Source organism: Pseudomonas sp. o96-267, assembly GCF_003935465.1.
Lineage (GTDB): Bacteria > Pseudomonadota > Gammaproteobacteria > Pseudomonadales > Pseudomonadaceae > Aquipseudomonas > Aquipseudomonas sediminis.
Window position 1 is genome coordinate 1 of the sequence record NZ_RHQP01000034.1, and the last position, 57,507, is coordinate 57,507.

The window sequence follows — 57,507 nt, forward strand, 5'->3', positions numbered from 1 at the left end:
CCTTCATTCAACTTAACTTATTGATTAACAAGAAGTTTTTGAAGCGCTTCATCGCTGAAGTGGCGCGCATTCTACATGAGCACGACGAGCTGTAAACCCCTGACGTGCAAATAATTACGTAAATCGAATCAACTACTCTGCCGACTATATATAGAAGCTCAGAGAACCCCTGCCTCGCGTAACTCGGCAATCTGCGTTTCACTCATGCCAAGCAACCTCTGCAACAGGCTATCGGTGTGCTGGCCCAGCAGTGGCGGAGCCGAACGATAGGCCACCGGCGTAACAGATAGGCGCAGCGGACTGGCGACCTGCGGAGTACGACTTCCCAGCGCATTGGGCAGATCGAGACGCAGCCCCCGCGCCTTAACCTGAGGGTCGGCGAACACCTGCTGCAGATCATTGATCGGCCCACAGGGCACGCAAGCCTTTTCCAGCAACTCGATCCACTGCGCCGTAGTCTTGAATACCGTGGCCTGGCGCAACAGCGGGATCAACTCTGCACGATGGGCAACCCGGGCCTTGTTAGTGACAAAGCGCGGGTCATCGGCAAGGTTCGCAATACCCGCTACCTCGCAGAACTTGCGGAACTGCCCGTCGTTGCCAACCGCAAGGATGAAGTTGCCATCAGCACTGGGGAAATCCTGGTAAGGCACGATATTGGGATGGGCATTGCCCAGACGCCTCGGTGATACACCTGTCGTCAGGTAGTTCATGGCTTGGTTGGCCAGACAGGCGACCTGCACATCAAGCAACGCCACATCTATATGCTGACCTATACCCGATTGCTCACGCTGATTCAGCGCAGCCAGCACACCTACGATGGCATACAGCCCGGTGAGGATATCGGTCAGCGCCACGCCGACCTTCATCGGTCCGGCACCCTCTTCACCTTCCGGCCGCCCAGTCAGACTCATCAGACCACCAAGCCCCTGGATCATGAAGTCATAACCAGCGCGTTTGGCATAGGGCCCGGTCTGGCCGAAGCCAGTAATGGAGCAGTAGATCAGTCGAGGGTTGATCGCCTTCAGCGACTCATAATCCAGGCCATAGGCCGCCAGGCCGCCGACTTTGAAGTTCTCCAGCAGCACATCGCACTGCGCGACCAGCTCACGCACCAGGCGCTGGCCTTCGGGTTGGGTGAAATCGAGAGTCAGCGACTGCTTGTTGCGATTGGCACTCTGGAAGTAAGCCGCCTCACGCGAATCGTTACCCTCGGCATCCTTTATATAGGGAGGCCCCCAATGCCGGGTGTCATCGCCCGAGCCCGGTCGCTCGACCTTGATCACCTCGGCCCCCAGGTCACCCAGAATCTGCCCGCACCAAGGGCCGGCCAGTACGCGGGACAGATCAAGCACGCGGATATGGGAAAGGGCGCCAGACATGGAGATTCTCCGCAGGGTGCGCCACGCGCACCATGGATCGTAAGAAAGGCGTGCGCCCTTAGAAGAAGGCCTGAATGCCGGTCTGCGCGCGACCAAGGATCAGCGCATGCACGTCATGTGTGCCCTCATAGGTGTTAACCACTTCGAGGTTAACCAGGTGGCGGGCGATGCCGAACTCGTCGCTGATGCCATTGCCGCCCAGCATGTCGCGCGCCATGCGGGCGATATCCAGCGCCTTGCCGCAACTGTTGCGCTTCATAATCGAAGTGATCTCCACAGCGGCGGTGCCTTCGTCCTTCATCCGCCCTAAACGTAGGCAGCCTTGCAGGGCCAGGGTGATTTCGGTCTGCATATCGGCCAGCTTCTTCTGAATCAACTGGTTAGCCGCCAGCGGGCGACCGAACTGATTGCGATCGAGCACGTACTGGCGCGCGGTGTGCCAGCAGAATTCGGCAGCGCCCAGCGCGCCCCAACTGATGCCATAGCGCGCAGAGTTCAGACAGGTGAACGGGCCGCGCAAACCACGCACATCCGGGAAGGCGTTCTCTTCAGGGCAGAACACGTTGTCCATGACGATCTCGCCGGTGATCGACGCGCGCAGGCCGACCTTGCCGTGAATCGCTGGAGCGGAGAGGCCTTCCCAGCCTTTTTCCAAGACGAAGCCGCGAATCTCGCCAGCGTCATCCTTGGCCCAGACCACGAAGACATCGGCAATCGGACTGTTGGTGATCCACATCTTGCTGCCGGTCAGGCGGTAGCCGCCGTCGACCTTCTTGGCGCGGGTCACCATGGAGCCCGGATCGGAACCATGGTTCGGTTCGGTCAGACCGAAGCAACCGATGTATTCGCCACTGGCCAGCTTGGGCAGGTACTTCTGCTTGGTCGCCTCGCTACCGAACTCATTGATCGGCACCATCACCAGCGACGACTGCACGCTCATCATCGAGCGGTAACCAGAGTCGATGCGCTCCACTTCTCGCGCGATCAGGCCGTAGCACACGTAATTCAAGCCACTGCCGCCGTAGGCTTCGGGGATGGTCGCTCCCAGCAAGCCGGTTTCGCCCATCTCACGGAAAATCTTCGGATCGGTCTGCTCATGACGGAAGGCTTCCAGCACACGCGGCGCCAACTTGTCATCGGCGAACTGCTGGGCGCTGTCGCGCACCATGCGCTCTTCTTCAGTCAGTTGCTGATCCAACAGCAGCGGGTCGATCCAGTTGAAGCTTGCCTTGGCCATTACGAGAAACCTCGAAGCAGGGTGTGAGCGGTCGATCCAGCCGACCCGGAATGCCATTGATCCTAGGCCGGCTTCAGGCAATGGACAAACGCAGATTTTGCACAGACCTGTGCTTTTTCCTCACTTCGAGCTAGCTTAACCAGCCATAAATACCGCTCATGAGTGAGGCTTTTGCATCAATGCGTCGCAAGATCCCCAGCACCGCCGCCCTGGTCGCCTTCGAGTCGGCCGCTCGTCACCAGAGCTTCACCAAGGCGGCCGATGAGCTCAACCTCACGCAGAGTGCGATTTGCCGGCAAATCGGCGGACTGGAGAGCTTTCTCAATGTGGAACTGTTCCGTCGATCACGGCGCGGCGTAATCCTGACCGAAGCAGGCGTTGCCTACAGTCGCAAGGTGGCAGCACAACTCGATGCCGTGGAGCGCGACACCCTGGCGCTGATGGGCAACCAGGGCACGACCAGCATCGAGCTGGCGGTGGTGCCGACCTTTGGCACCCAGTGGCTGCTCCCCCGCCTGCGCGCCTTTCAGCGCTTGCACCCGGAAGTGACGGTGCACCTGACCAACCGCACCCGCCCCTTCCTGTTCGCCGACACCCACTTCGATGCAGCCATCTATTACGGTGATGCCGAGTGGTCAGGCACCGAGGCCCACTTTCTGATGCATGAACACCTGCTGCCGGTTTGCAGCCCGGCATTGCTGGGCGATACCCCAGCGACAGTCGAACGCATCGCCGCTCTGCCCCTGCTGCAGCAGACCACCCGCCCATATGCGTGGCGCCAGTGGTTCGCCGCCCAAGGTATGAGCGTGGCTCGCGACATGACCGGCCCAAGATTGGAACTGTTTTCCATGCTGGCGCAGGCCGCTCAGCATGAAATGGGTATTGCACTGATCCCACCCTTCCTGATCCAGCGCGAACTGGAAGAAGGCAGCCTGGTGATTGCCTTCGACCGCGCCGTACCAAACAACGACCGCGCCTATTACCTGATGGTGCCGGAGCGCAAGGCCGAGTCTGCAGCACTGAAGGCCTTCCGAGATTGGCTTCTGGCCCAGGCCGACGCCTATCGAGACTCATAACCATGGTCAGAGCAAGATCACTTTAGGCTCGAAGATAATAGATACGCCCAAGAAAAGAACCCGTAGCAAGCAAACAGTCACACTACAAAGATTTTTCAGGAAAAGTGCATAGAGACCACTACTTTCGGGCTATAGCACTATTTTGAACAGATCGTTCGTTACTCTCCACACGCCTTCCGATTCGACCGGCGGTCATCCTGTGCGTGACTGCCTATGCCGCCCTACAAGCTGCGCGGAACCTGCTGCCAGCCTTAACCTGCGCGGGCTGCGGGCAGTATAAAAATCCCTCATAGACCCATTACTTGTAGTAATGCATTTTTTTTACTCCATAACTTCTTGTAAGGGTTTACGTTCGATTGCACAATCGCCGCGCTCGCCACCTTCCGGCGGGTTATGTGCTGATCCCCAATCGCCGGCGCGCCAGCGCAGTGCCCCGGTTCACAAAAAAGATCACGCAGGAGATTAGAAGTGCACATCGGTGTTCCTCTCGAAACCCATGCCGGGGAGACGCGGGTTGCCGCGACCCCAGAGACCATCAAGAAGCTGGTCGGCCAAGGTCATCAGGTGACCGTGCAGGCCGGCGCCGGCATCAGCGCCAGCATTCCGGACAGCGCTTACGAGGCTGCTGGCGCGACCATCGGCAACGATTCGGCCGCCTTTGGCGCCGACCTCGTGCTGAAGGTGGTCGCACCGACCGAAGCCGAGCTCGCTCATATGAGAGCCGGGGCCGTGCTGGTTGGCATGCTCAACCCGTTCTGCAACGACACCATCGCGCGCATGAACGCCCGCGGCATCATCGCTTTCGCCCTGGAGGCCGCACCGCGCACCTCGCGCGCGCAAAGCCTGGACGTGCTGAGCTCGCAGGCCAATATCGCCGGCTACAAGGCCGTGATGCTGGCAGCGAATCACTACCCGCGCTTCATGCCCATGCTGATGACCGCTGCCGGTACCGTTAAAGCTGCGCGCGTGCTGATCCTGGGTGCTGGCGTCGCCGGCCTGCAGGCCATCGCAACGGCCAAGCGCCTTGGCGCGGTGATCGAGGCATCCGATGTGCGCCCGGCAGTTAAAGAGCAGATCGAATCGCTCGGCGCCAAGTTCGTCGACGTACCACTCGAGACTGATGAGGAGCGCGAGTGCGCCCAGGGTGTGGGTGGCTACGCCCGACCGATGCCGCAATCCTGGATGGAGCGTCAGGCCAAGGCGGTGCACGAGCGCGCCAAGCAGGCCGATATTGTTATTACGACGGCACTCATTCCCGGTCGTAAGGCACCGACCCTTCTCCATGAGGGCACAGTTGCTGAAATGAAGCCGGGCTCCGTGGTCATCGACCTGGCCGCTGCGCAAGGCGGCAACTGCCCGCTGACCGAGGCCGACAAGGTGGTGGTCAAGCACGGAGTGACACTGGTCGGCCACACCAACCTGGCGGCACTGGTGCCGGCGGATGCTTCCGCGCTGTATGCACGCAACCTGCTGGACTTCCTCAAGCTCGTGATCGACAAGGAAGGCCAGTTCCAGCTCAACCTCGAAGACGACATCGTCGCGGCCTGCCTGATGTGCAATGCCGGCGAAGTCGTGCGCAAGAACGGCTAAGGAGTAGGGACATGGATCTGATTTCCGACGGCATCTACAACCTGATCATCTTCGTGCTCGCCATCTATGTCGGCTACCACGTGGTGTGGAACGTCACCCCGGCCCTGCACACCCCGCTGATGGCTGTGACCAACGCCATTTCCGCCATCGTGATCGTCGGCGCCATGCTGGCCGCCGCCCTCACCGTCACCCCGCTGGGCAAAACCATGGGCACCCTGGCCGTGGCCCTGGCTGCGGTCAACGTGTTCGGTGGCTTCCTGGTCACCCGACGCATGCTGGAAATGTTCAAGAAAAAAGCACCGAAAGCCCAGGTGGAGAAACACTGACCATGAGCATGAACCTGATCACTGTTCTCTACCTCGTCGCCTCGGTGTGCTTCATCCAGGCGCTCAAGGGCCTGTCGCACCCGACCACGTCGCGACGCGGCAACCTGTTCGGCATGATCGGCATGGCCATCGCCGTACTGACCACCGTCGGCCTGATCTACAAGCTCGGCAGTGAGCTGGCCGTACAAGGCCTGGGCTTCGTCATCGTCGGCCTGCTGGTCGGCGGCAGCGTTGGCACCCTCATGGCCAAGCGCGTCGAGATGACCAAGATGCCGGAGCTGGTCGCCTTCATGCACAGCATGATCGGCCTGGCCGCCGTGTTCATCGCCATTGCCGCCGTGGTCGAGCCGCAGTCGCTGGGCATCGTCGCCGCGCTGGGCGACGCCATCCCGGCCGGCAACCGCCTGGAACTGTTCCTCGGTGCAGCCATCGGTGCCATCACCTTCTCCGGTTCGGTGATCGCCTTTGGCAAGCTGTCCGGCAAGTACACGTTCCGCCTATTCCAGGGCGCGCCTGTCGTTTTCAAGGGGCAACACCTGGTCAACCTGGTGATCGGTCTGGCGATTCTCGGCCTGGGCCTGTATTACACCTTCACCGGCGACATCACCGCCTTCGCTGTGCTGGTGGCCCTTGCCTTCGTCATTGGCGTGCTGATCATCATCCCCATCGGCGGCGCCGACATGCCGGTGGTGGTGTCGATGCTCAACAGCTACTCGGGCTGGGCGGCCGCCGGTATCGGCTTCTCGCTGAACAACTCGATGCTGATCGTTGCTGGTTCCCTGGTCGGCTCTTCGGGCGCCATCCTCTCGTACATCATGTGCAAGGCGATGAACCGCTCGTTCTTCAACGTCATCCTCGGCGGCTTCGGCGCCGATGCCGACGCCGGTGCCGCCACAGGCAGCCAGGAACAGCGCAGCGTCAAGTCGGGATCAAGCGACGACGCCGCCTTCCTGCTGACCAACGCCGACACCGTGGTCATAGTGCCCGGTTACGGCCTGGCCGTGGCGCGTGCCCAGCATGCACTGATGGAACTGGCTGAGAAGCTGACCCACCGTGGCGTGACCGTGAAGTATGCGATCCATCCGGTCGCCGGGCGTATGCCTGGCCACATGAACGTACTGCTGGCCGAGGCCGAGGTGCCGTACGAACAGGTGTTCGAGATGGAGGACATCAACTCCGAGTTCGGTCAGACAGACGTGGTGCTGGTGCTGGGTGCCAACGACGTGGTCAACCCGGCGGCGAAGAATGATCCGAAGTCGCCGATCGCCGGCATGCCGATCCTCGAGGCTTACAAAGCCAAGACCGTGATCGTCAACAAGCGCTCGATGGCTAGCGGCTACGCCGGCCTGGATAACGAACTGTTCTACATGGACAAAACCATGATGGTCTTCGGCGATGCCAAGAAGGTCATCGAAGACATGGTCAAAGCCGTGGAATAAGCCCTGACCAGTCAGACAGGAAACCCGGCCATGCGCCGGGTTTCCTGTTTATGAAGCCAGCCAAAAAGCTGATTTTCAGGTCAATCATCGCAACAGATCAATTCCAAACTGTACTGCTTTAAATGCCAAGATAAGTGGGTTGCACCTAGTGAATTATCTCGCCTAAAACGGTTGCACCCAGTCTTTTCACTTATGGACAGTACAGTTATATCGATTCCTGACCGAACAGTTACAAAGCAACCTATCTAATAGCACAACAATTTCATTCAGCTGTGACTACTGAGCCATCACTGCGCTCGGGATAATTTGCCCATCGATAGCACACATACCCCGCCACAAGCGGAAGGATGACCAGCATGGAACGTACCCTCAGTTCCGCCCCGCTTCAAACTCACAGCGTTGCCAGCGACAAATCGGCCTGGCTGCTCCGCGTTATCGCTACCCTCAGCCTGTGGCAGCGCCGCATCGTCAGCCGTCGTCAACTGGCTCGACTGGATGCCCGCCTGCTCGCTGACGCTGGCATTAGCGAAAATCAGCGTTACGCCGAACTGCAGAAGCCGTTCTGGCGCTGACACACTGCTTTGCTCCATCCCCAAGTTGGGATCTTCTGAGAGCTCCACCGTCTCTGCTGCGGTGGGGCTTTCGTTTTATCTGCAACAGTCATCGCCCGAGCGAGTAGTACAGTTGCCATAAAACCGCCACGGCCCCCGCACAATTCCAACCGGTTGTATCTGCTCACCCACGAGCGCTTGCGAGAACATGAGCTTCCACCCTTGTCTCTCGACAGGAGAACGCCATGGACCGCACTCACGAACAATTCTCGCGCCCTGCACACAACAAGCCCCTGCACTGGCTCGGTTTCTACTCGACGCTGCGTCACTGGCAACGCAACCGCCGCACTCGTCGGCAGCTTGCCTTGCTCAATGAGCAACAACTGGCTGACGCCGGCATCAGCACAGCTGAGCGTGAACAGGAACTGGCCAAGCCGCTCTGGCGCTGAACCAGTAATGGAGCGGGGAAGGCCGTTGGGCTAAGCTGCGGATGCGGGCAGAACCGCGTCCCGCCCTACCGGAGTTACCCCATATGCACCTGAAGAAATCCCTGATTGCAGCGCTTCTTTCATTAGGGCTGGCTGGCACCGCCTGCGCCAGCAGCCTGGTCGCGACCACCGACACTCTGGGCGGCGCCCTGGCCGGCACCGTCGAGGTCACCTCGGACGCGACCAGCTCGTTGCGCGACATGAAACAGCTGCGCGCGGCCCGCGACGATGCCGCCAGCTTCGTCGCCAGCGCTGGCGCGATTCGCAGCGTACGACTCGAAGCGGCCCTGGCGCACATTCGCCGTCATGACGCCGCGCTGGCGACAGCGGATGACCTGGCCCTGGCTCAGGCCATCCTCAGCCTGTGAAAACTTTGCACACGTCTACCGATAAGCTCGCTGCTGACCGACGCTGCATGGCCCCGTAAACTTCGCCTACTTGCCTGGTCGCGGGGAACCGCGCCGGCCTGTCCGCGTCAAATCGTCCGTTCTGCAGTTCTCGGAGCTCCTTATCATGCGTCGTTCATTCGTCATCGCCGTCGCCGCCTGCGCCCTGTTCAGCGGTATCGCTCAGGCGCAAACCGTGGTCGCCACCAGCAACATCGTGGTGCGCGCCCTGGATCGCAGCATCAACTTTACCTCCGACACCACCACCTCGATTCGCGACATGAAAGCCGTGGTACAGGCCCGCGACGACGCCGCCAGCTTCGTCGCCAGCGCCGGTGAAATTCGCGGTGCACAATTGGAAGCTGCGCTGCAGAGCATTCGCCAGCAACTGCCCGAAGCGCAGAGCGCCAGCGACCTGCAACTGGCCGAAGCCATTCTCGCCCTGTGACCCACCTCACCGCCTGGTGCTGCGGCGCGCTGCTGGCGCTGGCCGCTGGCTTCGCCCCGGCGCCGCTGCGTCTGACGCTGGACGACCGCGCGCTAGGCGCAGCCGAACGCCAGGCGAGCCAGGCCCTGCTGGACGAGGCGATGGCCGCATTGCCCCCGCGCTTCGTCCAGCAACTGGACCGAGAAGTGAGGGTCAGCTGGCGCGCCGGACTGCCCTCGGAGATCTACGGCCAGGTCGGTCGCTTCAGCGGCATCGAGCTTAACGCCGAGCTACTGCCGAAGCTGGTCGACGGCTCGGCGGCAGAAAATCGCACCGGTCGCCCGCACGGCACCCAGCGCCAGGAACTACTGGCCACCCTGCTGCATGAACTGACCCACCTCTACGACCGCGCCCGCCTCTGGTCTGCGGCCGAGCGCCGCCACATCAGCCAATGCCGACAGCGCGTCAGCTCCATGGGCCCAGTTGGGCTGCCGGAGGATTGTCGTGGCCAGACCGAGCGCCGCTTCACCCTCAGCGACGACCCGCGCCTGCTCGATCTGGCTGGCTGGCAGCAACGTGTCGGCCAGCGTGGCGCGCGCGATCTGAACAACGGCCAGGTCGCACGCAGCCCGGACAGCTACGAGCTGACCAACGCGCTGGAGTTCGTCGCGGTCAACCTCGAACACTTTCTGCTCGACCCCAGCTATGCCTGCCGCCGCCCCTCGCTGGCGCGCTATTTCCGTGAGCACTTCGACTGGACGCCGCCCAGCGAGAACTGCAGCAACGACTACCCCTACCTCAATGCCGGGCGCGACTTCGCCCTGCAGCCACTGGGGCGCCTCGACCCTGAGCGCGTGTATGAAGTCGACTACCTGCTCGCCGAAGCCAACGATGCCTGGATGAGCCGCTGGGGCCACAGCATGCTGCGCCTGGTGGTCTGCGCACCGGGCCGGCCACGTGGCCCGGACTGCCGCCTGGATCTCGACCACCATCTGGTGCTGTCCTACCGTGCCTTCGTCGGCGACCTGCAACTGTCGAGCTGGGATGGCCTGACCGGCGTCTACCCCTCACGCCTGTTCGTGCTGCCGCTGGAGCAGGTGATTGATGAATACACCAAGGTCGAGCTGCGCAGCCTGGCCTCGGTACCGCTGCGCCTGTCGCGCGACGAGGTCGAGCAACTGGTGGTACGCGCCGCCGAACAGCACTGGAGCTATGACGGCGACTACTACTTCGTCTCCAACAACTGTGCGGTGGAAACCCTCAAGCTACTGCGCAGCGGCACCGGAAATCCGCGCCTGCAGGCGCTGGACAGCATCCTGCCCAATGGCCTGCTGGAATTGATGGATGCACGCGGGCTGGCCGACACCACAGTGCTCGACGAGCCGCGCGAGGCGCTGCGCCTGGGCTATCGCTTCGACTCCTTCCGCGAACGCTACCAGGCCATGTTCACCGTACTGCGCCAGCGCCTGCCGATCCAGCAGGACAGTGTCGAAGCCTGGCTGGAGCAATCGGCACAGGCGCGCAGCCAGTGGTTCGCCGAGGCCGATCTGCGCGCCAGCGCTGCTCTGCTGCTGCTCGAACAGGCTGCCCTGCGCCGGCAGCTGCTGCTGGCTCAGGACGAACTCAAGCGCCGCTACCTGACCGGCCGCGCTGCGGGTGACCCAAGCCTGAACAAGGCCGGCGCCGCGCTGGAGCAGATCCTTGCCAATAGCGGCTTCCTCAGCCGCCCGGCAGAATTGCTCGAGGGCGGTTACGGCTTGCCGCAACAGAAGGAGTGGGAGCGCCTCGAGATCAGCAGCCGTGAGCGTCAGCAGCAACTGCGCCAACTCAGCGACGAGCTCGATGGCGAAGTGCGCAACCTGCTACAACCCGAGCGCCTGGCTGAACTGGAGGCCAATGAGGCCAATCTGGTGACGCTGGGCGAACACCTGCGCGCCCTGCACAAGGCCAGTGGCGGGCTGGAGCTGCCGTAAGGCACATGCTGGCGCAGACCGGAATTGACCGTAGCGTGAGGGTGAGCAGGCACGTCGCAATACAAGCCTGGCCTCGCTCTCCCTTTGCGCCCGCCCTGGTTCTTAGCGCTTGCAGTGTGCTGGCGGCAGCACGTCCTGCGCAGCCTGATTGGTCATGATCTGCAGCTCATTGACGTTGCGCGCGGTGAACACCTTGCCCCCGGTCGCCGCCGCCAGGCAATTCCCGGCACCGGTGCCGAGAATATCGACCACGTTGATCTTCAAGTGCGGTTTGCTGCGCGCCAAGGCCTGGGCTATCGCACAGGGATCCTGGTTGCAACTCTCCTCGCCATCGGACACCACCAGCATCACCGACTCGCGGTTGACCCCATCGAGCATCTGTCCGGCCTTGGCGATGCCATCGGCCAGAGGCGTGCCTTGTACCGGTGTCACGGTGCGCAGGCGTGACAGCAGATCTGCTCGTTGGCCAGGACCGAAGTAGCCGACGCTGCGGGCGCCCGGACAGCTCTCCACCAGCACCAGTCCGGCGTTGGCATCACTGGGCAACTGTTGCACCACGCCAATAGTCGCCTCGCGCGCCGTGGTGATGCGCTTGGGTTCACGGAATACATGGCCCATCGTGTTCGGGGCATTGGTTCCAAGCAGCAGCTGCGTGGCGATATTGGCAACCCCTTGCACCATCGTTGCCTGTTCGATTTCCTTGGGTGTGGCCAGCATGCTGATATCCATGGAACCGGAAGCATCAAAGACAATGACCATCTCCGGCGCCAACTCCTTCGGACGCTCATCGGGGCAAAGGTTCTTGGCATTAGTGATCAACTGCTCCTTGCAGTTCTTCGCCAAGTTCTGCTCGACCTGCTCGCGCAGGGCGGCGTTGTCCTTGAGCAACGGCTCTTCGCGCTGCATCTTCTGCAGGGCCGAACAGTCTCGGGCGATGCCATCGATACGTTTTTTCAGCAGCTCGGCAGGATCCGGCTTGGGCTCGGGTTTTGGTTCAGGCTTGGGCTCGGGAATCGGCGGTGGCAGCGGAATTTCCGGCTCGGGTTCGGGCTCCTCGACCACCGGATCCTCTTCCACTGGCTCCTGCTCGGATGGAACCTCCTCAGGCACGGCCGGCTCTTCGGCCACCGGCGACTCGACCGGCACAGGCGGGGTTTCCGGCTCACGACAGAACAGCCACCACCAGAGCGCCGCCAGTAGGGCCAGCAACAGCAGGGCAAGCAGCAGCCACAACCACCAGCGCCGCTTGCGTGGCGCCTCGCTTACCACGGCTGCTGCACCTGGCGGTAACGCACCAGCTTGCGCGGTAACAGGCGTGATCGGTGGCGCTGGGGGTTGGCCACCGCCCCAGAAGGTCACCAGCGGCTGGCCATTGAGCGAATACAGGGTCGAGGTGTCGGGATAACGGGCCGCTTCACGCAACAGAGCCGCCTGGCGTACACCATCGCCACCCTGCGCATCGAGCTGGCTGGCCAGTTGTTCGATAGAAGCCAGTCGCTCGTCGAGCAGGTGGCGCACCTGCGCCGCCTCCTTCTCATCCAACTGGCTGAACGGTACCGGCTGGCCGCCAAGATCCGAATACCATTCGACGATATCACCCTCGGCCTGCTTCGGCTTGGCGTACAGGGTCGCCGTGCTCGGCGGCAGGTGCCGGCGCAGGATCTGCGTGAGTTCGCCATGACCGGCCAGGGCATCTGCCGCGCTACGGGTTTGGGAGGACAGGCGGGAGATTCGCTTCATGGCGGTCAGCTTCCTGCTTAGGTAGTCAGGGAAAAGCCTGCTGGCGGAACGACCGGCATGCAGGTGTAACGGCAATGATCAACGCAGGCCAAGATCGCTTTCCAGGCTGGAAACCTTGCTACGCAGCTTCTGCAGCTCAACCTGTTTCTGCAGCACGGCCGGATTCTCCTGCTGGTTGATATTTTTCAGGTCGTTCTCCAGCGCAGCAATTTCTGCCTCGATGCGCCGGTTGCCCTTGGCCTTATTCTTGAGTTCACCAAGCAGGGCGTTCAGCGACTTGTTCAAGGAGGCGTACTGCGCCTGCTGGGTCGCCAGATCCTTGCCGACCGACGCTTTCTCCTGCTCGATAGCGGCATAGACATCACGGAACAACTGGTTGGTTTTCTGCTCGTCGAGCAGGATCTTTTCCTTCTCCTCGACACGCTGGGCGTAGACGCCCTGGGTCTTGCAACCGAATTTGGTGGCGAACCCGGCATCGGCATTACGTGGGTCGCATTCCTGCGAACTGACGGCACAACCGGCGAGCATGGCGACGCCAGCCAGTAGGACAAAAGAACGAAGTGGATGCATGGACGTATTCCTTGGAGCCTGATTAGGCTGTCGCTACAGAGTGTGCCGCGCACACCGAAAAGATCGGTAAAGGTGCGCATAGCGCACCCTACCTGTCATGTTGACCGAGAGTTTCCCGGAGTCTGTTCAGGTCGCGAACAGACTCTTAACCGAGCCGGATCGAAGAACGCTGCTGGTACAGCTGGTCGATTTCCGACTCCAGTTGCGCGATCTGCTTCTGCATCTTGCCGATCTCCGCATCCAAGGTATCGGTACGGGCACCATTGTTGCGCTCGGCGGCGGCAACCTTGGTCCACTCCTGCTGCTTGGAGCGTACGTCGGCCAGGGATTTCTTCAGGTAGGCGGTGTTGGCATCGATCTCGGCGAGCTGCTTCTGCGCCTGGGCGCTCTGCACCTTGTTGGCGGCGATGTCTTGCTTGATCTGCTCGATCTTGCGCTTGTCATCGGCGATCACGCTACGCGCGGTATCGCTGAGCATCTGCAGCTCCTGGTTGTCCTTGCGCACGTCGGCGATGGTCGCATCCAGACGGTCTTCCGCGTTGGCATACTGGCTGCGCTGGTTATCCAGATAGTAGTTGGCGCCCATGCCCACGCCACAGCCAGCCAGACCGGCAGCGACCATGCACTGAGCCTTCTTGCTCGGGTTACCCAGCTGGCAGGCGAGCATGCCGACCACCGCGCCACCGGCACAGGCTTGCCAACCCGACTTGCTGAAGAACTGCGCCGAACTGCTGTTGGCCAGCCGTGGGTCGACCGGCGCCTGATTGGCAGCCGGCGTCGTGCCGGTGGTCTGACAGCCAGTCAATACGAGAGCGAGACCCAGAACGACCCATTTCATCCGCTGATCCAACAACGCTACTGCTTTCATGTCCATGCCCTTCGCTTAAATGGATTTACAGGATTCCAGCCACTGACTGCGCGCCACTTTGCCGCTTTTCATGTAGCTATTCAGATTCTTCCAGTGGGTGTCGAGGTAACTGCGCAGGTTGCTTTTGCTGCGCGCCGCCATTTGTTGAGCCACCACACTGACTTGCGGCTCGACGGTGGCCGAGGTGTAGTTGAGCGCACCACTGACCACCGTGTCGGCATAGTAGTTGAGCATGAAGTCGAGCACCTTGCGATGACCTTCGAGCTGCTCTTTGCGTGCATCGCAGCGGCTCATCTGGTCATCTTCACCTGCTCCACAACTACGCTTGTAGTTGCCTTCCAGAGTATCGAGGAACATACCGTCGTCCTTGAGCTTGGTGCAGAGGAAAGCACCCAATTGCAGTTCGGAGCGGATCGCCTGGTCGCGTTGCTCGTCACGTGCCTGGGTGTTGGCACGCAGATCGCCACGCAGCTTTTCCAGTTGCTGCTTGAGCGCGTCATCCTGCACGCCGCTGGCGATGCTGGCGATTTCCGCGACTGGATCCTTGTTGTCCTTGCTGCCTGTGGCCTTGCTCGCTGCCGGAGTACCGAGTTTCTTCCAGTCCTGCTCGACCTGCTTGATGCGCTCGCGCGAGGTCAGCACCGGCGCCACCAGGGCCAGGCGCACACCGCCGGTCTTGAGCTTGTTCTGCTCGCCAGCGCTGGCGTAGTAAGGCTGTTCCTGACGCAATGCGGTGCGCAGCTCAGCCTGCGGCGTCAGGTAGTTACCGCCACGCACGATATAGCCGCCAGCCTGGCCATGCTGGCGATCGAGCTTGTTCAGGCGGAAGGGTTCGAAGAGCATCTCATCGACGTTGCCCAGAACGTCATGCAGACCCAGCGGATTTGGCTTGAGCAAACCGGTCAGTTGCAGCTTGCCATTGGCCGACTGCGCACCAGCGAACCACGCATAAGCACCGAGCCCACCATCCGGCGTGGGGAAACGAATATCGCGAAACTCGGACTGGGAAACGGCCATGCCGCCACGTGCGGCAAACTCCCACTCGGCCTCGGTCGGCAGGCGCAGGAAGCCCGCTGCGCCATCCTCCTTGGGCAGCTTGGCAGCGGCATTCTTGCGTAGCCACAGGCTGTATTTGTCGGCAAAGGCAGTGGCATCGAACCAGCTGACGCCGACCTGCGGCAGGCGCAGCTTGGTCGAAGGCGTCGGGCAGGTATCGTTCATCACGGCCTGGTATTGCAGCTCGCTCAACTCGTACTTGGCCAGCAGGTAATAGCGCCCCGGTTCCGGTTTCTGCACCGTGAAACTACCGGCGATGTAGCTGGGGCGGGCCTGCTCGATGTAGCCCCACTCGTCGCTGTCCTGACCGAGGGTCACGCCATAGTCACCCATCGGGCTGGCGACTGGAACCTGTACCTTACGCAGCACCAACGAACCCTCGCACGGCATCGGCAGGATCACGTCATCGGCCAGCGGTTTGGGGTTGTAGTACTTCTCCTCCCAAGCAGCCTGGGCCGGCAGACTGCCCAGCGCCAGCAACGTCGCCGCTGCCAGCAAGGCCTGCTCAGAGGTCACGCAGGCTTTCAGCCGGTTGAATATGGATCGCACGAAACCCTCCTACAGCCGCCACGACGATGGCGATCAGCAATGCACTGGCGAAGGCCAGCAAAATATGAATGTTTTCCAACTTGCAGACGAAGCCGTCGTCGGCCAGGTTGGCGCCCAGCGCCGTATTGAATACATGGCTGCCGACCAGGTAGGCAGCGTAGCCCAAAGCAAAAGCCAAACAGGTGAGCAGCGCCGCCTGAACCATCACGTAGGCGCCAGCAGCCGAACGCTGAAAACCAAGCAGACGCAACAGCGCCAGATCCTTGCGCTTGCGGTCGATATTGGCGAGAAAGGCCCCGGCCAGCGAGGCCACGCAACCGATCACCGCGGTCCAGGCGATCACCGCGAAAATCAGGCCGAGCACATGGCTGATGGCCTTGACCGACTCGATCTCACGCGCCCGCGTGCTGCTCTCTATGCGCTCGCCATCAAGCCAACTGGCAATGCTGGCCACATCATCCAGGCCCCGGGCGTAGATGCGCGCACGGGCATAGCGCTCGCGCACCGGCGCCACCTCGCCGGTGAGGAAGCCGAACATCGGCACGGCATAACCATCGCGAAAATTTTCCATCGCCACCAGCAGATCAAGGTGCACCAGCACCGCCGGCCGGGTAAAGGCGCTGTTCTCCAGCACCCCACCCACGGTCACCGTCAGTTCGCCACGCTCGTTGCTGCCATCGAGCTTGCGCAGCACCAGCAGACGCAACGTATCGCCGACCTGCACGCCGAGTCGGCTCGCCGCACTGGCGCTGAGCAGTACCTGCTCCAACGTCGCGGGCGACGGCAAAGCGGCGATCAGCGGATCGCCACTGGCTGTCGGGATGACTTCAGCATTGGCGACAAAATGCTGACTGTCGCGCTGCAGGTCGGCCTGGGTGTTCAGCGAACGGGTCAGCGGGATGACGAAGCCTACGCCGGGCTGGGCACGCAAACGCTCGAACCAGCCGCCGGCCAAGTCATAGTTGCCGAGCATGCGCACTTCGAGGTTGCGCGGGTCGCTGAGCAGCTCATCATTGAGCTGCGAGACCACGCCATGCTTGAGGCCGAACAACAACAGCAGGGGCGCAATCACCGCCACCAGCGAGGCGACGATGCACAGCGACACCTTGCGGTCGTGCCACAGGTCACGCGCTGCCAATTCGATCAGCAAACGCAGACGGGGGCGAGTCTCAGGCCGCCTCATGGAACACCGTGCCGTCGGCGCTGGCATCGACGGCGCTACCCTGCAGCGTGCCGACGATGTTGCGGATCGCACAATCGCGCACCAGATCCCAGTCGTGGGTAACCAACAACGCGGCGATCTGGAAACGCTGGACGATTTCGATGATCAGCTCGAACAAGCGTTGCGCCTGCAGAGGATCGAGCGCTGCGGTCGGCTCGTCGGCCAACAGCAGGTCGGGCTCATGGGCGATCGCGCGGACGAAAGACACACGCTGGCGCTCGCCGATAGACAGCTGCGCCGGCAACTTGCCCAGCAAGGGTTGCAGGCACAGACGAGAGATGGCCTCGTCGACCAACTCGCTCTTGCCAGGTAGACCAAGCATGCGCCGAGGCAACTCGATATTCTGCCGCACACTGAGAAACGGCAGCAGACCGCCACTCTGCAACACGAAGCCCAAACGCTGAGCGCGAATATCAGCCAATTGCGCCTGGCGGTCATCGCGCAGCAGCGCGGCAACATCCAGCCCATCGGCATCTCCCAGACGGAACTGGCCGAGCCCATCGGGACGCAGGATCAGACCAATCATTTCCAGCAGCGTGCTCTTGCCACAACCGCTGGCGCCGGTGATTGCCGCCACCTCGCCACGGCCAAGAATCAGGCGCGGCAAGACGATCTGGTAGTCGCTACCCCGGCGAATGCGCATGTCCTCGATATGCAACATGACCCAAGTCCTAAGGCAAAGCCTCCAGCGGCACCGGGTAAACGTGCTCGCGTGGGTCACTGCCCGGCGCCAGGGATACCCAGCGGTCGGCATCGGCGTTGTAGCGTTGGTAGTACTTGAGCTTGGTGTTCAGGCGCCGAATGAATTTCTCCTGCTCAAGCCCTTCCATGCCTTTCCAGGTTTCCTCGTCGAGGCTGAGCACCTCGCTGAGATAAGGCAGGCCATCAAGGTATTCAGCCATCAGGCCCATGTCGGCGACCTTGATGGTCTTGTCCTTGAGCTGGTTGGGATCCTTGCCCATGGTCGCGGCCACCGAACGCAGGCGCTCGAACATGTCGCTGGGCGAGATCAGGCCTTCGTTAGCAGCATCGGCGATCTGCTTGACCACATCGCTAAGGTCGCTGAGCTGACTCTTGGTCATCAGCACACGCACGTCGGTAGTGGGTACATCCTGACGCACGAAGTCACGGTCACTGATCCACGCCTGAAACACCGGCGGCGCACTGGCACCGGTCTTTTCGCCGAGGTAGGCCAGGCGCATGGCGTGTCCGAGCAGCTCGGCATCCTCGGCCAGGGCGGTATCGCCACCTTTGCCGGATTTCGCCTTGGCGTACTCCGCATCGGCCCCCAGCGCGCTACCGGCCGCCATGTCGCCGCGATAGGCCGCCTTGACCTGTGCAGTGATGGCATCGCCAAGGCTGTCGACCATCTTGCCGAAGCTCTCGACGTTGCCGGCATCCACCGGGTAGTACAGCGGCTTATTGAGGAAAGCGTTGGTCGACAAATCCGTGTACTGCGCCTCGGCCGAGGCATGGTTCTTCGAACCGCTCGGGGTCTTCAGGTGCAGGCTGTAGATCGCCACGCCACGGTACTTGGCCTCCAGGCGCACCTGCTCGGCGTTCAGGCCAGTGGACGACAGCTTGCTGTCACCATCGACTGCGCCCGCATCGGTAACCAGTACGATGTAGCGTGCACCGAACTCATTCCACTTGACCTGATCCAGCGCCTGCATCACGCCGGCGTAGGTGTCTTCGTCGTAACTGCTGCTGGACGCAGTTGCCGGTTTGAGCTCGGCGACCTTGGCCAGGAAGTCTTTACCGTCCTTGACCGTGCTCGGGTCGACGTACATCTTGCTGACGTATTCAAGCTTGGGCACTTCCTTGGTGCTGGAGCGGTAGGCGACTAGACCGAACTTGACCTGATCCAGCAGCTTTTCCTGCTCGACGTGGTCGTAGATACGCTTGACCGCCTCACGGGTACGGTCGATGTACGGCCCCATGGAAATGGTCGAGTCGATGACGAACACCACGGCGGCGCTGAACCCCTTGAGGGTGTTGGCATCGGCCGTGGCGTTCTTGTCCGCGCCCTGCTTGTCGGCCGACTCCGCCGCACTCACCGAAGCGACGTTGAGCAGGCGCACCTGGAAACCCTTCTCGGTGAAGGTTTCCTCGGCTTCCAGCACCGGCAACAGGTAGAAATTCTTCGTCAGATCCACCGCGTAATCCGGCTCGCGGGCAGCCACCGCCGGATCACGGCCATTGGCCTTCATGTTGGCCAGGATCGGCTTGAGCAGTGGCGCCGGGTCGTCCTTGGCAAAGAGCTGTTCGAGGCTGTCCTTGTTGCGGAAGAACAGCAGCGGATCACGGCCGGCCGGGTTGGTCAGGGCCAGGGTCATCTGCATCTTCCACGGTACGGCGCAGTCGCCCTTAATCCAGCCGACGGTCTTGCCATAGCTGTCAGGGCCGACCTTCAGCCACTCGGCGTTGCCTGCCTGCTCACGCTGGTACACGTAAAAGCGGGTGAATGCTGGCTGCGCTTTACCGCCACTAGCGCCAGCGCTATCGCCAAGCTGGCAGGTCGGCGTGGTCAGCACGCGCTGGTAGAGGGTCTTCTTGCCTTCCTGCAGCAGCGGTTTGTCTGCCGCCATCAGTGGCGCTGCTGCGCTCAGCAGCAGGCCGGCAAACAACAGTTTGACGCCCGGGGCGGTGCGCACGGTCATTTCTTCAGCTCCTCCAGCCGCTGGCTGGCGTCCTGATTGTCCGGGTCGTTGTTCACGGCAATCTCGTACCAATACATCGCAGTCTCAGCGTCAGCCGCTTCGATGCAACCACCGCTGGCATAATGCGCCGGGTCGTACTCGCGGGCATAGGCATAGGCAATGGCGGCATCGCCCGACTGCGCCTTGTGCGCATACAGACGCTGCACCACGCCACAGCGCTTGGCATCCTTGGCAACGGCGATCACCTCCAGCACCTGTTCGCTGGACGGATTGGACTTCAGGCAGGCCTGGATGAAAGACAGATCCTCCCTGGCATCAGATAGGGCTTGCGAACTGCACGCGGCCATCGCCCCTACCACTGAAGCCGGCGTGTCGCTTGGCGCGATATCGGTCGACGGCGTGCGCAGCAGGAACCACCAGGCCGCAACCGCCAGGGCCAGGATGAGCAGTATGGTGATCAGGATCAGCGGCAGCTTGCTGCCTTTCTTTGCCACCGGGGTCTGAGGTGATGGAGCAGGCGGCGCTTCGACAACTACCGGCTCAGGCACGGGTACTGAAATCACCTCGGGCTCAGGCGCAGGCGGCTCGGGCAGTACTTCTGGCAAAACCGGCACGATGACCGGCTCGGCCTTGCGCTCAACCTTCTTCTCGTCATGCGTCGAGTTACCTGCTGCCTTGGAGGACAGAATGCTGCCAAGGATGCGCAGCACACCCTTGTCGCTGCCGTCCTCGTTACGCAGTTGCAGCATGTAGGCCATCTGAGGATCAAGCATCAACGGGTCGATCAGCCAGGGGCCGACCTCGCCACTGAGTTTTTCATCAACCAGGTTCAAGCCATCGAGCGTATGCCAGGATGGGCTCGTATCCCATTCGCCGTTTTCACCGAGGTAGCGGCCATCCTGATTGCGCTGCACGGTCAGTTCGAGGGCGTCACTGCCCTCCTGCCAACCATGTACGGTCAGCTCTCCATGACCAGGTTGGCCGCTCTGCGCTGCCTTCAGTTCGATTCTCAACATGACTTATTCCGTCCGATCCGCATGCAGGGTGGCGAGCACCTTGCCCAGCGTCTCGTTCTGCTCCGGTGTGATTTCTCGGCCGGCACTGTGACCGGCGTTGTCTTCAGCGATCTTGGCCAGCGCCACCAGCCAGTCGCCCACATAGTTGCGCGTGTGTTCCAGGGGTTGCGCCGGTAGTTGCGGCAGCTTGCCCGGGACGATAACCGGCGGTGCCTGGAACAGCTTGGCGCCACGCTCGATGCGGCTGTCGGGACGCTGCTCCAGCGGTGACTCGATGAACCCTAGCCAGCCGATGAAATCGCCCAGCACGGTTTTCGCGGTGAGCACCTGACGTCCGGCCAGCTGCTCGCGTTTGGTGCCAATCTGCTCGGTACTGACGATGGCCTGCAGCAGGCGTGTTTGTAGGTCGAGGCGACTAGCGCCGGTGATGAGCTCATCAACCAGAGCCTCGACCGCTGGCTTGGAGAAGCCCAGATAGGTCATCAGACGCATGTCTTCAGGCAGGTGGCGCAGGTGGCTTATCCACTCACGCAGTACGGCCTGGGCGAAACGTGCATCGCTACCGCTGGAGCGCAGCGGTAAGGCATTGCTCGACGAGCGAGGCGCCGACTCGCTGTCGCCGAACAGATCAAAACCATCGTCGTGTCCCAGGTCATCACCCAGGTTGAGCGCACCCCCGCTCACAACACCGCTGCTTCCACTATCGCTCACCAGAGCAGTAGGTTCTTCGTCATCGGCGCGCAGGTACAGACCCCGAACCAGATCGTCAGGCAATTGCATTCTCTGCAACAGTTCACCCAGCAGAATGCGCCGCGGCCAGACCGCGTCGAAGATCTGCTTGGCGATCTTGCGCTTCTTCTCCAGCTCGCCGGCGCCTTCTGCCTGATACCAGTGGCCAAGCCGGTTATCCAGCAGATGCAGTACATCATCGAGCTGTTCACGAATACGCCCCAGCTTGACCTCGCGCAGCGCCACGCCACGCAGGTACTGGCTGATACGGCCCATGCCGCCATCGTTCAGCTCCAGCATCGCGTCCCAGGCCTGCTGCGGCTGGTTGACGTGGCGCTGTACAGTTTCGTCTTCGACGAAGGTACTGCGCATCAGCCCCAACGAATCCTGGGCAGCGGCGTTGATACCGATCTCTTCACCAGCCTGCACGTCGAGGAAGGTCACCTTCATGCGCGGTTTGCGCACCAGGAAGGTGTTATCGAAGGGCTGACCGGCCGTCCACTCCTGCAGCCAGGTGTACTGGCCGAAGCGTTCGAGCATGGTCATCTTCATCATGCCGCCGCTACCCCAACCGAGGCGCAGCAAGTCTTCGCCCTTGTCCAAGTCGCTACCAATGCGCATGTCGAACATGGTGATGGCCCACAGCAGCCCCGGCTTACGCAGAGCACGCTCTTCGGGCTTGGCGCCCTGGGTCTTGTCGATCCAGCGGGTCAGTACCGGACCGACAGCGGTGACGTCGGACTGCTTGTTCGATGGCGTACAGACGATCAGCACGTTCATTTCCTGGCTGTCGGTGTAGCGCTCGAACAAATAGGCAACCTTGCCGCGCAGGATCAGTTGCGCCACCGGGCTGGCTTCGTCGCTGCTCACCGCGCGACGCACGTCGTCCAGCGACTCGACCGACAAGCGGCCGCGATAGCCGGGAAAATCGAGCAGATCGACATGCTCGAACAGCGGCTCGCTAGTAGGCTCAACCAACGGGAACACCAACTCGACGGTGAGTGCGGCCAGTTGCGCCAGGGACAGCTCGACCGACGCACGCAGCTCGCCGTCGATGAATGGGCGCACGCCGATGCGCTTGTCGCTGTCCTTGCCCAGGCGTTCGAGCATGTCGACGTTCATGATGCTGTCGGCCTGCGACAGGCCCTTGTCGGTCTGCCGCACCAGGGCATCGAGCGGAGCGAATACGCGATCGGCGTTACCCAAGCTGCTCAGGGTTCTGGCGAAGCTCTGGTAGGCCTCGCTCAACTCGTTGATCTCACCCCAGAAGATCGAGAACAGCCGGGTGCGATCCTCCACCGCCAGCCAGGGCGCCAGCTCCACGGCCACGGGCCAGTAGTACCCAGCCAGACCACTCAGCGACGCCGGGAAACTGCCTTGCAGGTAGTCCCACAGGGCCACCACGTCGTCCTCGCTGACTCCGGGCACCGGCTTGAGCTGGCGGCGCTGGCCGAGTTCCTTGAGCAGTTGGCGGATGGCCGCTTCGTCGAAGCGATAGGACACCTTCTCGGTGTTGAAGTCGTTGAAAAAGGAGTTGGCCAGCACCTTGGCCACTTCCACTTCGCCGAACAGCTTCAGCTCCAGCGGGAAATCGTCCGGGCCGGGGCGCGCAGTACGGCTGAAACGGGTGACCAGGCCGGTGGCCTCTTTGCCTCCACCCGGCGGATTGACATGGGTGAGGAAGTCCAGACGACTGCCACCGAAATCAGTCTCCAGCTTGCCGTTGGCACCGGCAGCCAGGGTCGAGATCAGGTACGACTTGCCGGCCTGGGACAGACCGAAGAAACCCACGGTCATCGGCAGGCCGGAAACGCCGCCCAGGCGTCGGGCGGTATTGCGCACGCGACGCAGGCTGAGGATCAGGTCGTCCGCTTCGTTATCCAGGCGTGGCGCGCTGCGGCGCACGTCGCCGATCCAGCGGATCGCCTCGCCGGCACCGGCATGAATGGCGGCCCAGTGTCGGGTCAGTTGCTCAGGCGAGTTACTCATTTGCGAAACACGCTCCCGCTGTCGAGCCAATATTGGGATTCACCCAGCCCGGCGTCGGACAGGGTGTTGAGGCGCAGGCGAATGTGCGAGCGGCTGACCGAACCACTGTTGGATTCGGCACCAAGAAATTCGAAGCTCTCGCTGCCTTCAGCCGGATTGCGCGAAGGCTTGATGCCCAGGCGCACCTTGAGCACCAGCCCCTGGGAAGCGACCTGCTCGCGCAGCTTCTGGTTCTCGATGCTGAGGATGTACAGCGGCGCTGCAGACCAGCGTTCGTTGGCCAGTTGGCGGAAGCCCAGGCGCATGGTGCCGCGCATATCGAAGGTCAACTCGGGTAGCTCGTACTCGGGGTCGTCGAGATCGATATCGCGGAAGTAGACGTTACCGTCCTTGATCACGTTGTTATTGTCGATCAGACCGAGGAACTTCAACGTCGAGTAGGGTTTGAACGCCGCCGAACGGAAGAAGAAGTTGGGCAGCCGCAGGCTGCGGCTGAGCAGACAGAGCATGGCGCCGACTGCGGCCGTGGTCTTCGGGTCCTCGATACGGTCGAGCTTGTTGAACGGGTACCAGCCACCGGTGCGGTACTGGTTGAGCGGCAGGATGCGTCCCGGCGGCAACGGCAGCAGCTTGCGAAACAGCGCCTGCACACCGGGCAGACGCGACGGACGCCCAGTGAGCAGGAGCACATCGCAGGGGTAGCTGTGGACAACTTCGCACAGCGCCTGAATGGTCTTGCCGATGTTCATGCGATCGCCGATAAACGCCTCGTGAATGCGCCGCAGACTGACGTTGAGCGTTGTCGCCAGCAGGTCGAACGGCTCGCTGCCGTTACCCAGTTGGCGGCGTACGGCACTGCTGAAATAGTCAAGCACATCGTCGGTGGGACGCTCGTCGCCAAGCAGTTCACCGAAAGTGCCTCTGACCAGGGTGCCGGCATCCAGCGGGTCATATTGTTCGTAGGCCTTGAGCAGGCGCAGACCGATAGGGCTGAACAGTTGCAGAGTCAGTTGCTGGCGCAGCACGGCGTCCTGCACGGCCAGCGGCTCGCTGCCGATCAGCTTGGACAGCAACGCATCAGGGTTGTCGACACCCGCATCACGCAGCGCCGAGCCCAATGCCGGCAGGACGAACTGGCGGATCACGTCGAGCAGGATGTCGTCACCGGCGACCTTGAAACCATCGCGAAAACGCTGCGAGGGGGTGATATAGACGTTGCTGCCCACGCCATCATCGAGCCGATATTCGGTGATCACCAGGTCGGTGGTGCCACCACCGATATCGATCGAAGCGATGGTCAGACGATCCTTGTGCGGCTGATCCGGACGCGCCATGGTGGCAAAGAACTCCTCCGGACGACCGGCGAAGTTGTTCTGCGTTTCGTTGAACAGGTAGACGACCTGGCCGCAGGTGGCCTCGTCCCACTGCACATGCACTTCCGGCAGGAATGGCCAAGCGGTCTCGCGGCTCTTGGCGTCCTTGATGTTGATCGGATCGTCCTCAGGGTGCCAGCCAAGGCTCTTCCACACCAGGCCGATGGCCTGCTCCATGCACTTGGCGAAGATTTCGCGCTCGGGCTTGGGCATCGACGGCGGCACGGTGAGGATGATCGAGCGCAAGTGGCGCGGCACGCGCGAATGGCTCATGCGCAGACGCTGCGACGGGCTGTTTATCTGCATCAATGCCTGGCCGAGCACTTCGCAGAGCATGAAGGTCATCAACGAGCTGCGCGAATAGTGCGGGTGGAACACCGGCATGCGTTCGTCGAAGGGCAGGCTGTAGAGCGCCTGACCTTTCTCGTTGATCAACCCGGCGACTGGCGCAGCAGTGGCGTGCGGCTCGCTTTCGGATTTGACGTAGGCGCAGTTGAAGCGCCAGCCCGGCTCGTAGTTGTCCTCGTCCCACAGGTAACGCTTCGGGCTGGACAGGCCGGTCGAGCCTTCGGTTCCACGCCGGCGACTGGCCAGACGTCCGGCCTCGCGACCAATGCGGGCGATGGTCGGCCACTGGAAGGCCTCGCGACGGCCACTTTGCACCGAAAAGTGATCCTTGCCGAATACCGCCTGAGCGAACTCGATACGGCTTTCGAAAGGTTCCGGATAAACGTGCTCGGGCTGGGTCAGGTCACGCAGTTCCAGCTCATAGCGCTTGCTCAGGCCATCGTTCTCCTGCGGGTGATCCTCGATCAGGATGCCGCAGGTGCGCGAGTTGCCGACATCGAGCACCATGTCCACCGGAATCGCCTTGTGCAGGTCGCTGTCGCGGTTGGACACCACCTTGAGCTCCGGCACCAGCAACGCCGTACCGAGCAGGTGCAGCAAGTTGAGGTAGTGCGCCTGGTGATAGAGCTCCTGACACTCGTGCTCGATGTCATCGAACTGCATGCGTATCGGCGGCAGTTGCGCCTGCTCGGTGAACACTTCGCGTAGCCAGCCATCGACCCAGGCCAGGTCGAGGAACCAGCCCATCTCGTCGGCCTGATGTGCCAGGGCAAATGCCGCGCCGGCTCGCACATCGTCACTGGTCGGCGCCAGATAGGCGGTATCGCTGCGGCTGGCGAATACTTTGGTATCGAAGGCCAGGGTCACCCGGTGAGTATGACCATCTGGATCCTCACCCTCCTTGAGCTCGATGATACGCATACGCGCCCAGTTCGACGGGCCATCGTCGAAACGCCGAGGTGGGCTGAAGCGAAAGAATGGCAAGGGTAGCCAGAGCCCTTTGAGCAGACGCACCGACTGGTCGACCGCTACGCTGTAGGCCGGGCTCACAGGACTGCCCGGGGCTGCCGGATGGAAAAAGCTGTTGCTGCGTTCATCGAACATCAGCCGCGCCAACGGGCCATCGTTGCGCTGGCGCACGAACTCGCCAGGTAGTTCGCGGCGCAGTTCAAGGGTCACGGCGAAATCCAGGAACTGGACACCGCTGCCCATGATCAGGGTGATCTTATCTTCGTAGTCGGTCTTTTCTGGAAACATGATGCGTTTTTCCGCCCTGTTCTCGGGTCGTGGCAGGCCGTTGGAACTGCCTGGAATTTCAAGGGCCTGTTACTCGACGCCCTGCCTCATGGACATGGGGAATTGCTTGTTCTCATAACTACCCGTGCAGTCAGCAGCGCTACGGCTATCCGGGCTGCACACGACTTCCGGCAGCTTGTAGCTGCTGCCATCGTTGCAGGCAGCCTGCCCCTGGTTGTTGATCGCCAGCTTGCCGCCCTGCATCGCGGCATTCACCGCACCAGAGCACTCGACACCATCACCACGTCGCACCTTGACCTGCCCCTTGCCATCCTTGAAGTCATAGTCGAGTTGCATGGGCTTGCCGGTCTGCGCATCCTGAATACCGGCACCCGCTTTCCAGTTACCGTTGAGGAACTCAGTGGAGCCGGTTTCCAGTGCCTGCGGGGGAATGCTCAGGTCTTGTGGTACGTCCCGACCCGGCGGTTGCTTGCGAGGTTCCTGCTGCTCCTGTGGCGGGTCGGCTGGTGGCTCCTCAGCGGCTGCATCTTCAGGCGCGGACGGCGGCGGTTCTTCGCCCGGTGCATCGAGCTCGTCGTGTGCAGCAGCGCCCTCCTCCTGCTCGGCAGCGGGAGACTCTTGTCCGTCCGGCAGTTGACCATCGATAGCAGCACCCGACCCGGCGCCATCGACCGACCCACCACGACCGAACACGCCGATATCACGCTCATGCACCGGCAATCCCGGCAGATCGATGCGATCGAGGCCGAGTGGCAACTCGACCGTTGGCGCACAGGCGCGCAGCAAGAACAACAGCAACAGCAGGAGCAGTGGCAGGAGCAACAGCCACAGCCAGCGCCACCAACGCGACTTCTTCACCACCTCAACCGGCACGGCGGCGGCCAGCGGGGGCGGCGCGAGCGGTGCTACTGGCGCAGCGCTGGGCACAGGCGGACGCAGACACAACAGCGGGTCGTGATCATAGGTTCCCGCGTGATCGGTGAACCCCCAGAAGGTGATGACGGGCTTGCCATCGACCAGGTAGACATGGTCGCTGTCGGGAAAGTGAATGGTTTTTTCCAGCAGGCGACCGAATATCTGCTTTTCCCGGTTCTGCGCGTCAGCACGCATGCTTTCGCTGGTAGCACCCAGTTTGGCGTGCATCACCTCAAGCTGAGCATAGGCATTCGCGCGCTCCTCAACCGTGGCCGCCGACCAGGGGATCACGTCGCCCTCTGCAGGCGCGTACCAATCGATGCGGTCACCGGTTTCGTTGGGCTGCGGAATGGCTAGGCAACTGGAGGCTTCGCGCCCCATCTTCAGGCGAATGGCCTCGCGCAGTTGCAGCGCGGCGCTGTACACCGGCTGACCATCGACACCCAGCGCCTTGAATTCCTGAAGGTTACCCGTGCGGAGCAATGCGCCTGACATGTGCGGTCATCCTTTCCCTGGCCATCTGAAAATAGAAATTACGGCACAATCATTCCAAATGACGTTGGAAGATCGCGTCAGTCAGCAAGGCTAAAAAGCCTTTTGTATTCAAACGTTAGCTGCACTTAATTTTTCGAAATGTGACATAGACATCGCTTCATGGGAATGCTTTTCGGCGCAAAAATCAATCTGCGATTAACTCTGAATCGATCCCTTATGCGTTTATGTTGAGCTACCTAATCTATCTCTTCTTGCCACTCTTCCGGCAATTGCGGATCGACCGTCAACCAGGACAGCCGGCTGCTCACCCAGATATGCCGATCCGCCGGGGCTTGCTCCGGCTTGTCCAGCGTGGCGACGGTTACATCCAGCGTATCCGGGCTGAGCGAAGTGAGCAGCGCCAGATGTGCACCGCAGTCCGCACAGAAATAGCGTGTACAGCTGGCTGATGAGGCGAACGCCTTCGGCGTGCCGCGCAGCCAGTGAAATGCCTGGCGCGGTACCGTGGCCCAGGTAGTGAGAATGCCGCCACTGCTGCGCCGGCAGACCGAGCAATGGCAGTGCGCGATATCCGTCAGCGGCGCATTGATCCGATAGCGCAGTGCACCACACTGGCAGCCGCCCTGATGTTCGACCTTCATCTTGCCTCCGCCTTGCATTGCCCCGCGCCGCTGACCAAGATGGGCGCTCACCACCACCGGGGGTTCCCGTGATAGACCTGTTGCTGGCCTTGTGGCCGCTGTTCGCCATGATAGTCGCCGGCTACTGGCTGCGCCTGCGCGAGTTCCCCAGCGAGGCTTTCTGGCCGGGTGCCGAGCGCCTCAATTACTTCATTCTGTTCCCTGCCCTGCTGTTCTCCAGCCTGGCCCGTGCGCCGCTGAACAATCCGGCCTTGCCGCGTCTGGCATTGGCGGTGCTGCTCGGCCTGGGCATCGCCTGGCTGGCGCTGCTGCTGGTGCGGCGCCTGCGTGGCTGGCCGGCGGGGCGTTTTGGCGCCTTCACTCAGGGCATCCTGCGCTTCAACACCTACCTGGGCCTGGCCGCGGTCGGCAGCCTGTTCGGTCAGGAGGGCCTGACCCTCGCCGCGCTGATGCTGGCCCTCATGGTGCCGACGGTGAACGTGCTGTCGGTGTGGTCGCTGACCGCCGAACGTGGCGTCAGCGCGCGCAGCCTGCTGCTGCCGATCATCAAGAATCCGCTGATCCTCGCCTGTGTCGGCGGCGCGCTGTTCAACCTCACGGGCATCGGCCTGCCGGGCGGCACGGATCGCCTGCTCAGCCTGCTCGCTGCAGCCAGCCTGCCGCTGGGCCTGCTCTGCGTTGGCGCGGCGCTCAAGCCGGCACAGCTTGGCGGTGAAATCCCTGCACTGACCTGGAACAGTGCGCTGCGTCTGCTGGCGATGCCGCTGCTGGCCTGGGGCGTGGCCTGGGCGCTGGCCCTGCCGGCCATGGAGAGCGCCGTGCTGGTGCTGTTCTTCGCCCTGCCCACCGCACCGACCGCCTACGTGCTGACCCGCCAGCTCGGCGGCGATAGCCAGCTAATGGCCGGCATCATTACCCTGCAGACGCTGTTGGCGGCCGGCAGCCTGGTGGCGATCATGATGTTCTTGGCCTGATTGACCAGCACGGGCGCTACTCCACGTAGCTCTCGATCAGCCGCTGATATTCACCGCGTGCCTTGAGCGCCTCGAGCCCGCGATTGAAGCGCTCGATCAACTCGGTAGCACGCGGATGCTGCCGCGAGACGATGAAGTGCAGCGTACTGCTCTGAAACGGCACCCGTGACCGGTGAAACTGCGCCAGATCAGCGCCAGCGCTGTGCAAAGCACTGTCCCCCAGGTTACGGTCGGCAATGAACAGGTCGTCACGTTCGAGCAGCAGCAGCCGTGCGCATTCCTGCAGACCCAGTGGAGAATGACGGCGCAGTACGCCCTGCTCGACCATTTGCTGGATCGCCGCCGGCGGCTGCCAGCCCAGCGGATAGCAGAGTCGCCGGCCGATCATGGTGGGCAGATCGTCGAGCTCGATGTGATCACCGGCCCGGCTGAAGATGTATGGTTCGGCCACATAAATGGGCGCCGAGTAGAGAAACTCCGCCTCGCGCTCGGCAGAACGGACGTAGGGAAAGGTGGCGTCGTACTCAACGCGCTTGGCTTTCAGGTAACCGCGGTTCCAGGGCAGCCAGTCGAGCGTGATTGCCGCCCCCTGCTCGGCCAGCGCCGCCCGCACCACCTGGGTGAGCATGCCCTGACCAGGTAATGCCTTGCCAGTGAACGGCGCATAGTCATCGCCCGTAGCCAGGTGCAGCACCTCCGCTCGCGCCGAGACGCACAACAGCAGACTCAGCAGAGCCGCCCCCCATAATCCCACCATCAATCTCCAGTCACTGGCGCGCAATCGCCTTGCTGCCCCGATCATTGACTCTTGCTCTCACAAGCACGGCTGTCCAGTGCAACCAGGCTATAGGGCGACAATTCATATTGTTCTCTTGATACGAAGCAACGAGCTGGGCAGGGCGCCGTCTATTCTTGTCGCAACACGAACGAGATGCGGCAAGCCGATGAATGACACCAACGCCAACGATCAGCCTGACGTTTTCCCCTATCTGCAGCTGATCCACCAGCACGGCGGCTCGGACCTGTTCTTCAGCGTCGGCGCACCGCCACACATGAAAGTGGAAGGACACAGCCAGCCGGTGGGCCAGCACATCTTGAAGGCCGGCGAAGTGCAACAGCTGGCCTATCAACTGATGACGCAGAAGCAGATCGCCGAGTTCGAGCGCGATCTGGAGATGAATCTGGCGGTCAGCCTGCAGGGCGCCGGACGTTATCGGGTCAACCTCTATTACCAGCGCGGCGAAGTGGCCATGGTGGTGCGCCTGATCAAGAGCCAGATTCCCAGCTTCGAGGCGCTCGGCCTGCCAAAAATGCTGGAAAAGCTGGCCATGCAGGATCGCGGGCTGATCCTGGTCACCGGCGCAGCCGGTTCGGGCAAGTCCACCACCCTGGCGGCGATGCTGGATTTCCGCAATCGCCACAAGAGCGGGCATATCGTCTGCATCGAAGACCCCATCGAATTTCTCCACAGCCACCAGCGCTCGATCATCGACCAGCGGGAAGTCGGCCTCGATACCCACAGCTTCGACGACGCCCTGCGCAACGTGCTGCGCGAGGCGCCGGACGTGATCATGCTGGGCGAGATCCGCGACGCCGCGACCATGCAGCACGCGCTGCATTACGCCGAAACCGGCCACCTGTGCGTGGCCACGCTGCATGCCACCAGCAGCAGCCACGCCATCGAGCGTATCGCCCGCTTCTTTCCCGACGAAGCCCGCAAGCAGGTGCTGGCCGACGTGGCGCACAACCTGCTCGCGGTGATCGGCCAGCGCCTGGTACCGGGCATCGCGCAAAAACGCGTGGTAGCGGTGGAGCTGATGCTGGGCACGCCCTACATCCGCGACCTGATCCAGCGCGATGAGTTGGAGGAGTTGCGCGAAGCCACGGCACGAGCGGCCGAACAAGGTCTGCAAACCTTTGACCAGCACCTGTTCGCCCTGCTCGAAGCCGGCCGTATCAGCCTGGCCGAAGCGCTCAAGTTCGCCGACTCGCGGACCGACCTCAGCCTCAAGTTCAAGCTCGAGCGCGGCTTCTCCGCCGACGACGCCGAACTCAAGGTACTGCGCGACGGTTGACTGGCTTTATCAGCGATTTCGGCCGATGCTCATCTATACAGGCCGAAACCATAATTCCTCATCGGCCGTCTTTCAGGGGGGCCGATTTATGCTGACCCTGCTGCATTTGCTGTCAGCCATTGCCTTGTTGGTCTGGGGCACACACATCGTACGTACCGGCATCCTGCGCGTGTTCGGCTCGCAGTTGCGCAAGGTGCTCAGCCACAATATCGGCCGCCGGCCGCTGGCGTTCGTCGCCGGCATCGGCGTCACGGCGCTGGTGCAGAGCAGCAACGCCACGGCCTTGCTGGTCACCTCCTTCGTCGCCCAGGGCTTGATGGCGTTGGCGCCGGGCCTGGCGATCATGCTCGGTGCTGACGTCGGCACGGCGCTCATGGCCCGCGTGCTGACGCTCAATCTCAGTTGGCTGAGCCCGCTGCTGATCTTTCTCGGGGTGATCTTCTTCCTCTCGCGGCGGCAGACCCGTGCGGGCCAACTCGGCCGTGTGGCCATCGGCCTGGGCCTGATGCTGCTGGCGCTGGAGCTGATCGTCGCCGCCGCCACGCCGATAACCGAAGCGCGCGGCATTCGCGTGCTGTTCGCGTCATTGACCGGCGACCTGCTGCTCGACGCGCTGGTCGGTGCGTTGTTCGCCCTGCTCACCTATTCCAGCCTGGCCGCCGTGCTGCTCACCGCCACCCTGGCCGGTGCCGGGCTGATCAGCCTGCCGGTGGCCATCGGCCTGGTGATCGGTGCCAACATCGGCAGCGGTCTGCTGGCCTTTCTCACCAGCAGCCTGCAGAACCCGGCCGGACGTCGCGTGGCGCTGGGCAGCCTGATCTACAAGCTGATCGGACTGTTGCTGGTGCTGCCGGTACTGCAGCCATTGGCCGACTGGCTGGACAGCCTGAACTGGCGTCCGGCCGAGCTGGTGATCTTCTTCCACCTGCTCTACAACGGTTTGCGCGCCCTGCTGATGCTACCCACCGTCGGCTGGATGGCGCGCTTCTGCAACTGGCTGATGCCGGCCCGTGCCGACGACAGCGGCATCGCTCGCCCGCGCCACCTCGACCCGACGGCGCTGACCACGCCCAGCCTGGCGCTGGCCAACGCCGTGCGCGAAACCCTGCGCGTGGGCGACCTGATCGAGGCAATGCTCGGCCACCTGCTGCCGGTGCTGGAACACAACCAGCCGGCGACGAGCAAGGAGCTGCGCCTGCTCAATGACGACGTCGCCAGCCTGTGCCGGACGGTCAAGCTGTACCTGGCGCAGATCCCGCGCGAGGCGATGAGCGAACACGAGAGCCGGCGCTGGGCCGAGGTGCTCGAGCTGGCGGTGAACCTGGAGCAGGCCGGCGAGCTGATCGAACGCATGCTCGGCAAGATCCAGAACGAGAAGACCGCGCAGCGCCGAGCCTTCTCCGAGAAAGGTCTGGAGGAGCTGACCAGCCTGCATGGGCAGCTGACAGCCAACCTGCGCCTGGGCCTTAACGTGTTCCTCAGCGCCGATCACGCCAGCGCCAGCCAGTTGCTGCGCGAGAAGCGCCGCTTCCGCGCGCAGGAACGGCGCCTGGCGCACGCGCATATCGGCCGCCTGCAGCGCCAGGTGCTGCAGAGCATCGAGACCAGTTCATTGCGTCTGGAGCTGATCGCCGACATGAAGCGCCTCAACTCGCTGTTCTGCTCCAGCGCCTATGTGGTGCTGGAGGGCCAGGAGACCGGCGCGCTCAGGCTCGAGGGTGGCGAATGACTCAGTCGGCGCTGCTCACTCGCTCGGGCGCGGCCGGCTCCACGCCGCGCCAGGCATACCAGGCGAAGAACAGCGCCATCAGCAGATAGCCGTGGACGAAGTCCGGCGCGGCGTACCAGGCCAGTTTCGGTGCGTGCATCAGACCAACGAAGGCCATGCCGGCCGCCACCAGAGCGAAGACGGTGGCCTGGCGGAACTGACGATCGATCACCGCCACGCACATGGCACCGAGCAGGATGGCGCTGAACATGGCGCCCTGCCCCAACGCGCCGATGGCACTGGAAATGCCCTCGACCACCTCAGGCGCGCCCCGATTGAAGCGGGTCATCAGGTAGTTGGCGAAATACGGTAGCATCGCCAGCGCCACTGCCGGGTAGTAACGGGCGTGGTTGCTGTTGAACGCGGTGGCGATCATCGACATGCCGACGAATACCAGGATCGGCGCCACCACCGATACCGGAATCAGCGCGGCGATGAAGGCGATCAGGCCGAACATGGTCGCGAGAATGTACACCGCGCCATTGAGCAAACTGTAACCGCGTCCGGCGCCCATCCACTTCGAACCCACGGTGGCGATGTAAACGGTGGTCGGGAACACGCCGCCGAACAGCGCCCCGAGCGAGGTACCGAGCCCATCCACGGCCTGGCATTCGCGCACGCTGTAGCTGTCACCGGCGGCGCTCATGGCCTCGACGTTGTTCATGGTCTCGATGGCGTTGTACAGGGTGATCGGCAGGATTACCGTCATCAGCGCCAGCAGGCTGGTGAACAGCAGGCCCAGCCCTTCGTACCAGGCCAGGTTGGGCAGTAGCGGGTAGAAACCCAGGTGGGTGAAGGCATCGCTGAACTTGCCGCCGTCAGCCGCGCCGATCAGGTAGGCCAGCGCGGTGCCGACGACGATGGCGAACAGCGAGGCAGGCAGGCGGAACGGCATGCTCACCCGCGCCACCAGGCCGACGATGGTAATGGCCAGTACGAGCAGGCCGATCACCGGAATTTCCAGGGTCTTGAACAGCATTTCCCCAGCGATGAAGGTCAGTGCCACCCCGGCCACCGCGCCGAGCATGGCCGCACGCGGTAGATGACGCTGCACCCAGTTGCCGATCAGGCTGATGGCCGCCTCGATCAGGCCACTGATAAAGCACGCAGCCACCGCCACCTTCCACGCCAGTTCTGCATCTCCGGTAAGGTTCTTCGCCGGCAGCAGCACGCCGAACAGGAAGACGAACATCACCGGTGTACTGATGCCATAGGACAGCGCCGTCACGTCGGCACGGTTCTCCTTGCGCGCCAGTCGCGCGGCACTAAAGGCGTAGTAAAAGTTGCCGACCATCACCGCCACCGCCGCGCCAGGCAACACCTGACCGAACACGATCTCGGCGGGAAAGCCCATGCCCAGCATGCTGATGGCGATGATCACGAAGTTGGCGATGTTGTTCTGGAACAGGGCGAAAAAGGCGTCGGTGTCTTCCTTCTTGTACCAGGGATAGTGCACGCGTGGCGTCGACATGACTGGCTGAGTCCTTGTTGTCTGAATGGTCAGGTCGGCGAGTCTAGCAACCCGTCGCCAGGGCATAAACGAACAAGGCAGCCGAAGCTGCCTTGTTGGAGGTCGAGACGCGCGCTATGTACGCTGCGCGACCAGACGACGGCGCTGCAGCAGCACAACGAGACCGAACAGCAGGAAGCCCGGAATCCACATCAGTTCCTTGATCCAGCGGTCGGTTGGTGCCCGCACACTGAGAATCTGCTGGTCGAACTCGAGGCCTGCATCGGCTGCGATACTGCCGAAGGTGACGCTGTCCACCAGCACCTTGTCGCCTTCTTCGTACAGGTTCAGGCCGAGCTTCTCCAGGCGCGCCTGGCCCGAAGCGCCGTCCGGCACCGGCAGCAGCACGGTGAACTCACGCGGGTCGCCCACGGCGTTCTCGCCAAGAATGCGCAGGCGCAGCGAGCTGCCGTCCTCTACCCCATCGAGCGCTTGCGCCAGCTCGGCCGGCGGCACTTCCTGATAAGGATCGTGCAGCATGTCCATCCAGAAGCCGGGACGGAACAGGGTGAACGCCACCAACAGCAGCAGCACGCTCTCGTACAGGCGGCTGCGTACCAGGAAGAAGCCCTGGGTGCCGGCAGCGAATATCAACATGGCGACGGTCGCCACGATGAAGATCAGCACGCCATGCCAGAAGTCCACGTCGATCAGCAGCAGGTCTGTGTTGAAGATGAACAGGAACGGCAGCGCGGCGGTGCGCAGGCTGTAGAAGAACGCCACGATACCGGTCTTGATCGGGTCGCCCTTGGACACCGCCGCAGCGGCGAACGAGGCCAACCCCACCGGCGGGGTCACGTCGGCCATGATGCCGAAGTAGAAGACGAACAGGTGCACCGCGATCAGCGGCACGATCAAGCCGTTCTGCTGCCCCAGCGCCACCACCACCGGCGCCAGCAGGCTGGACACCACGATGTAGTTGGCGGTGGTCGGCAGGCCCATGCCGAGGATCAGGCTGAACACTGCCACCAGGATCAGCATCAGCAGCAGGTTGCCCATCGACAGCAGTTCGACCAGGTCGGCCAACACCAGGCCAACGCCGGTCTGCGACACCGCACCGACGATGACGCCGGCCGCCGCGGTGGCGATACCGATGCCGATCATGTTGCGGGCGCCAGCGATCAGGCCTTCGCGCAAGTCGACCACGCCATCGATGAAGGTGCCGTGGTCATGGCTGCCATCGCGGCGCATCCAGCTCAGCAGCGGGCGCTGGGTGAGCAGGATGATGATCAGCATCACGCTGCCCCAGAAGGCCGACAGGCCGGGGGACAGGCGCTCGATCATCAGGCACCAGACCAGCACCACCACCGGCAGCAGGAAATGCAGGCCCGAGAGCAGCACCGCGCGGGTCTGCGGCAGTTCTTCCAACGGCGCATTGGGGTCTTCCGGCGGCAGTACCGGCACGCTGGCGGCGACTTTCAGCAGCGCCAGGTAGACCACCGCGAGCAGAACGCCGATCACCGGCAGGGCATATTCGCCGAGCGCCGGCTTGAGCCAGCCGAGGCCGTAGTAGACCGCCAACGACAGGCCACTGATCAGCGCTGCACCGAAGGCGAAGCCGGTCAGGCGACGCAGCCAGGGCTTGGGCTGATGGCCACCAATGGGTTGCAGGCCGAGCTTGAGCGCCTCGAGATGGACGATGTAAAGCAGCGCGATATAGGAAATCGCGGCAGGCAGGAAGGCATGCTTGATGATCTCGACATAGGGCATGCCGATGTATTCGACCATCAGGAAGGCCGCAGCCCCCATTACCGGCGGCATGATCTGGCCGTTGACCGAAGAGGCCACTTCGACCGCGCCGGCCTTCTCCGAGGAGAAGCCGGTGCGTTTCATCATCGGAATGGTGAAGGTGCCGGTGGTCACCACGTTGGCGATCGACGAGCCGGAGATCATCCCGGTCAGGCCGGAAGCCAGCACCGCCGCCTTGGCCGGGCCACCACGGAAGTGGCCGAGCATGCTGAATGCCAGCTGGATGAAGTAATGGCCGGCACCGGCGCGCTCGAGCAACGCACCGAACAACACGAAGAGGAACACGAAGCTGGTGGATACGCCCAGGGCGATACCGAACACGCCCTCGGTGGTGATCCACTGGTGGTTGGCCAGCGCGTTGAAGCTGACCCCGCGGTGCGCCAGCAGGCCAGGCATATAGGGGCCGGCCAGGCTGTAGACGAGAAACACCAGGGCGATGATCGCCAGGGGTGGGCCAAGCGCGCGGCGCGTGGCTTCCAGCAGCAGCGGGATACCGATGCAGGCTGTGACCAGGTCGCCCGTGGTCAGGCTGCCAGGGCGCAGGGCCAACTGCTGGTAGAAGATGAACAGATAAGCGGCACTGGCAGCAGCGACCAGACCTAGGGCTATATCCAGCAGCGGTACGCGATCACGTGGCGATCTCTTGAATGCCGGATAGGCGAGGAAGGCCAGCAGCAGGGCGAACGCCAGGTGAATGGCGCGGGTCTGGGTATCGTTGAGTACACCAACGCCGAAGATGAACGGCAGTGGTGAGGCGATCCACAATTGGAACAGCGACCAGAGCAAGGCAAGGCCGGTGATCACCTGAGCCATCGGGCCGACGGGCATACGCGCGCCGACATCCTGGGCGATCAGTTCCTCGGTGGATAGTTTCTTTTCGGCCATAGGGTAGTACACCTACGTTGTCATTCTGATAAAAACGGCGAGCCCCTCGCTGCCGGAGGGGCTCGGTTTTTGACCCTTTGAAAGGATCTGTAAGCACGCAGTTTACCTATACCAGCCCAACTGCGCCCGCTATCAAAGAGTTTAGAGCCCAGCCTGAGACTCTCCACCCGGCTAGAGCCAGCCTTTTTCCTTGTAGAAACGTAGTGCCCCGTCATGCATTGGAGCCGTTAGCCCCGCTTTGATCATGTCCTCGGCCTGCAGATCGGCAAACGCCGGATGCAGGCGTTTGAAGCGCTCCAGGTTATCGAATACCGACTTGACCAACTGGTAGACGACCTCGGGATCGGTCTTGGCCGAAGTGGCCAGCACCGCTTTACCGCCGATGGATGGGACGGGCTGCTCCACACCAGGATAGACACCCGCCGGGATATCCGCCTTGGTGAAGTAGCTGGCCTGCGCCAGGAGCTTGTCGATATCAGGGCCGCTAACCGGGATCAGGCGGGTTTCGACGGTAGCCATGGCCTCCTGGATGGCGCCACTCGGATGACCGACCACATAGGTGATGGCATCCAGGTTGTTGTCCCCCAGTGCGGCTGCCATCTCGGCAGGCTTGAGTTCAGCGGCGAGGGAGAAGTCGGACTTGCTCCAGCCGTTGGCCTGGATCACTTCATCGAAGGTATCACGACTGCCAGAGCCCGGCACGCCGATATTCACGCGCTTGCCCTTGAGGTCGGCGAAAGTCTCGATACCGCTGTCTGCACGGGCGACGACGGTGAGGATCTCGCTCTGCAGGGAGAAGACCACGCGCAGATCTTCGACAGCCCCATTCTGATCGAAAGGCGGTTGGCCCGTGAGCGCCTTGTTCTGGTGATCGGACTGAATGAACCCGAAGTCATAGTCGCCACTCTTGATCGAGGCAATGTTGCTGACGCTGCCAGCGGAAGACGGCGCATTGCATTTGATGCCGTGCTCGGCAGCACTGCGATTGAGGAACCGACAGATCGACTGTCCGGCCGTGTAATAAACGCCCGTCTGTCCACCGGTGCCAATGGTCACGTAGCGCTCCTGAGCGACCAGGGGACTGCTCAACAAGGTGCTGCCCATGACACATGCCAGGAAACCCATGATTCGATGCTGCTGCATATCAACGTCCTCGTGTTGTTGTTTATTCGAACGGTGGATGGGCTGTCATCACCAGCGCCATCGGTACAACCATTGCGGCCGTCAAGCCGCCTTACGCACTGCAATGACCATGATCTCGACCAGGACATCGGCAGAAGCCAGGCGTGCCTCGACGGTGGCGCGGGCAGGCGCGCAGCCGGCTGGCAGCCAATCACTCCAGACCGCATTCATGGCGGCAAAATCCTTCTCGATGTCTTTCAGCCAGATCTGTGCGCTGAGCATGTGACTTCGATCAGATCCCGCCTCGGTCAGCAGCGCGTCGATCTTTTCCAGCACCTGGGCGGTCTGCCCGACTACATCCTGGCTGCGGTCGCTCGGCACCTGGCCAGAGAGAAAAACCAGATCGGAGAAGATCGTCGCGCCAGAAAGGCGGTCGTTGGTCTGAATACGTTGCACGGACATGGCAAACTCCTGCTGTTGTGAGTGTTCGGGTGTGCTCAGGATGCCAACTGCATACCATCGAGAGCGATCGCCGGTTGTTGCTGGCCTATCAGTTGCGCCAGCACCTCGGCGCTGCCGCACGCCAGGGTGAAGCCCAGGCTGCCGTGGCCGACGTTCAGCCAGAGATTGCCGATGCCGCTTGCACCCAACAGTGGCGTGCCCTCCGGCGTCGCCGGGCGCATTCCCGCCCAAGTCTCGGCAGCCGCGTAATCGCCTGCGCGAGGAAAGCTGGCCTGGGCAAGCTGTCTCAACTCGGCAAGCCGATCAGGGTCTGGCGTGGCATCCCAACTACCGATATCGACCATTGCAGCAACCCGCAAACGCTCGCCCAGACGGGCGTAGACCACCTTGTGGTCGTAATCGGTGACGTTGGTCTCCGGGCCCGCTGCGCGGTCGGCCAGCGACAAGGTGAGGCTGTAGCCCTTGAGCGGGTATATCGGCAGTCGCACCCCCAGCGGGCGGAGCAATGCCACGCTACCGACCCCAGCAGCGACCACCACATGATCGACCTCCAGCTCCCCGTCATCCAGCGCCACGGCTCTCACCCTGCCGTGCTCAAGAGGTATCGCAGTGACCCGCCGCCCGGCATGCAGGCGGAATGAGGGGTTGCTGCGCAGCTTGCGCAGCAGTTGTCGGCAAAACTGATGACAATCACCGACTTCGTCACCCGCCGCGAAGACGCCGCCCTGGAATCGGCCGGCCAACCCTTCGAGGGCGGGCTCCAGCTCAAGGCATTGATCAGCATCGAGCAGGCGTTGATGCGCCGATTCACCGACTGCGCTGCGCGCCTTGTTCCAGCTCGCAGCGTTGCGGTAGATCACCAGCTTGCCATTGGCGCGCCAGGAGAAATCATCCAGCGCCTCATGCTCACGCCAGCCCTGCAATACCGACTGGCTGTACAAGGCCAGGCGCAGCAGGTGCGCGCCATTGCGCTGGTTCACCGAGCGACGGCAAGCCAGCAAAAAGCGCAGGCACCATTGCCACTGATGCGGGCTCAGGCTGGGGCGAAAACGCAGCGGAGCATTACCCTGCAGCATCCACGACAGCGCCTGCAGCGGCACACCGGCATCGGCCAACGGTGAGACATAGCGATAACTGAGCTGACCACCGTTGGCGAAGCTGGTCTCCAGCGCCACTTCCTCACGCTGCTCGATCAGATCCACTCGATACCCTTGACGGAGCAGCGCGTAGGCCGTGCTCAGCCCTATCACCCCACCACCGATAACCGCGACCCGCATGATCCATCCCCCGCATCTGAATGAAATCAGGGTATGGAGGGGCGAAACGAGCGGCCAATGAAAAGATGGCGGCAGCCCATAACCCTAGGTTATGTTCCCTCGACCATGCGGGAACACGGATTGCTCATGCGCCTACGCCACGTCGAACTGTTTCAGGCAGTCCTGCAGACCGGGAGTCTCACCGCAGCGGCAGAGCTGCTGCACATCTCCCAGCCGGCTGCCAGCAAGATTCTTCAGCATGCCGAACAGCAACTGGGGTTTGCCCTGTTCAGCCGTGTACGCGGCAAGCTGCTGCCAACTGCAGAAGCGCGAATACTGCAGCGACAGGCCGAACGCCTCGCTGCCGAACTGCAGAATCTGCGGCGCCTGTCCGATAGCCTGCGCCGCGGCGAGGAACGAGCGCTGCGCCTGATCTGCACACCCACCCTGGCGCAAACCCTGCTGCCTGACGTGGTATGCGGCTGGCGCGCCGAATTTCCGCACACCCGATGCGACCTCTCGACCCAGCACACCAGCGAGATCATTCAGGCCCTGTTGCTGCGCGAGGCCGATCTCGGCCTGACGCTGCAACGCGTGGAGCACCCGGACCTGCACACTGAAGTGCTGACACAGGGAAGGATGATGGCCATCGCCCCACCGGGTTGGTGGAGTGACCAGGAATGCGCGACGCCCATGCGCCTGCAGAACATGGCAGGGCTGAGCCTGATCGGCCTGGACACACGAGACGCCTTGGGCGGCCTGCTACGCGGGCACATCCAGGAGCTGGACCCACCAGCCCGCATCGACATTTCGGTACAGACCTACCAGCTGGCCCGCATGCTGGTGGCTGCCGGGCAGGGGCTGGCCCTGGTCGACCCGTTCACGGCCTTGTCAGGCAATCGCGGAGACGTTCAGGCCCGCCCGCTGGAACCCGTCATACCCGTGCCCCTGTACCTGTTGCGGCGTTGCGACGAGACGCCTTCTGCCGCTCAGCAAGCCCTGCTGAAACGCCTGCAGACGCTGGCCATCGACCTGCTCGACGAGCAGCGCTGAGGCAAACCCCGGGGCAAAAGAAAACCGCGGCCAGGGCCGCGGTTTCGTCTATCGCCGGATGCCGGCTTACAGCCAGCCGCGTTCTTTGTAGTAACGCTCGGCGCCCTCGTGCAGCGGGGCAGTCAGACCAACCTTGATCATGTCCTCTTCCTTCAGGTCAGCGAAGGCCGGGTGCAGACGCTTGAAGCGATCGATGTTGTCGAATACCGACTTGACCAGCTGGTAGACCACTTCCGGGTCAGCCTTGGCGCTGGTGGACAGCACGGCCTTGCCGCCGATGGACGGAGTCGGCTGATCGTTGCCCTTGTACAGACCGCCAGGGATGTCGGCCTTGGTGTAGTAGGTCTTCTCGGCCAGCAGCTTGTCGATCTCGGCGCCGGTCACCGGAACCAGAACGGCGTCGGTGGTGGTGGTGGCTTCCTGGATCGCGCCGTTGGGATGACCGACGAAGTAGGTCATGGCGTCGATATTGTTGTCGCCCAGAGCACTGGCCTGTTCAGCCGGCTTCAGCTCGGCAGCCAGGGCAAAGGCGGAACGATCCCAGCCTTTGACGGCCATGATCTCTTCCAGAGTGTCACGCTGGCCGGAACCCGGGTTGCCGACGTTGACGCGCTTGCCCTTGAGGTCGTCGAAGCTGGTGATGTTGGCGCTACGACGGGCGAGGACGGTGAACACTTCGCTCTGCAGCGAGAACACCGCGCGGATGTCGCTCATTGCACCTTCGGCTTCGAACGGCGCAGCGCCGTTGAGGGCCTTGTACTGGTGGTCGGACTGCATGATGCCGAAGTTGAATTCGCCGCTGCGAATGCCATTGACGTTGGCCACGCCGCCGCCGCTGGCTGGCGCGTTGCACTTGATACCGTGCTCAGCCGAGCCACGGTTGAGGAAACGGCAGATGGACTGGCCGGCAACGTAATAGACGCCTGTCTGGCCGCCGGTGCCGATGGTGACGAATTTTTCTTCAGCCTGTGCCATACCACTCAGGGCAGTGCCCGCGAGTGCAGCGGACAGGACCCATGCCAAGGATTTGCCTTTCATGGGAAATCTCCTTTTTTCTGTTGTTTTGAGCGAGCGTGCCTTGTGAGCGACGTCCGGGAGGGAAGTCTAACCGCTCACGACGAATATGCACGCCTTGTTGGCCAATCGGTCGTAACCGCTTATGTGAGGCGCGGGCTATCGCCCATTCCCGGCATTGGGCAGAATCGGCCAATGCCCAACGCCCTTCACGAATCCGCGCAGGCCTCGGTCAGCGCCAGCCTGACCCAGGCCGTGCTGCATGCAGCCAGCCGCCTTGGCCTCGACCGTCAGGCGCTGCTCAGTGCCTGTGGCCTGACTGACGGGCACCTGGCCGACCCCGACGCGCGCATCCCGTTCAGCGTCCAGCAGACCCTCTGGCGCGAGCTGGACTTACACCTGCCGCATCCAGAACCCGGCCTGCTGCTCGGGCGTAACCTGACTCCCGGCCCCTTCAGCGTGCTCAGCTATCTGCTGCAGAGCAGTGCTACTCTGGGTGATGGACTGAACGCCGCACTGCGCTATCAACGTCTCGGCGGCGAGGGCGGCGAGCTGCATATCGAGACGCGCGACGACAGCCTGTTGCTGCTATACCGCCCGCTGCATCCACAGCATCCGGCGACCCGCATCCGTGTACTGGCGATGCTGGCCTGCTGGGTGCAGATGACCACGCCGCTGCTCGACGACTTCCATTTGCTCGGCGCGCAATTTCGTCACGATGCACCGGACGACCTCGGGCCCTATCAGGATGTATTCGCCTGCCCCCTGCAGTTCGCCAGCAGCGATTACGCCATCGCCCTGCCCCGCGCGCTGTGCCAGAAGCCACTGATCCAGGCCAACCTGCCGCTGCAGCAACTGCTGCGTCAACATGCCGAGACCCTGCTCGCCCGCCTGCCCAGTGCCAGCCTGAGCGCGCGGGTCATCGGCCAGCTCGGCGAACAACTGGCGCATGGCGAGCCCGACCGCGCCGAACTGGCCCGCGCGCTGAATCTGAGCGAACGCACCCTGCAGCGAAGGTTGGCCGAAGAGGGTTGCAGCTACCAGCAACTGCTGGCCGACACGCGTCGCCAACTGGCCGAACAACACCTGCGCGACGGCCGCCTGCCAGCGGCGGAAATCGCCCTGCTGCTGGGCTACTCCGAGCCCAGCGTGTTCTTCCGTGCCTTCCGCCAATGGACCGGCCTGACGCCTGGCGAGTACCGCACCCAGCACGGCGCTGGCTGAGTCGCAGGCTCGTTCGCCAACACGGCTATGCGCGAGCCATGTGGCCCCATCATGGCCAGGCAGCCCGGACCGTAAACGGTCGCCACGGTATCAGCGCATCACCTGCGTCGATGATGACTATGCCTGCGCCTGGCGTGCGCAGCCTGAACCGGAGAGGTTAGAGTAGCCGGCCACGCAACGAGGAGACTCCCTATGAGCCGACTGGCCTCCATCAAGCTCTCCACCCTCGACCTGGCGCCGATTCGCGACGATGGCGATGCCGCTCAAGCCCTGCATAATTCGCTGGCGCTGGCTCGCCACGTCGAGGGCCTCGGCTTCGAAAGATTCTGGGTGGCCGAGCACCACAACATGGACGGCATCGCCAGCTCCGCCACCTCCGTGCTGCTCGGCTACCTGGCCGCCGGCACCTCGAAGATCCGCCTTGGTTCTGGCGGGGTGATGCTGCCCAACCATGCGCCACTGGTGATCGCCGAGCAGTTCGGCACCCTGGCCACGCTCTACCCCGGGCGGATCGAGCTGGGCCTGGGTCGCGCGCCCGGCGCCGATCAGTACACCGCCAATGCCCTGCGCCGCAGCCGTGATGGCAGCGCCGACGACTTCCCCAATGACGTCGAAGAGCTGCAGGCCTACCTCGGCCCACGCCAGGAAGGACAGCGGGTGATCGCCATGCCTGGCGCAGGGACCAACGTGCCGATCTGGCTGCTCGGCTCCAGCCTGTTCAGCGCTCAGCTAGCCGGCATGAAAGGCTTGCCCTATGCCTTCGCCTCGCACTTCGCACCACGCTACATGCACGAGGCGGTGCGCACCTACCGCAACCACTTCCGCCCCTCGGCAGTGCTGGACAAACCCTACGTGATGCTCGGCGTACCGTTGCTGGCAGCCGACAGCGACGAGCAGGCGCAATACCTGGCCACCTCCGCGTTCCAGCGCATCCTTGCGCTGATCCGTGGTCAGAGCCTGGTGCAGCGCAAACCGGTGCCAAGCATGGACGGCCTATGGCTGCCGCACGAGCGCCAGGCAGTCGGCGAGTTCTTCGGCCTGGCTACCATCGGCGGACCGCAGACCGTGCGTCAACGCCTGGAACAGTTGCTGGAGCAGACCGAAGCGGACGAGCTGATCTTCACCTGCGACATGTACGACTTCGCCGACCGCCTGCACGCCTTCGATATCCTCGCCGAGCTGAAGAACGGTTGAGGGCGAACTTTGTGTGCGTTACCGCCCTCTGAATCAGAACAGGCCGCCAGACCGGTGGCCCCGTTCATACGATGGGAGACGCACATGAAGAAGACAGCTTCAGCCCACTGGCAAGGTGGTATCAAGGACGGCAAAGGCACCATCTCCACTGAAAGTGGTGCCCTCAAGGAATCGCCTTATGGCTTCAACACCCGCTTCGAGGACAAGCCCGGCACCAACCCCGAAGAGCTGATCGGCGCCGCTCATGCAGGCTGCTTTTCCATGGCACTGTCCAAGGAACTGGGCGACGCTGGTATGACTGCCGAGAGCATCGACACCAAGGCGCAAGTGACCCTGGAGAAGGTGGAAGGCGGCTTCGAAATCAGTACCGTGCACCTGACGCTGCGCGCGAAAATTCCAGGTGCAGATCGCGCTGCATTCGAGAAAGCGGTGGAAGCGGCCAAGACCGGCTGCCCAGTCTCCAAGGTACTGAAGGCCACGATCACCCTGGAAGGCATACTCGAAGCCTGACCTCGCAGCGGCGGCGCACCCGATGATCAGCGGCGTGCGCCGTGCGCAACAGCCCCGGCCTAGATGGCTGTCCCACAACGCATTACCTCACCCCGCGCCAGCACATTGCGCTGCTCGTCATACAGCCACGCCTGCGCCTTCATCAGCTGCTGGCGTGCCTCGACGCGGTAGCGTTGGCCGGCCGCAAAGTCGTCGTAACGCAGGCGAATCTCGCAGGTCATGCGCAATGGCTCGCTCTGCATACCTATCGAGCCACCGCTACGCACCTCGAACTGAAAGCGCGTTTCCAATTCATGCTTGCCGGGCGTCAGCTGGAAGTAGCGGCCATCCGGCCAGCGCTTGCCGTCCAGGCGATCGGCCATCAGCAAGGTATCGGCGCTGGAATACAGTTCGACCCAGGCCTGCTGCGGGTCCGGCTTGGGCAGGGGAGAAGCACAGGCCCCGAGCATCATCAGGGCGGGAGCGAGAAACAGGGCGCGCATGGCGACCTCCACGGTAGGGTTCAGGTACCAGCCTACATCGGGAGGCAGGCAAAACCGAGGCGAAACGGGCGTATTCGAACCAGTGGGGCTGGAGACAACCCATGCGATCAGCTAGCGTGACGACATGCCCAACGCCTTCCCTAAAGACCTGCTGCGCCGCTACGCGGTTCCCCTGCTCGCCCTGCTGCTGGGCGGCTGCTCGACCCTCGATTACTACGCCCATCTTGGCCAGGGCCAATGGCAATTGCTGCAGGCGCGCCAGCCAGTCGAACGGCTGCTAAGCAACCCTGCCACAGACCCCGACCTGGCCAGGCGCCTGACGCTGAGCCAGCAGGCGCGGGACTTTGCCAGCGCGCAGCTGCAACTGCCCGAGAACCGCAGCTATCGCCTGTACGCCGACCTGGAGCGTCCCTTCGTGGTGTGGAATGTATTCGCCACGCCGGAGTTTTCCCTCGACCCCGAGCTGCATTGCTTCCCCATCGCCGGTTGCGTCGCCTACCGCGGCTACTACCAGCAGGGTCGAGCCCGCGGTGCTGCCGCGCTGCTGCGCCAAGAGGGCCTGGATACCTACATCGGCGGCGTCGAGGCCTACTCAACCCTAGGCTGGTTCGATGACCCACTGCTCAACACCATGCTGCGCTGGAGTGACGAGCGCTTCATCGCGGTGATCTTCCATGAGTTAGCGCACCAGCAGTACTACCTGCCAGGCGATACGGCCTTCAACGAGTCCTTCGCCACCTTCGTCGAGCGCGAGGGGCTGCGTCAGTGGCATTCGGCCCGCAATGAAACACCGCCGGCCAGCGATGATCGCCAACGCCAGCAGTTCATCGAGCTGGTGCTGGCCAGCCGCGAGCGCCTGCAACAGCTCTACGCCAGCGACCTGCCGGAGTCAGCCATGCGCATCGCCAAACAGGCCGAGTTCGAGCGCCTGCGCCGCGACTATCGCGCCTTGCGCCAGCGCGAATGGGGCGGCCAGGGTCGCTATGACGCCTGGATCGAGAGCCCGTTGAACAACGCCAAGCTGCTGCCCTTTGGCCTCTACGATCAATGGGTGCCAGCTTTCGCCGCACTGTTCGCCCGGGAGGACCGAGACTGGCGCGCGTTCTATGCCGCAGTGGCAGCACTCGGTCGGTTGCCGCAGGCAGATCGTCGGGCCGCGTTGGAAAGCCTGATGCAAGACGACTAGAACTGATTGGCACATTGCCAGTCCAACCTACTCAGGTTTTCGCCCAACACCGGAGGTACAAGCGATGCAACGACTGATTCCCGCCCTGGCCCTGATGCTACTCGCTGGCGGCGCACTGGCCGCGCCCAAGCCCTGCGAAGAACTCAAGCAGGAAATCGAAGTGAAGATTCAGGCCAACAACGTGCCCAGCTACACCCTGGAAATCGTGCCCAACGCCGAAGTTCAGGATCAGAGCATGGTCGTCGGCAGCTGCGACGGTGGCACCAAGAAGATCGTCTATCAGCGCAACGGCTGATACACCCCTGTAGGAGCGAGCTTGCTCGCGAAGCTTTTGCTTTTATTCGCGAGCAGAGTTCGCTCCTACAGTTTCAGCAGATGAAGGCCTGACGCATTTCCTCCAGCGTTTCGAAGTGGAAGTCCGGCGCCTCGCCGAGCAACTCCTCACGACTACCGAATCCGTAACCGACCGCCACCGCCTGCAAGTCATTGCTGCGCGCGCCAATCAGGTCATGCTTGCGGTCGCCGATCATCAGCGCCGAGCCGGGCGCCAGTCGTTCCGACTCCAACAGATGCGCCAGCAGCTCCACCTTGTTGGTGCGGGTGCCATCCAGCTCACTGCCATAGATGCGCTTGAAATAGCGGTCGAAGCCGAAGTGCCGGGCGATTTCCTCGGCGAATACCGTCGGTTTGCTGGTCGCGATATACAGCGTGCGGCCCTGCGCTATCAGCGCCTCGAGCAGCGTCTCTACGCCATCGAACACCCGGTTTTCATACAGCCCGGTCACCCGGAAGCGCTCGCGGTAGTGATTGACCGCCTGCCAGCCGGTGGCCTCATCCAGCGCGTAGGTGGCCATGAAGCACTGCAACAAGGGCGGGCCGATGAAATGCTCCAGCGCGGTCAGGTCCGGCTCGTCGATGCCCAGCTTAGCCAGCGCATACTGCACCGAACGGGTGATGCCCTCACGCGGGTCGGTCAGGGTGCCGTCGAGGTCGAAGAGAATGGTGGAGTGATGCATGGCGGGCGCCTATTCGCAATCGAAACAGCCGCGAAGGATACCCGCCTTTTACCGCTGGCTCACGCCTCAGCGGCCTGCGCGTGATAGCCCCAACGCAGCCCGAGGCGAGTGAATGGCCACAGCAGCACCAGTTGCAGCAGGCTGAAGAGCAGCATCAATACGAGGCTGTTTCCCAGGCCAAGCCAAAGCAGCGCCAGCAGTACAATGCCGCAAAGCAGTGCACTGCCTATCCACAATGACAGAGTGATCGCCACCGCCGCTGCCAGCCGTCCACCCTTAAATCCTCGCACCTGCGCTGGCAGTGCCGCACGTGCGGTGAAGAACGCGACCAGCAGATACAGCCCGGCATTCACCAGGTTGACCAGTGCCTCCCAGCCCTGCAGCTCGTACCCGTAGGCCATGCCGCTCAGCAGCTGGGTGGTCATTCCGGCCAGTTGCAGGGAAGCCACCACGACGGCCAGCGCGAAGCACCAGGCCAGTGTCGCCCCCGGCACCTGCAAATCGTCAGCGACGACTTCGGCCTGGTGTCGAAACAGGTGCAGCAGCAGCCAGAGCGGTAGCAGCACCTCAAGGCAAAAGGTCAACAAACCGACGCCCCACCAGCCGAAGCCCATCAGCAGGCGCCCACTGCCGTAGGTATCCGTCTGTTCATACAACCACATGTACAAATGCCCCGAGGCGTACCCCAGCCCCCAGCTCAGCAACAGATACAGCACCCCATAGCTCACCAACAGCACTGCCGGCTGCCGGTAACTCGCCACGCTGTGGCGCTCCATATAGACATTAGCCAGCCAGTAGACACCCAGCCCGGCCATCAGCAAATGGGTTAGCCAGTAGCTGGCGACGTAACGCAGCCAGAACATGGCATCGGTGGCGACATCGTTCATCAGCCACCCGATCAGCGTGACCGCGATGCTGACCACGCTTATCAGCAGCGCCACACCCACCAGATGCAGCGGCAACACCGGCAGTTGCCTTGCGCCCAATGTCGGTGCGAGCGGTTCGGGAGCGAAGGGATTGGGTTCGGTCATGGGGCGATCCTTGTCGTCGAAACAGTCCGTTGGAGGTAGTCGGAGAATAACTACCTTGTTGACGCTGGAAAGTGCAAAAGCCCATTTGCGTGCTGCAGTCGATGCAGACGCCAGGCTACTCATCCGCCTTACTAGCGCGTGCTTATCAGTCCAGCAAACTACGAAACATCACATGGCAATCCACCAATCCATGCCGGGCGTGGCGGTAGGCCTTGGGCAAGGTGCCGACTATCGCGAAGCCGTGTTTCTGCCACAGAGCCACCGCGACCTCGTTGGTGGCCACTACGCTGTTGAACTGCATGGCGCTGAAACCCAGCTCGCGCGCCACCTGCAGCGAATGAGTGCAGAGCCGGCTGGCGATGCCGCGGCCACGGGCGGCCGGGGCGGTCATATAGCCGCAGTTGCATACGTGATCACCCGGCCCAGCGGCATTGGCTTTGATGTAGTAGGTGCCGAGAATCTGCCCGTCCTGTTCGGCAACGAAGGTCGCGCGGGGCAGTTCGACCCAGGTTTTCCAGGCCGTTTCGCGATCCATGTTCGGGTCGAAGGCGTAGGTTTCCTGCGCCTGCACCACGTCACGGATGATCGGCCAGACCTGGTCGAAATCGGCTGCCTCGATGGGCCGGATGATCAGTTCATCGCTCACTGGTCGTAGCCTTCAGCCAAGTGCAGGTCCTTGAGCTTCACGTAGTTGCCGGCCGTGTAGCTGAAGAAGTTGCGTTCCTTGTCGGTCAGCGGGCGGGCCTGTTTCACCGGGCTGCCGACGTACAGGTAGCCGCTTTCCAGGCGTTTGCCCGGCGGCACCAGTGAGCCTGCGCCGATGATCACCTCGTCCTCGACCACCGCGCCGTCCATGACGATGCTGCCCATGCCGACCAGAATGCGGTTGCCCAGGGTGCAGCCATGCAGGGTGACCTTGTGCCCGACGGTCACTTCATCACCGATGATCAGCGGGTAGCCCTCGGGGTTGAACGGCCCGGCGTGGGTGATGTGCAGCACGCTACCGTCCTGCACGCTGGTGCGCGCACCGATGCGGATGCGGTGCATGTCGCCGCGGATCACGGTCATCGGCCATACCGAGCTGTCCTCGCCCAGTTCGACGTCGCCGATGACCACGGCGCTGGCATCGACGAAAGCCCTTTCGCCAAGCTGTGGAGTGGCTTGTTGGTAAGTACGAATCGCCACGATAGAAATCTCCTGGGCTGCGGGAAAGCTTGATTCTAATTAAGATCACCCCCATGTCGGTTGCTATCGCGCCAGAATTATTACTGCTCTGCGCCGCAACCCCACATTCATTCGCCACAGGTGCCTCGTCGTGACCGCGAACAATCCCCTGCTGCAAGACTTCGACCTGCCGCCCTATTCGCAGATCAAACCGGAACACGTCGAGCCCGCCGTCGACCAGATTCTGGCGGACAGCCGCACCGCCATCGCCAAACTGCTCGAGGCGCAGCAGGCCAATCCGAGCTGGGATGGTCTGGTGCTGGCGCTGGACGAGCTGGGCGCGCGCCTGGGTCGGGCCTGGAGCCCGGTGAGCCACCTCAACGCCGTATGCAACAGCGCCGAGTTGCGTGCGGCCTACGAGGCCTGCCTGCCCAAGCTGTCGGAATACTGGACCGAAATGGGCCAGAACAAGCCGCTGTTCGAGGCCTATGACGCGCTGGCCAAGAGCCCGGCAGCCGAAGGCTTCGACGTGGCGCAGCAGACCATTCTCGAACACGCCCTGCGTGACTTCCGCCTGAGCGGCATCGATCTGCCGGCCGAGCAGCAGAAGCGCTATGGCGAAATCCAGATGCGTCTGTCCGAGCTGACCAGCAAATTCTCCAACCAGTTGCTCGACGCTACCCAGGCCTGGACCAAGCACATCACCGACGAGACGCGCCTGAACGGCCTGACCGACTCGGCCAAGGCGCAGATGAAGCAGGCCGCCGAGGCCAAGAGCCTGGACGGCTGGCTGATCACCCTGGAATTCCCCAGCTACTACGCGGTGATGACCTACGCCGACGACCGCGCCCTGCGCGAAGAGGTCTACGCCGCCTACTGCACCCGCGCCTCCGACCAGGGGCCGAACGCCGGGCAGAACGATAACGGCCCGCTGATGGCCGAGATTCTCGACCTGCGTCAGGAACTGGCACGCCTGCTCGGCTTCGCCAACTACAGCGAACTGAGCCTGGCCAGCAAGATGGCCGAGAACACCGATCAGGTGCTGAGCTTCCTGCGCGATCTGGCGGTACGCAGCAAGCCCTTCGCCGAGCAGGATCTGAGCGAGCTGAAAGCCTTCGCCACCGAGCAGGGCCTGGATGACCTGCAAAGCTGGGACGTCGGCTACTACAGCGAGCGCCTGCGCCAGCAGCGCTACAGCATCTCCCAGGAAGAAGTGCGCGCCTGGTTCCCGGTGGACAAGGTGCTCACCGGCCTGTTCGCCATCGTGCAGAAGCTCTACGGCATCGAGATTCATGAGCTGAAAGGCTTCGACACCTGGCACCCGGATGTGCGCCTGTTCGAGATTCAGGAGAATGGCCAGCACGTCGGCCGCTTCTTCTTCGATCTCTACGCCCGCGCCAACAAGCGCGGCGGCGCCTGGATGGACGGCGCACGCGACAAACGCCGCACCGCCGACGGCCAACTGATCGCCCCGGTAGCCAACCTGGTGTGCAACTTCACCCCGCCGGTCGGTGGTAAACCGGCGCTGCTGACCCACGACGAGGTCACCACCCTGTTCCACGAGTTCGGCCATGGCCTGCATCACCTGCTGACCCGCGTCGAGCACGCCGGCGCCTCGGGCATCAACGGCGTGGCCTGGGACGCGGTCGAGCTGCCGAGCCAGTTCATGGAGAACTGGTGCTGGGAGCCGGAAGGCCTGGCGCTGATCTCTGGCCACTATGAAACCGGCGAGGCGCTGCCACAGGCCATGCTGGACAAGATGCTGGCGGCGAAGAACTTCCAGTCCGGGCTGATGATGGTGCGCCAGCTGGAGTTCTCGCTGTTCGACTTCGAGCTGCACGCAACCCACGGCGACGGCCGCAGCGCGCTGGACGTGATCGAGGCGATCCGCAGCGAAGTCTCGGTGCTGCGTCCACCGGCCTACAACCGCTTCGCCAACGGCTTCGCACACATCTTCGCCGGTGGCTATGCGGCCGGCTACTACAGCTACAAGTGGGCCGAAGTGCTCAGCGCCGATGCCTTCTCGAAATTCGAGGAAGAAGGCGTGTTCAACGCCGATACCGGCCGCGCCTTCCGCGAAGCGATCCTCGCCCGTGGCGGCTCGCAGGCGCCGATGGTGCTGTTCGTCGACTTCCGTGGCCGCGAGCCGAGCATCGACGCCCTGCTGCGCCACCTCGGCCTGAGCCAGGAGGCCGCATGAGCGACGCCCCGGTGAACAGCACGCCAAAACGCTTCATCGCCGGCGCCGTGTGCCCGGCGTGCAGCGAGACCGACAGCATCAAGATGTGGAACGTCGACGGCGTGCCGCACCGTGAATGCGTCAAGTGCGGCTATGCCGACACTCTCGACGCACGCGGCAACTCGGTGCCCAAGGAGATCCCCACGCGGGTCAACGTCAGCGGCCTGAAGCCCAAGGCGGCCGACCCCAACGTGCAGGCGGTGCAGTTCTTTCCCAATCCGAAGCTGAAGAAGCCGAGCGAGCCCAGCTAGTCCGGGCATTCTCGGGTGGGTTAGCGGCGCCGAGCGCCAATGGTGCAGGCGAGTTGCACCCACCTGACTTTACTCACGAAAAAAACTCCCCGGGAGTCGCACCAAACTGGCGGCGAAAAGCAGCGATAAACGCCGATAGCGAGTCATAGCCGCAGGCCAGCGCCACATCGGTGACACGCTCGCCCTGCTCCAGCGGGGTGAGCGCATCGAGCAGCCGCTGGCGCTGGCGCCACACGCGAAAGCTCAGGCCCGTTTCACGCAGGAACAACCGGCTCAGGGTCTTTTCCGACACTCCCAGGCGCTCGCCCCATTCGGCCAGCCCCAGCTGACGCAGCGTCGCATCCTCCAGCCCCTGACACACCTCGCGCAGCCGCGTGTCTTGCGGCAACGGCAGCATCAGCGCCACGTCCGGTGCAGCGCGCAGCTCGTCCAGCAACACCGCAGCCAGCCTGCCAGGTGCACCCTGCTCGTCATACTCGGCCGGTAACGCACTGAAGCCGCGAATCAGCTCGCGCAGTAGCGGGCTGACCGCCAGCACTCGACATTCGGCCGGCCCCCAGGGCACCGCGCTGCCGTCGATGTACAGACTGCGCATCTCGGTACGCGGCGAGCTGAATACCTGATGCTCGACACCTGCCGGTACCCACACCGCGCGCTGTGGCGGAGCGACGAAGCGCGCGCCAAGAGTCTGCACCTCGAGTACCCCGGCGATAGCGTAGGACAGTTGCACCCAGGGGTGCGTATGGCGAAAGGTCAGGGCGCGGTTGGTCAGCGATTCGGTGCGGCCATAGAGTGGCCTAGGCAGGCTCGGCAGCTCGGGCAGGCTGCGATGCAGGGTGGCGGGCTGTCTGTTTGTCGACACTTGCTGGCTCTTTAGCGTTAGCCGGAAATTTTCGATGACGATAGTCTGGCGGCCTCCTGTATCGCAAGTCCGAGATTCGCCATGTTCCTGCGCCGCCTGCTGCCCGACAATTTCACCCTGACCCTGCTCGCCGTGGTACTCGCCGCCACGCTGCTGCCTGCCAGCGGCCAGATCGCCACGATCTTCGAGTGGATCACCAACCTGGCCATCGCCCTGCTGTTCTTCATGCACGGCGCCAAGCTGTCGCGCCAGGCGATTCTTGCCGGCGCCGGACACTGGCGTTTGCACTTGCTAGTGTTCGCCTGCACCTTCATCCTCTTCCCGCTGCTCGGCCTGGCACTCAAGCCGGCTCTGGAGCCGCTGCTGGGCAAAGAACTGTACCTGGGCATGCTCTACCTGTGCGCCCTGCCGGCCACCGTGCAATCGGCCATCGCCTTCACCTCGCTGGCGCGCGGCAACATCCCGGCGGCGATCTGCAGCGCTGCAGCCTCCAGCCTGCTGGGTATCTTCCTCACCCCGCTGCTGGTGGCCTTCCTGATGGGCGTGCACGGCGACAACGGCTCGACCCTCGATGCCATCGGCAAAATCAGTCTGCAGTTGCTGCTGCCCTTCGTTCTCGGCCAGATCGCTCAGCGCTGGATCGGCGGTTGGGTCAACCAGAACAAGAGCTGGCTGAAATACGTCGACCAGAGCTCGATCCTGCTGGTGGTTTACACCGCCTTCAGCGCCGCCGTTATTGGCGGCCTGTGGCAGCAGGTACCGCTGACCACCCTGCTGCTGGTGATTGCCGCCTGCTGCGTGTTGTTGGCACTGGCCCTGGTGCTGACCCACCTGCTGGGCAAATGGTTGGGCTTCAGCCTGGAGGACCGCATCACCATTCTCTTCTGCGGCTCGAAGAAAAGCCTGGCCACCGGCGTGCCGATGGCCCAGGTGCTATTCGCCGGTAGCGCCATCGGCGTACTGATCCTGCCGCTGATGCTGTTCCACCAGATCCAGCTGATGGTCTGCGCGGTGCTGGCGCAGCGTTATGCCAAGCGCGAGGAAGCGCCGCAGATCGCGACCGTTTGATCGACACCGCGACAGAAGGGACTTGCTTGCGCTTCAAATAACTGTATTTTTATACAGTATATTTTGGAGTCCGAGCATGTCCATCAGCCTGCCGCCACGTGGCCGTGGTACCGCCAGCAATCCGCACAACCGTTATGCGCCGACCCGTTCGGAGCAGGAAGACGACGGCTGGTATCAGGACGAGACCCCACAGAGCCGCGCCACCGAAGTGCGCAAGGAGCAGGCGAAGACGGCGATCACCCGCAACAACTCACCGGATGTCGGCTTCGACCGTTCGGTGAACCCCTACCGTGGCTGTGAGCACGTTATCGTTGACAAAGAAATGTATGGCCAGAGTGTCTAGCTATCCTTGATATTGCTGGCTATAGACCCATCCAAATGGACATCAGATGCCACGCAAGCCTTTCTCCAAGTCTGCACTTGAGTCGCGAGAACGACCGACCCTCCAGCGAAAGCTCCCAGAAAACACCCCCCAAGCGATTCAAGAAAGAAGCACTGCTAGGGGACAAGTCGATGTTTCAGCTCAAGGGTTGCTTGTCCGAAACAAGACTACTGGCACAAGGGAATACGTCCGTGACTTCACAGATCTTGTCACTGAGTATCCGCACCATAAATTAATTGTCCAGCAGTTACTTATAGGTGCGCAGCTCCATTCCGCAAAGAGATTGATCACATATCAATCCCATCAAGACATCTATTACTCAATTCAAGAGTTTGTGCTGTTTCTTAATAGCGCTGAGCCGATCAATAAATCAGTCAAAGGTGTTGCTGATGTCGATGGGCAGGTATGCGTGAATTTTAGGTCATTTCTAATTCGTTCGTATCCAGGTCGCACCGTAAATAGAAAAAGATACGGCGCATTAAAAAATATCTTCCTTTCGTTGAAGAATAAATATAAAGGGCAGAGCTGGGTCGGCAAAGGGTTTGAATGGCCGACTGGACCGGGGATGAACGAGCAAGTAACAGAAGGATACAGCAGGGAGATTCATAATAAGCTTGTGGAGGGATGCCTGATCGATATTAAGTTTATTATGAAGTGGATGGAGAGTTACAACGGTGTAGTGGAAGGCGGGAAGCCAATTCTGGCATACGATCTTTCATTAGAAAACCTGATGTTTGATCTGGTTGTAAAAGAGCAAACTAAAAGATCCAACGGGTCAATCAAGGCGACACACATTAAAGGGTTTGAGTGGGTTATACGCTCCACTGGAGATGTTAAAGAATACATACGGGCAAATGGAATAAGTATAGAGAAGTTTCTGGGCATTTACCGAGCCCGCGCCCATGAACTGGCGGCTAAAGGTCGCCCTGTAGTTGGTACTGAGGTCAGTGAACGGGGAATGGTGTATGGCTGTGATCGAGAAGAATCTGGGCGAATTGCAACTGCAAATGTAGGAAGACTTTATCCAGATTGGCCTATGCAAGTGAGCTTCGAGGAAGCTGGACATCTCTTTTCCACAGAGTGGAGTAAAAACACCGCTCACGGAACAAACAAAAAATATTCTACGCTGGAAAAAAAATTACGGTCGGCCTTGATGTATATGAGGGTTGGGCCAGAGCACCTACCCTATGAAGTAGGTCAAATGGCATACATCAGCAGAGTAGCCTTCACAATGGGAACTATATTCCCATTCTTTCTCTTCGTGATGTTGCAGACGGGCTGGAACTTTGAGGTTGTGGTATCGATAAGCGATAACCTAGACGACCATATTGAGGAGGACCTTTTGGATGATGACTATGTGATTATTTATGGGTACAAGGGACGGTCAGACAAAAGCCAAATGCATAGATCAAACAAGCGAGATAAGTTTGGCACGTATCAGATCTTGCGCTTTGTTGCCGCTGAAGTAACCAAGCATTTGTCGTCGCCTCATTATTTAAAGGGTAAATTATTTCAGTGTGTCATTTCGAAGAATCTGTGGAATAAGTTTGGTCGCTTATGCACGCCGGTGACCACTACGAATTTTGGGCACGCATCAACGGAGTTTCTACATCGCCACCGCATAAAATTGGATACGGATACCAAATCCCCCAGAATTGAAACGAAACGTCTTCGAACTACTTACGAAACTCGACGGAGAGAACAGGGTTTAGATATAGACGAAGTTTCGGCAATGATGGGGCATTCGGATATCGATACCACAGTGAATCATTATGATAGTGACTGGGGGTCGGCAGAAATATTAAATGAGCGTCTAAGGAAGATTCAGAGAAAGCATGAAGAAGATTTTAGGCGTTACTCAGCAAATCTTCTTACAGATGTGTCTTTGGTTGAGCTGCGTGAAGCCACTCTACGCTGCGGTAGTAAAGAAGAACTACGATCAGTTGTTGCACCATTAGTCGGTAGGCTGAATTCTTCTGAAGATTCGGTAATACAGTTGCTTTCTCCGGAAGGTCAGACATTCATTGCAAGTTGTCTAAATTCAAGACGACCAGATTGGCCAGGCGCTGAAAGTTTTCTTAGAACGGATACGCCTTGCAACTACTTCAATCGTTGCCCGTTATGCTCACAGTGTGTGATCTTCAAAGAAGCATTACCTTTTATTGCAAGAAGAATTTCCGACCTTGACGGTCTGAGGGAGCGGTTAAATCCCTTAGAATGGGAGAAAAGCTATCGCGCTGAGTATTTAGCGTGGAAGGGGGTTCTAGAGGGCTGGGGGGATCCGATTGAGGTTGCTGAGGCAATAGATCGATCGGAACATAACGGTTTTGCACTGCCATTGACAATGATAGGGCTCTCATGACAACTCCAACACGTGACCAAATAAAAGCCGTTTTAGAAGAAATAAGGAATGGACTGGGTTGTCACGAGGAAGAGTCAGAGCCTATCGCTACTGAAGAAGATGATGAGGTTCTGAGTGGCGACTCTTCACTTGGGATCATTTGCGATAGTGTAAATTTACTCAATCTTTCCAGAATTGATAAGAACGAGTGGAGTTATATTAGGGTAAGTCCTAGAAGCTCTTTCGGCGATCCGGTTTGGGATTTTGGGGATTACCCCTCCCCTTATAGGTCTCCCATACGTATCAATTTTGACTATGTGAATATGTATGGCGTGAATGTTTGTGGAGTAGGACACGAACATTGGGTGAATATTGCTAGGGCGCTA

At 61.9% G+C, this 57,507-nt stretch carries 50 protein-coding genes and 1 pseudogene (1 of these 51 only partly in view); 24 read left to right on the forward strand and 27 right to left on the reverse strand.

Annotated elements, in window-relative coordinates; all coding sequences use genetic code 11:
• Positions 1-158: 158 nt before the first annotated feature.
• Entirely contained in the window at positions 159-1,382 is a 1,224-nt protein-coding gene (locus tag EGJ86_RS20130; protein ID WP_125836386.1) for a CaiB/BaiF CoA-transferase family protein, read from the reverse strand.
• 58 nt (positions 1,383-1,440) lie between these two features.
• Positions 1,441-2,619 (reverse strand): acyl-CoA dehydrogenase, encoded by a 1,179-nt coding sequence (locus EGJ86_RS20135; protein WP_125836387.1) that lies wholly within the window; start codon positions 2,617-2,619, stop codon positions 1,441-1,443.
• Positions 2,620-2,798: 179 nt separating this feature from the next.
• Between EGJ86_RS20135 and EGJ86_RS20140 the strand changes: the two genes are divergently transcribed.
• From EGJ86_RS20140 to EGJ86_RS20180, 9 genes are all read left to right on the forward strand, one after another.
• Positions 2,799-3,695: a LysR family transcriptional regulator gene (locus tag EGJ86_RS20140; RefSeq protein WP_125836388.1), complete on the forward strand. Its 897-nt coding sequence runs from the start codon at positions 2,799-2,801 to the stop codon at positions 3,693-3,695.
• 468 nt (positions 3,696-4,163) lie between these two features.
• Positions 4,164-5,285, forward strand: a complete 1,122-nt coding sequence (locus EGJ86_RS20145) for a Re/Si-specific NAD(P)(+) transhydrogenase subunit alpha (protein ID WP_125836389.1) — start codon at positions 4,164-4,166, stop codon at positions 5,283-5,285.
• Between the two features lie 11 nt (positions 5,286-5,296).
• Positions 5,297-5,611 carry an NAD(P) transhydrogenase subunit alpha gene (locus EGJ86_RS20150; RefSeq protein ID WP_003464660.1) on the forward strand — a complete coding sequence of 105 codons (315 nt, stop codon included), beginning with the start codon at positions 5,297-5,299 and terminating at the stop codon, positions 5,609-5,611.
• Positions 5,612-5,613: 2 nt separating this feature from the next.
• Positions 5,614-7,050 (forward strand): NAD(P)(+) transhydrogenase (Re/Si-specific) subunit beta, encoded by a 1,437-nt coding sequence (locus EGJ86_RS20155; protein ID WP_125836390.1) that lies wholly within the window; start codon positions 5,614-5,616, stop codon positions 7,048-7,050.
• A gap of 356 nt (positions 7,051-7,406) precedes the next feature.
• Positions 7,407-7,622 carry a DUF1127 domain-containing protein gene (locus tag EGJ86_RS20160; RefSeq protein WP_003464662.1) on the forward strand — a complete coding sequence of 72 codons (216 nt, stop codon included), beginning with the start codon at positions 7,407-7,409 and terminating at the stop codon, positions 7,620-7,622.
• Between the two features lie 224 nt (positions 7,623-7,846).
• Entirely contained in the window at positions 7,847-8,050 is a 204-nt protein-coding gene (locus tag EGJ86_RS20165) for a DUF1127 domain-containing protein (RefSeq protein ID WP_125836391.1), read from the forward strand.
• Between the two features lie 83 nt (positions 8,051-8,133).
• On the forward strand, positions 8,134-8,457 hold the full coding sequence (locus EGJ86_RS20170; protein ID WP_074855847.1) for a DUF2388 domain-containing protein: 324 nt from the start codon (positions 8,134-8,136) through the stop codon (positions 8,455-8,457).
• 145 nt (positions 8,458-8,602) lie between these two features.
• Positions 8,603-8,923, forward strand: a complete 321-nt coding sequence (locus tag EGJ86_RS20175; protein WP_003464665.1) for a DUF2388 domain-containing protein — start codon at positions 8,603-8,605, stop codon at positions 8,921-8,923.
• Entirely contained in the window at positions 8,920-10,875 is a 1,956-nt protein-coding gene (locus EGJ86_RS20180; RefSeq protein WP_125836392.1) for a DUF4105 domain-containing protein, read from the forward strand. The genes EGJ86_RS20175 and EGJ86_RS20180 overlap by 4 nt, the downstream gene beginning before the upstream one ends.
• A 102-nt stretch (positions 10,876-10,977) precedes the next feature.
• Here EGJ86_RS20180 and EGJ86_RS20185 read toward each other — a convergent pair whose 3' ends face one another.
• The 12 genes from EGJ86_RS20185 to EGJ86_RS20240 form a co-directional block, all read right to left on the reverse strand.
• Positions 10,978-12,615, reverse strand: coding sequence for a VWA domain-containing protein (locus tag EGJ86_RS20185; RefSeq protein WP_125836393.1), 1,638 nt, complete (start codon positions 12,613-12,615; stop codon positions 10,978-10,980).
• 78 nt (positions 12,616-12,693) lie between these two features.
• Positions 12,694-13,185, reverse strand: a complete 492-nt coding sequence (locus EGJ86_RS20190; RefSeq protein ID WP_004425286.1) for a hypothetical protein — start codon at positions 13,183-13,185, stop codon at positions 12,694-12,696.
• 145 nt (positions 13,186-13,330) lie between these two features.
• A complete protein-coding gene (locus EGJ86_RS20195) occupies positions 13,331-14,023 on the reverse strand; it encodes a hypothetical protein (protein ID WP_017676115.1) in 693 nt (230 codons plus the stop codon).
• A gap of 45 nt (positions 14,024-14,068) precedes the next feature.
• Entirely contained in the window at positions 14,069-15,625 is a 1,557-nt protein-coding gene (locus EGJ86_RS20200) for an SUMF1/EgtB/PvdO family nonheme iron enzyme (protein WP_017676116.1), read from the reverse strand.
• Positions 15,615-16,841 (reverse strand): ABC transporter permease, encoded by a 1,227-nt coding sequence (locus EGJ86_RS20205; RefSeq protein WP_125836394.1) that lies wholly within the window; start codon positions 16,839-16,841, stop codon positions 15,615-15,617. Before EGJ86_RS20205 ends, EGJ86_RS20200 begins: the two co-directional genes overlap by 11 nt.
• Positions 16,828-17,541: an ABC transporter ATP-binding protein gene (locus EGJ86_RS20210; protein WP_125836395.1), complete on the reverse strand. Its 714-nt coding sequence runs from the start codon at positions 17,539-17,541 to the stop codon at positions 16,828-16,830. The genes EGJ86_RS20205 and EGJ86_RS20210 overlap by 14 nt, the downstream gene beginning before the upstream one ends.
• Before the next feature lie 10 nt (positions 17,542-17,551).
• On the reverse strand, positions 17,552-19,540 hold the full coding sequence (locus EGJ86_RS20215; RefSeq protein WP_112211100.1) for a vWA domain-containing protein: 1,989 nt from the start codon (positions 19,538-19,540) through the stop codon (positions 17,552-17,554).
• The gene (locus EGJ86_RS20220; RefSeq protein ID WP_004425302.1) at positions 19,537-20,556 is read right to left on the reverse strand and encodes a hypothetical protein; all 1,020 of its coding nucleotides are present in this window, start codon (positions 20,554-20,556) and stop codon (positions 19,537-19,539) included. The genes EGJ86_RS20215 and EGJ86_RS20220 overlap by 4 nt, the downstream gene beginning before the upstream one ends.
• A gap of 3 nt (positions 20,557-20,559) precedes the next feature.
• Positions 20,560-23,274: a putative virulence factor gene (locus tag EGJ86_RS20225; RefSeq protein ID WP_116620358.1), complete on the reverse strand. Its 2,715-nt coding sequence runs from the start codon at positions 23,272-23,274 to the stop codon at positions 20,560-20,562.
• On the reverse strand, positions 23,271-26,252 hold the full coding sequence (locus EGJ86_RS20230; protein ID WP_075750786.1) for a virulence factor SrfB: 2,982 nt from the start codon (positions 26,250-26,252) through the stop codon (positions 23,271-23,273). The genes EGJ86_RS20225 and EGJ86_RS20230 overlap by 4 nt, the downstream gene beginning before the upstream one ends.
• A gap of 69 nt (positions 26,253-26,321) precedes the next feature.
• Positions 26,322-27,662, reverse strand: coding sequence for an SrfA family protein (locus EGJ86_RS20235; protein WP_075750787.1), 1,341 nt, complete (start codon positions 27,660-27,662; stop codon positions 26,322-26,324).
• A 236-nt stretch (positions 27,663-27,898) separates the two neighbouring features.
• The gene (locus tag EGJ86_RS20240; RefSeq protein WP_004425315.1) at positions 27,899-28,303 is read right to left on the reverse strand and encodes a GFA family protein; all 405 of its coding nucleotides are present in this window, start codon (positions 28,301-28,303) and stop codon (positions 27,899-27,901) included.
• 107 nt (positions 28,304-28,410) lie between these two features.
• On the opposite strand from EGJ86_RS20240, the gene EGJ86_RS20245 reads away from it, so the two are divergent.
• Positions 28,411-29,277, forward strand: coding sequence for an AEC family transporter (locus EGJ86_RS20245; RefSeq protein WP_242408945.1), 867 nt, complete (start codon positions 28,411-28,413; stop codon positions 29,275-29,277).
• A 16-nt stretch (positions 29,278-29,293) separates the two neighbouring features.
• On the opposite strand, the gene EGJ86_RS20250 is transcribed toward EGJ86_RS20245, so the two are convergent.
• A complete protein-coding gene (locus EGJ86_RS20250; RefSeq protein ID WP_004425322.1) occupies positions 29,294-30,034 on the reverse strand; it encodes an ABC transporter substrate-binding protein in 741 nt (246 codons plus the stop codon).
• A 187-nt stretch (positions 30,035-30,221) separates the two neighbouring features.
• Between EGJ86_RS20250 and EGJ86_RS20255 the strand changes: the two genes are divergently transcribed.
• Together EGJ86_RS20255 and EGJ86_RS20260 are read left to right on the forward strand one after the other, a co-directional pair.
• On the forward strand, positions 30,222-31,352 hold the full coding sequence (locus EGJ86_RS20255; protein ID WP_075750794.1) for a PilT/PilU family type 4a pilus ATPase: 1,131 nt from the start codon (positions 30,222-30,224) through the stop codon (positions 31,350-31,352).
• An 88-nt stretch (positions 31,353-31,440) separates the two neighbouring features.
• Positions 31,441-33,081, forward strand: coding sequence for a Na/Pi cotransporter family protein (locus EGJ86_RS20260; RefSeq protein ID WP_125836396.1), 1,641 nt, complete (start codon positions 31,441-31,443; stop codon positions 33,079-33,081).
• Position 33,082: 1 nt separating this feature from the next.
• Here the strand turns inward: EGJ86_RS20260 and EGJ86_RS20265 are convergent, their stop codons facing one another.
• From EGJ86_RS20265 to EGJ86_RS20285, 5 genes are all read right to left on the reverse strand, one after another.
• Positions 33,083-34,591: an NCS2 family permease gene (locus EGJ86_RS20265; protein ID WP_125836397.1), complete on the reverse strand. Its 1,509-nt coding sequence runs from the start codon at positions 34,589-34,591 to the stop codon at positions 33,083-33,085.
• Positions 34,592-34,705: 114 nt separating this feature from the next.
• Positions 34,706-37,264, reverse strand: coding sequence for a TRAP transporter permease (locus EGJ86_RS20270; RefSeq protein WP_125836398.1), 2,559 nt, complete (start codon positions 37,262-37,264; stop codon positions 34,706-34,708).
• Between the two features lie 171 nt (positions 37,265-37,435).
• Entirely contained in the window at positions 37,436-38,407 is a 972-nt protein-coding gene (locus EGJ86_RS20275) for a TAXI family TRAP transporter solute-binding subunit (RefSeq protein ID WP_125836399.1), read from the reverse strand.
• Positions 38,408-38,488: 81 nt separating this feature from the next.
• The gene (locus EGJ86_RS20280; RefSeq protein ID WP_125836400.1) at positions 38,489-38,848 is read right to left on the reverse strand and encodes a RidA family protein; all 360 of its coding nucleotides are present in this window, start codon (positions 38,846-38,848) and stop codon (positions 38,489-38,491) included.
• Between the two features lie 35 nt (positions 38,849-38,883).
• Complete coding sequence (locus tag EGJ86_RS20285) at positions 38,884-40,125, reverse strand: D-amino acid dehydrogenase (protein ID WP_125836401.1); 1,242 nt, start codon at positions 40,123-40,125, stop codon at positions 38,884-38,886.
• Between the two features lie 126 nt (positions 40,126-40,251).
• Between EGJ86_RS20285 and EGJ86_RS20290 the strand changes: the two genes are divergently transcribed.
• On the forward strand, positions 40,252-41,157 hold the full coding sequence (locus EGJ86_RS20290) for a LysR family transcriptional regulator (protein WP_125836402.1): 906 nt from the start codon (positions 40,252-40,254) through the stop codon (positions 41,155-41,157).
• Positions 41,158-41,223: 66 nt separating this feature from the next.
• Here the strand turns inward: EGJ86_RS20290 and EGJ86_RS20295 are convergent, their stop codons facing one another.
• Positions 41,224-42,195, reverse strand: coding sequence for a TAXI family TRAP transporter solute-binding subunit (locus EGJ86_RS20295; RefSeq protein ID WP_125836403.1), 972 nt, complete (start codon positions 42,193-42,195; stop codon positions 41,224-41,226).
• Positions 42,196-42,366: 171 nt separating this feature from the next.
• On the opposite strand from EGJ86_RS20295, the gene EGJ86_RS20300 reads away from it, so the two are divergent.
• The 3 genes from EGJ86_RS20300 to EGJ86_RS20310 all read left to right on the forward strand — a co-directional run bounded on the left by EGJ86_RS20300 (position 42,367) and on the right by EGJ86_RS20310 (position 45,099).
• Positions 42,367-43,395 carry an AraC family transcriptional regulator gene (locus EGJ86_RS20300; protein ID WP_125836404.1) on the forward strand — a complete coding sequence of 343 codons (1,029 nt, stop codon included), beginning with the start codon at positions 42,367-42,369 and terminating at the stop codon, positions 43,393-43,395.
• 192 nt (positions 43,396-43,587) lie between these two features.
• Positions 43,588-44,589, forward strand: a complete 1,002-nt coding sequence (locus EGJ86_RS20305; protein WP_125836405.1) for an LLM class flavin-dependent oxidoreductase — start codon at positions 43,588-43,590, stop codon at positions 44,587-44,589.
• A gap of 84 nt (positions 44,590-44,673) precedes the next feature.
• Positions 44,674-45,099: an OsmC family protein gene (locus EGJ86_RS20310; protein ID WP_099526767.1), complete on the forward strand. Its 426-nt coding sequence runs from the start codon at positions 44,674-44,676 to the stop codon at positions 45,097-45,099.
• 59 nt (positions 45,100-45,158) lie between these two features.
• Here EGJ86_RS20310 and EGJ86_RS20315 read toward each other — a convergent pair whose 3' ends face one another.
• Entirely contained in the window at positions 45,159-45,581 is a 423-nt protein-coding gene (locus EGJ86_RS20315; protein ID WP_099526768.1) for a hypothetical protein, read from the reverse strand.
• Positions 45,582-45,705: 124 nt separating this feature from the next.
• Between EGJ86_RS20315 and EGJ86_RS20320 the strand changes: the two genes are divergently transcribed.
• Complete coding sequence (locus EGJ86_RS20320; protein WP_125836406.1) at positions 45,706-46,767, forward strand: aminopeptidase; 1,062 nt, start codon at positions 45,706-45,708, stop codon at positions 46,765-46,767.
• A gap of 64 nt (positions 46,768-46,831) precedes the next feature.
• Positions 46,832-47,062, forward strand: a complete 231-nt coding sequence (locus tag EGJ86_RS20325; RefSeq protein ID WP_106734182.1) for a DUF1161 domain-containing protein — start codon at positions 46,832-46,834, stop codon at positions 47,060-47,062.
• A 73-nt stretch (positions 47,063-47,135) separates the two neighbouring features.
• Here the strand turns inward: EGJ86_RS20325 and EGJ86_RS20330 are convergent, their stop codons facing one another.
• The 4 genes from EGJ86_RS20330 to EGJ86_RS20345 form a co-directional block, all read right to left on the reverse strand.
• Positions 47,136-47,783 (reverse strand): HAD family hydrolase, encoded by a 648-nt coding sequence (locus EGJ86_RS20330; protein ID WP_125836407.1) that lies wholly within the window; start codon positions 47,781-47,783, stop codon positions 47,136-47,138.
• Between the two features lie 59 nt (positions 47,784-47,842).
• Positions 47,843-48,814, reverse strand: coding sequence for a hypothetical protein (locus EGJ86_RS20335; RefSeq protein WP_125836408.1), 972 nt, complete (start codon positions 48,812-48,814; stop codon positions 47,843-47,845).
• Positions 48,815-48,959: 145 nt separating this feature from the next.
• Entirely contained in the window at positions 48,960-49,460 is a 501-nt protein-coding gene (locus tag EGJ86_RS20340) for a GNAT family N-acetyltransferase (RefSeq protein ID WP_177432891.1), read from the reverse strand.
• The gene (locus EGJ86_RS20345) at positions 49,457-49,999 is read right to left on the reverse strand and encodes a gamma carbonic anhydrase family protein (protein ID WP_125836409.1); all 543 of its coding nucleotides are present in this window, start codon (positions 49,997-49,999) and stop codon (positions 49,457-49,459) included. The genes EGJ86_RS20340 and EGJ86_RS20345 overlap by 4 nt, the downstream gene beginning before the upstream one ends.
• Positions 50,000-50,129: 130 nt before the next feature.
• Here EGJ86_RS20345 and prlC point away from each other — a divergent pair, with 130 nt between their 5' ends.
• Entirely contained in the window at positions 50,130-52,178 is a 2,049-nt protein-coding gene (prlC, locus tag EGJ86_RS20350; RefSeq protein WP_125836410.1) for an oligopeptidase A, read from the forward strand.
• Complete coding sequence (locus EGJ86_RS20355) at positions 52,175-52,468, forward strand: YheV family putative zinc ribbon protein (protein WP_125836411.1); 294 nt, start codon at positions 52,175-52,177, stop codon at positions 52,466-52,468. The genes prlC and EGJ86_RS20355 overlap by 4 nt, the downstream gene beginning before the upstream one ends.
• A 73-nt stretch (positions 52,469-52,541) precedes the next feature.
• On the opposite strand, the gene EGJ86_RS20360 is transcribed toward EGJ86_RS20355, so the two are convergent.
• Positions 52,542-53,330: a helix-turn-helix domain-containing protein gene (locus tag EGJ86_RS20360; protein ID WP_125836412.1), complete on the reverse strand. Its 789-nt coding sequence runs from the start codon at positions 53,328-53,330 to the stop codon at positions 52,542-52,544.
• Between the two features lie 81 nt (positions 53,331-53,411).
• Here EGJ86_RS20360 and EGJ86_RS20365 point away from each other — a divergent pair, with 81 nt between their 5' ends.
• The 4 genes and pseudogenes from EGJ86_RS20365 to EGJ86_RS20380 all read left to right on the forward strand — a co-directional run.
• Positions 53,412-54,398, forward strand: coding sequence for a bile acid:sodium symporter family protein (locus tag EGJ86_RS20365; protein ID WP_125836413.1), 987 nt, complete (start codon positions 53,412-53,414; stop codon positions 54,396-54,398).
• A 76-nt stretch (positions 54,399-54,474) separates the two neighbouring features.
• Positions 54,475-54,702 (forward strand): annotated as a pseudogene (locus tag EGJ86_RS20370) (radical SAM protein); the annotation flags it as partial.
• An 85-nt stretch (positions 54,703-54,787) separates the two neighbouring features.
• Positions 54,788-57,142 (forward strand): site-specific integrase, encoded by a 2,355-nt coding sequence (locus tag EGJ86_RS20375; RefSeq protein WP_125836415.1) that lies wholly within the window; start codon positions 54,788-54,790, stop codon positions 57,140-57,142.
• Positions 57,139-57,507, forward strand: part of the annotated coding region (locus EGJ86_RS20380; protein WP_177432893.1) for a site-specific integrase (this coding region is incomplete at its 3' end). Its footprint extends 843 nt past the window's final position; 369 of its 1,212 annotated nt are in view. The genes EGJ86_RS20375 and EGJ86_RS20380, both read left to right, overlap by 4 nt.

What these genes read in the sequence shown, in the direction of transcription:
- EGJ86_RS20245 (WP_242408945.1), top strand. Translation starts at nt 28,411, where the DNA reads ATGATAGTCGCCGGCTACTGGCTGCGCCTGCGCGAGTTCCCCAGCGAG.
- EGJ86_RS20210 (WP_125836395.1), bottom strand. Translation starts at nt 17,541, where the DNA reads ATGTTGCATATCGAGGACATGCGCATTCGCCGGGGTAGCGACTACCAG.
- EGJ86_RS20155 (WP_125836390.1), top strand. Translation starts at nt 5,614, where the DNA reads ATGAGCATGAACCTGATCACTGTTCTCTACCTCGTCGCCTCGGTGTGC.
- EGJ86_RS20135 (WP_125836387.1), bottom strand. Translation starts at nt 2,619, where the DNA reads ATGGCCAAGGCAAGCTTCAACTGGATCGACCCGCTGCTGTTGGATCAG.
- EGJ86_RS20215 (WP_112211100.1), bottom strand. Translation starts at nt 19,540, where the DNA reads ATGACCGTGCGCACCGCCCCGGGCGTCAAACTGTTGTTTGCCGGCCTG.
- EGJ86_RS20355 (WP_125836411.1), top strand. Translation starts at nt 52,175, where the DNA reads ATGAGCGACGCCCCGGTGAACAGCACGCCAAAACGCTTCATCGCCGGC.
- EGJ86_RS20275 (WP_125836399.1), bottom strand. Translation starts at nt 38,407, where the DNA reads ATGCAGCAGCATCGAATCATGGGTTTCCTGGCATGTGTCATGGGCAGC.
- EGJ86_RS20300 (WP_125836404.1), top strand. Translation starts at nt 42,367, where the DNA reads ATGCCCAACGCCCTTCACGAATCCGCGCAGGCCTCGGTCAGCGCCAGC.
- EGJ86_RS20330 (WP_125836407.1), bottom strand. Translation starts at nt 47,783, where the DNA reads ATGCATCACTCCACCATTCTCTTCGACCTCGACGGCACCCTGACCGAC.
- EGJ86_RS20260 (WP_125836396.1), top strand. Translation starts at nt 31,441, where the DNA reads ATGCTGACCCTGCTGCATTTGCTGTCAGCCATTGCCTTGTTGGTCTGG.
- EGJ86_RS20220 (WP_004425302.1), bottom strand. Translation starts at nt 20,556, where the DNA reads ATGTTGAGAATCGAACTGAAGGCAGCGCAGAGCGGCCAACCTGGTCAT.
- EGJ86_RS20170 (WP_074855847.1), top strand. Translation starts at nt 8,134, where the DNA reads ATGCACCTGAAGAAATCCCTGATTGCAGCGCTTCTTTCATTAGGGCTG.
- EGJ86_RS20175 (WP_003464665.1), top strand. Translation starts at nt 8,603, where the DNA reads ATGCGTCGTTCATTCGTCATCGCCGTCGCCGCCTGCGCCCTGTTCAGC.
- EGJ86_RS20195 (WP_017676115.1), bottom strand. Translation starts at nt 14,023, where the DNA reads ATGAAATGGGTCGTTCTGGGTCTCGCTCTCGTATTGACTGGCTGTCAG.
- EGJ86_RS20265 (WP_125836397.1), bottom strand. Translation starts at nt 34,591, where the DNA reads ATGTCGACGCCACGCGTGCACTATCCCTGGTACAAGAAGGAAGACACC.
- EGJ86_RS20295 (WP_125836403.1), bottom strand. Translation starts at nt 42,195, where the DNA reads ATGAAAGGCAAATCCTTGGCATGGGTCCTGTCCGCTGCACTCGCGGGC.
- EGJ86_RS20290 (WP_125836402.1), top strand. Translation starts at nt 40,252, where the DNA reads ATGCGCCTACGCCACGTCGAACTGTTTCAGGCAGTCCTGCAGACCGGG.
- EGJ86_RS20270 (WP_125836398.1), bottom strand. Translation starts at nt 37,264, where the DNA reads ATGGCCGAAAAGAAACTATCCACCGAGGAACTGATCGCCCAGGATGTC.
- EGJ86_RS20165 (WP_125836391.1), top strand. Translation starts at nt 7,847, where the DNA reads ATGGACCGCACTCACGAACAATTCTCGCGCCCTGCACACAACAAGCCC.
- EGJ86_RS20205 (WP_125836394.1), bottom strand. Translation starts at nt 16,841, where the DNA reads ATGAGGCGGCCTGAGACTCGCCCCCGTCTGCGTTTGCTGATCGAATTG.
- EGJ86_RS20255 (WP_075750794.1), top strand. Translation starts at nt 30,222, where the DNA reads ATGAATGACACCAACGCCAACGATCAGCCTGACGTTTTCCCCTATCTG.
- EGJ86_RS20375 (WP_125836415.1), top strand. Translation starts at nt 54,788, where the DNA reads ATGCCACGCAAGCCTTTCTCCAAGTCTGCACTTGAGTCGCGAGAACGA.
- EGJ86_RS20285 (WP_125836401.1), bottom strand. Translation starts at nt 40,125, where the DNA reads ATGCGGGTCGCGGTTATCGGTGGTGGGGTGATAGGGCTGAGCACGGCC.
- EGJ86_RS20185 (WP_125836393.1), bottom strand. Translation starts at nt 12,615, where the DNA reads ATGAAGCGAATCTCCCGCCTGTCCTCCCAAACCCGTAGCGCGGCAGAT.
- EGJ86_RS20240 (WP_004425315.1), bottom strand. Translation starts at nt 28,303, where the DNA reads ATGAAGGTCGAACATCAGGGCGGCTGCCAGTGTGGTGCACTGCGCTAT.
- EGJ86_RS20140 (WP_125836388.1), top strand. Translation starts at nt 2,799, where the DNA reads ATGCGTCGCAAGATCCCCAGCACCGCCGCCCTGGTCGCCTTCGAGTCG.
- EGJ86_RS20235 (WP_075750787.1), bottom strand. Translation starts at nt 27,662, where the DNA reads ATGTCAGGCGCATTGCTCCGCACGGGTAACCTTCAGGAATTCAAGGCG.
- EGJ86_RS20150 (WP_003464660.1), top strand. Translation starts at nt 5,297, where the DNA reads ATGGATCTGATTTCCGACGGCATCTACAACCTGATCATCTTCGTGCTC.
- EGJ86_RS20310 (WP_099526767.1), top strand. Translation starts at nt 44,674, where the DNA reads ATGAAGAAGACAGCTTCAGCCCACTGGCAAGGTGGTATCAAGGACGGC.
- EGJ86_RS20190 (WP_004425286.1), bottom strand. Translation starts at nt 13,185, where the DNA reads ATGCATCCACTTCGTTCTTTTGTCCTACTGGCTGGCGTCGCCATGCTC.
- EGJ86_RS20130 (WP_125836386.1), bottom strand. Translation starts at nt 1,382, where the DNA reads ATGTCTGGCGCCCTTTCCCATATCCGCGTGCTTGATCTGTCCCGCGTA.
- EGJ86_RS20320 (WP_125836406.1), top strand. Translation starts at nt 45,706, where the DNA reads ATGCCCAACGCCTTCCCTAAAGACCTGCTGCGCCGCTACGCGGTTCCC.
- EGJ86_RS20315 (WP_099526768.1), bottom strand. Translation starts at nt 45,581, where the DNA reads ATGCGCGCCCTGTTTCTCGCTCCCGCCCTGATGATGCTCGGGGCCTGT.
- EGJ86_RS20305 (WP_125836405.1), top strand. Translation starts at nt 43,588, where the DNA reads ATGAGCCGACTGGCCTCCATCAAGCTCTCCACCCTCGACCTGGCGCCG.
- EGJ86_RS20335 (WP_125836408.1), bottom strand. Translation starts at nt 48,814, where the DNA reads ATGACCGAACCCAATCCCTTCGCTCCCGAACCGCTCGCACCGACATTG.
- EGJ86_RS20365 (WP_125836413.1), top strand. Translation starts at nt 53,412, where the DNA reads ATGTTCCTGCGCCGCCTGCTGCCCGACAATTTCACCCTGACCCTGCTC.
- EGJ86_RS20160 (WP_003464662.1), top strand. Translation starts at nt 7,407, where the DNA reads ATGGAACGTACCCTCAGTTCCGCCCCGCTTCAAACTCACAGCGTTGCC.
- EGJ86_RS20225 (WP_116620358.1), bottom strand. Translation starts at nt 23,274, where the DNA reads ATGAGTAACTCGCCTGAGCAACTGACCCGACACTGGGCCGCCATTCAT.
- EGJ86_RS20250 (WP_004425322.1), bottom strand. Translation starts at nt 30,034, where the DNA reads ATGGTGGGATTATGGGGGGCGGCTCTGCTGAGTCTGCTGTTGTGCGTC.
- EGJ86_RS20280 (WP_125836400.1), bottom strand. Translation starts at nt 38,848, where the DNA reads ATGTCCGTGCAACGTATTCAGACCAACGACCGCCTTTCTGGCGCGACG.
- EGJ86_RS20230 (WP_075750786.1), bottom strand. Translation starts at nt 26,252, where the DNA reads ATGTTTCCAGAAAAGACCGACTACGAAGATAAGATCACCCTGATCATG.
- EGJ86_RS20325 (WP_106734182.1), top strand. Translation starts at nt 46,832, where the DNA reads ATGCAACGACTGATTCCCGCCCTGGCCCTGATGCTACTCGCTGGCGGC.